Here is a 57671-nt window from a genome sequence, read left to right on the forward strand (position 1 = left end):
CTGTCGGTGATGGTCGCCACCACCTGGTCAGCTTCGGCTTCGCCTTCAAGCACATCGCCTTCCGCCGTCAGCGTGATCGATGGCTCGCCCACCGTCTCGGGTACATCGGCATCATCGGAGGCGGTATTGTTTCCAGTGTCTGCAATCGTTACATCAACCGGCGGCAAATCATTGCCTTCGTTTGCATGGGCTGCCCCGGCCGCTGTCAGGGAAACGTTTCCATCGTCATCGATCGAGTAGAAGTCTTCACCGGCACTGCCCGCCGTGATGGAATACGTAAGTCCCTCACCCAGCGGGTCCACTCCCTCTGCTGTCGCTACGGCTTGACCGGCCTCGCTCTGGCTTTCACCCTCGAGGAATTGTAGCCCGTCCACAAGGGTCACTTCGACGCTGGGCAAAGTGAACGAAGCATCGAGCGTTTGTGAATCATCAACAAAGCCGAGATCGTCACTGGCTTCAGCATTTGCCGAGTATTCCACCCCTTCAGCAAGATCCAGGTCAGTGAGGTCTGCCACCCACTCACCGCCTTCCTGGGTCGCCTCGACTTGCTGATTGCTGCCATCCGATCCACTTACAAATACGGTGACACTGGTTGCGTCGGACGCACTGATCACCAGAGACGGATTCGGATCACCACCTTCGCCACGCACAAAGCCTTCCGGGGCAAATTCGAAATCGCTGATCTCCACGGACGGGAGGGTGAATTCCGCTTCCAATTCGCCGGACTGCTCGTCACCATGTTCATCAACAACGAAGCCCTCGATCTGGAGCTCGCCGGGGCTCAGTTCAGAGATATCTACATTGGTCGCAGTCCAGCTTCCGTCTTCCTGAACCTCAACTTCCTGCCCAGTGGCACTGCCATCAGTGCTGCCATACTCGACGCTGTTGCCCCCCGAATCCGTGATTGTGAGGAGCACGGACGAACCGGCAGGGATATCCTCCGTGGACCCAGAAATCGTCGCCAATACGCTCTGGCTACCACCAACGTCCATGACGGCCGCGAACATCATCTCGTCACTCTGGGCATCGACCATCGGCCTTTCCCCAGGCGCGTAGGAGAAGGACGAAACTGTAATCGCACCGGCGGCTGGGCCTTCCCCTGTTTCGTCCCCGACGGTCTCATCCCCCGTGGTACCGTCATCATCACCCGTAGTGCCGTCACCGATCTCGGTTTGCTCCGCAGAGCGCAGCGCGTTCGGGTCGTACTCGTAGTTGACGGGGTCGACTTCCTCCGAGGAACGAGCAATGCGGACGAAGCCACCGCCTTCGCCGGCGGGACCGCCATCGACACCCGCGGCGGGTGCTTCGATCAGGTCGGTGATGTCTTCACCGCGCTCGAGGGCTTCGATGATCTCTTCGACGGTCGCGTCGGCGATCTCGGCTTCCTCGGGAGCCGGCTCGGCCGATTCCGCCAGGTCGTCGGTGATGGTGGCGGACTCGTTGCCCGCCAGGGACATGGTCGAGCCGTCCTCGAAGGCCATTTCGATGAAGGCGCCATCTTCGGCGATGACTTCCTCGCCGTAGAAGATCTCGTCTCCGGGTTGCAGGACGCGCGTGTTGCCGTCTTCATCTCGCGCGATGACGGTGCCGACAACGGACTCGACGGTAGCTACGACGACTTCAGACATGACCTTCTCCTTGGAATCGGAAGTGCTTCACAGTTTTCGATGTGTACGAGCCTAGGGGAGCCGGCTTTGGCACGACAGGTGTACTGAAGTACAGGTTTTGTAGGGTTATGGGAGAACCGGGTGAGGCTCAATTGGACGAAAGCGGATCGAATCTGCGGGGCGCGGGGCTGGGTTGATGCGATTCGCTGCGCTCATCGCATCTTACGTGACGCTACCCCCCTCGTTTGATGAGGGGCGTAGGATGCGATGAGCGCAGCGAATCGCATCACCGCCGCTGGAGGCGAGTTACCCGCCTGGGGAGACGCTGATCAGACGGTCGGCTGGGACTCGCGCAAGCGAGTCAGGTGAAGGACCAGCTGCACGCGGTCGTCCACGTTGAGCTTCCTGAAGATCGAGCCCAAGTGCATCTTGACGGTGCGCTCGGTCATGCCGAGCTGGCGCGCGATCTCCTTGTTGTGCGCGCCCGTCGTAACGGACAGCGCCACTTGGCGCTCGCGCGGGGTGAGATCCTCGAAACCCTCCGGGGGTGTTTCCGGGTCGCGCGGCTGCGCGCTGCGAACCGTACGAATCATGCGGGTCATCAGGTCTGGGCCGACCCACAGCCCGCCACCCGTTACGGTCGCGGCAATCGTGCGCAACTGGGCCACGTTGGCCAGCGTATGGCAGTACCCGTGGGCCCCCGCGTCGAACGCTCGGATGCCCTCTTCGTCGTTCGGGTGGCGCGAGTGCACGACCACCCGATGCACCAGCGTCCTTTGCTTGACGTACTCCTCCCAGTCGGCCAGGTCCGTACCGATCCAGCAGGCCTCGGTCCCCTCCGGCAGCGTTGGCGGAAACGGCGGACTCAGCACCCGGGCATCCGGGAAGGCCTCTGTCCAGCGCGGCGACGGCCGCGACCCACGTTCCATCATGAAGATCTGCATGTCGTTCAGCGCTCCGTAAAAGCCAGATCGCCCGCGCGGAGGATCGGCTTCATCAGGTACTGAAGGATGGTGCGCCGCCCGGTCATAATGTCCACTTGGGCGACCATCCCGGTCATGATTGGATGCTCCTCGTCGAACCCGGTCTCCTCGGTTCGCACGCGGACCTTGTAGTAGGTGTTGCCGTCGTCGTCGGTGATGGTATCGGGGCTGATATGTTCCACGGTGGCATCCAGGCCTCCGTAGATGGCGAAGTCATAGGCGGTGAACTTCACTTTTGCGCTCAGCCCTGGGCGCAGATAGGCAATGTCGCGCGGGGACACCCGCGCCTCGATCAGCAGCTCGTCCTCCAGCGGGACGACCTCGGCCACCTCGCGCCCGGGCGAAATAACGCCCCCGCGCGTGGTAATGAACATGCGCTGCACGATCCCGGACATCGGCGAGCGCACCTCGGACAACCGCACGCGGTCCTCCAGTCCCTCGGCGCCCTCGGCCAGCTCCTGCAGCCGTCCCAGCGTATCCGCCAGCTCGGAACGCCACTGGTTGCGGAAATTCAGTCGTACCTCGCGGATCTTCTCCTCCGCCTCCTCGATCGCGGCCTCCAGCCGGGCGATCTGCGCCGTGGCCTGTTCGCGATCCCCGCGGGCATTGGAGACCTCACGGCGCAGTCTCAGCACCTCCACTTCGGATACCGCCCCGCTCTGCACCAGCGGCTCGGTCACCTCCAGTTCGCGACTGGCCAAGTCCAGCGCGCGGATGGCCTGGCTGCGGCGCGCCCGAACCTCGTTCAGTTCCTCGCGCCGCTGCCGCAACTGCTCTTCGGCGATCCGGATCCGCGAGCGCATCTCCTCCAGGCTCTCCTCGTAAAGCTCCTGTTCCTGCTCCACGATGGCCGAAGGCCCTTCCTGCAGGTCCGGGGTGATCAGGAACGGCGTCTCGGTCAACAGGGCCATCAAGCGTGCGCGTCGCGCCTTTAACGCAAACTCGCTGGCGCGTACCTCGCCGAGATCGGACAGGAAACGGGTCGGGTCGACGCGCACCAGCACATCGCCCTCTTGCACGATATCCCCCTCACGCGCCAGGACCTCGGACACGACACCGCCATCCATCGACTGCAGCACCTGCAGGTTCTGCGAGGGAATCACCCGTCCGTCGCCCCGGGCCACCTCGTCGATCTCGGCGACCGAGGCCCAGTAAACCAGCAGGCCCAGCGTGATCAGGATCCCGTAGAGCAGCGCGCGAGCGCGAATCGGACGTTCCTGAATCTGTGTCCAGTCAGCGTCCGAGGCCCAGTCGCGATGATCGCCCCCTCCCCGGGTCAGCCAGGGGCGAAAGATCCGGTCGACCATCGGGGCGCCCACCTTCCCGGCCTGGTCCATGCCGCGGCCGAGCGCCTCGAAACCCTCGCCGTCCTTGCGCGTGCGCTTGCTCATGTCTGCGCCTTGCCTACCCGGCCTTCCCGCAGAGCCTGGATCACCTGCTCCTTCGGTCCGTCAGCCACCACACGGCCCTGGTCGAGCACGATGATCCGGTCGACCAGCTCCAGCAGCGAGGTCCGATGCGTGACGATCACGGTGGTGCGCCCCTGGGTGAACTCCGCCAGCCGGCGCTTCATCCCCTGCTCGGTGGAGTTATCCATGGAGCTGGTCGGCTCGTCCATCAGCAGCATGCTGGGCTCGTGCAGCACCGCTCGCGCCACGCCGACACTCTGCTTCTGCCCGCCCGACAGCCGGCCACCGCGCTCCCCGACCTGCAAATCAACACCTTCCGGATGAGTGTTGATCAGATCCTCGATGCCGGAGATCGCAATCGCCTTGCGGATGGCCTCGTCGCTGGCCAGCGGATCTGCGGCCACCAGGTTCTCGCGCAGGCTCCCGTAAAACAGCGTGACCTCCTGACCCACGTAGCCCAGTGACCGCCGCAGCTCGGCCGGGTCCAGCTGGCGCACGTCGATCCCGTCCACCAGCACCGCCCCGGAGCTGGGCTGATAAAGGCCCATGATCAGTTTGGCCAGCGTGCTTTTGCCCGAGCCCACGCGACCCAGAACGGCGACGTGTTCGCCCGGCTCGATCTTCAGGGAAACCCCCTGCAGCGCCGGCGTGGCGGATTCGGGATACGCGAAGCTGACATTGCGAAATTCGATGGCGCCCTCGAACCGGTCGCGGCTCAGGAAGTGCGAATCGGCCGGGCGCTCCACGGGCAGTGCCATGATGTCGTTCAGCGAGCCGAGCGCGGTCGAGGCCTGGTGATACTGCATCAGCAGCCCGGCCGTCTGACTGATGGGCGCCATCGCCCGTGAGGAGATCAGGTAGGCGGCAATCAGCCCGCCCATGGAGAGTTCCCCCTCCATCAGCAGGAACACGCCGAGCACGATGATCGCGACACCGACCGTGTGCTGCGCCCACATCGCCGTGTGGGTCACGCTCGCGGTCAGCAGGCGATTCTGTGCATTGGTTCGGGCGAGGTGCGTCGTGGCGCGTTCCCAGGTCGCCTGTACCCGACCCTCCGCGCCCAGGGCCTTGAGCGTCTCGGCGCCTGTCAGGCTCTCGACCAGGGTCGAGTTGCGCTGCGCCGCCACCCGATAGCTCTCTTCCGCGAGTGCGTGCAGCTTGCGGTGGATCGCGGTCGCGTAGAGCAGGAGCAGCAGCGCGCCGATCGCCACGGGAATCGCCAGCGGCCAGGCGATCAACGCAATAATGGCGATGAACATCAGCGCAAACGGCAGATCCACAAAGGCGATGATCGTCGCCGACGATATAAAGCTGCGCACTGACTCGAACGCACCAATGTTGGACGCGAACGAGCCGACCGAGGCCGGACGGTTCTCCATACGGAGCCCGAGTACGCGTTCCATGATGTGCGAGGAGAGCTTGACGTCCGCGCGCATCGCCGCCTTGTCGACGAAGTGGCTGCGCATGGTGCGCAGGATCAGGTCCGCGATCAGGACGATGACCACACCCGCCGCAAACATGAACAGCGTCTCGGTCGCGTGATTCGGGACCACGCGGTCGTAAACGTTCAGCACGAAAAGTGGCATCGCCAGCGCGAAGAGGTTGATCATCACCGCCGCGATCAGCACGTCGCGATACAGCGGACGGTTCTCGCGAATAACCCGCCAGAACCAGTGCCCCTTGCTCTCCTTCGAGACACGCGGCGCGCGCGCATCCATGCGGAACTCGGGCCGCACATAGATGGCCCGGCCTGCGTAGCGTTCCTTCAGCCGCTTCAGCGGGACGTCGATGACCGCCTCACCCAACTCGGGGTCGATCACCCTGGCCACGCTCTTGTCGTCGTTCCAGCCGACCAGCACCCACGCCTCGTTCTGGTCCAGCAGCAGCAACGCGGGCAGCAGATCGTCCTTCAGGCCGCGCGCATCGCGGGTGACCGTGCGCGTCGTGAGACCGGCGCGCTGTGCCGCCCGCGGTACCAGAGAGGGGCAAAGTTGCCCGTCATCCAGCGGCAGGCCCGCACGTGCGGAGTCCGGGGTCAGGCGCAGCCCGTGCATCCGCGCTATCAGGATCAGTCCGCCGAGCAGCGTGTCGGCGCGACCCTCCGCATCGAACACCGGGACGGGTTCGCGCTCGTCCGTATCACCCGCCGGCCCGCTATCGGGACCGGAATCCAGGACCGGATCCCCGCGATCATCATTGGAAGAAGGCTGGCTAATCGGTACACCCCGGCGGCTGGACACAGAATCCCGGCGCTCGCGTACAAGCCATCGACTCAAAACGTGAACGCCTTCTCATATTGATCTGATTCTGCGCCCCAACGCGCCGCCGGGCAACGCCCGGGCATCACGCAGATCTAACGCTTTCGACGGAGACGAAAGAAATCCTTCAACAGGGCGGCAGAACGCTCGGCTGCGACACCATCGATGCATTCCGGCCGGTGGTTATGGGCCGGATGATGCAGCAGATCAATCGCGCCACCCACGGCCCCTGTGCGCGGGTCCGAAGCCGCGAAAACCAGCCGCTCCACCCGCGCATGGATTATGGCTCCCGCGCACATCGAACACGGCTCGAGCGTGACATAAAGCGTGGTGCCTGTCAGTCGATAGTTGGAACACCGTTTTCCCGCCGCGCGCAGAACCCTGATCTCGGCATGTGCAGTGGCATCATGCTCGCTGATCGGGGCGTTGTGGGCGGCAGCGAGACAATGGCCCTCCGCATCCACCAGCACCGCGCCCACCGGCACCTCGCCTGCCTCGGCTGCCCGCTCGGCCTGTACGAGTGCGGCATCCATCCAGTACGCATGCGCACCCGGGTCCGTGGGCGCCGGGCCTCGATCGCCCGGTTCCACAGTCCGGGGCTCGCGCTCGAGCTCAGCCGGCATCGTCCGGGCGCGGTACGGCGAGCGCGCGTTCGATCGCGTCGACCAGGTCCTGCGGCTTGCGCCGGGGGGCGAATCGGTCGAGTACCGACCCGTCGCGGCCAACCAAGAACTTGGTGAAGTTCCACTTGATGCCCTGCGTACCCAGCGCACCGGGGGCTTGCTCCTTGAGGTGCTGGTACAGCGGATGCGCCCCCTCGCCGTTGACCTCGATCTTGGCGAACACCGGAAACGCCACCCCGAAGCGCGCGCCACAGGCCCGAATGGTCTCCGCGTCACCGGGTTCCTGCCCCCCAAACTGGTTGCAGGGGAATCCGAGGACGCGAAAACCACGCCCAGCGAACTGCTCATGGAGCGCCTGCAGCCCTTCGTACTGCGGCGTAAAGCCGCACTCGCTGGCCACATTGACGATCAGCAGGACATCTCCGCAATACGTGCCCAGAGGCTGTTCGCTGCCATCCGCCGCCGGTACTGCAAAGTCGAAGACATCAGTCATCACGCATGGCCTCCGCATCTTCCAGAATCGCGTCTTCCAGATCGGCCAGCACCTCGGCCGTGGCACGGGACAGCGCCGCCACCAGCTGCGACGCCGAGCGCCGCTCCAGGGCCTGGTCCGATTCCAGATGCACCAGGCGGCTGCGCTCGCCCTGAGTCAGCTGCGCGCGCAGGCCCATGTGCCCGACCCCGGACGCCCCCGGGCCGTTGGACTCAATCCCCGTCACCCCTTCCAGATCCCCATACAGGGCGGTGATCAGCACATGCACGCGCACGGCGGGGCGACCCTGCTCGCGCACCGCGGACGCGTTGTCCACGAGTTCCAGCGCGGCCCCGCTTCGCGTCCAGCGCTCGCGCAGCAGCTGCTCCACCTGTTCCGACGGCTTCAGGAACCATTCGTTGTAGTAGTCCGACTCGTACTGGTGGTTGCCCAGCCGGTACACCAGGCCATTGCCGGCGTAGGCCGGGGCAACCCGCACCGAACCCAGTTCGACCGCCACGGGCTCTTCCGCCGTGCGTGCGGCGGGCTCGTCCGGCAGCTCCAGCAGGTACCAGGCGCGCTCCACCGGCTCGCGCTCCGGCAGCAACGTGCAGCCGCCCAGTAACAGGATTGCCAGAATCAGGGATGGGCCTTTCCACCAGTTCATGCTCATTCCTCGTCCATGCGACTGCGGGGTGGCGGGGCGCCGAACAGCGCGCCCCCCGGGTTGCGCCGTACATCATCCGACAGACTGCGCAGACCCGAGATGGCCCCTTGCAGCTCGTCCAGTGTCTCCAGCAGTTTCGACTCGCTGACATCCATGCCCCGATCGAGCCGTGCGACCATCGAGTCCATGCGCTCGATCAGTCCTTCGACATCGGCCGCCTCGGCCGTACGGCGAAGCTCCCGTATCGCCTGGCGGGTTTCGGTTGGAAGGGCCTGGGTATCGGGATGTTCTACGAGCGCCTCCACGGACTGCATCACCCGATCCGCGGTCCGCATCGTCTGTTCCAGTTCCGAGATGAGCTCGTCCGTTCGCCGGTTGAACCCCTCGGTATCAAGCGCCGAAACGGTGTCATCCACGGTCACCAGCAAGGTGTTCAGGTTGTCGACGATCGCCTCTATGTCCAGCCCGTCGATCCGCTTGAGCAGGTTTTCCGCATACTCCATGAACTGCACGGCGATACTCGGGGCCGACGGGATGTAGAGCGAGCGCGGCTGCCAGTCATGCTCCAGCGGCGGGTGTTCCTCGGGGTCGGAGAAGTCGGCCTCCAGATAGTTCATGCCGGTGATGCCCTGTGCCGCGATACGCACACGCAGGCCGGCCTCCACCAGGTTCTTCAGGATCTCCGGTTCGAACTCCTGCTCGCGCGCCCCAGCGGCAAAGCGGTCTGGCCAGAGGCGCGCCTGGACCATGACGTAGCGCTTGCGTTCGCGCGGATCGACGTCCCTCTCGTACTCCACCGAGGTAAAGCCAAGGTGCGTAACCTCGCCGATCGTTACCCCTCGGAACTTCACGGGTGCGCCAACCTCCAGGCCCTGGACAGACGCGTCAATGTAGGTTTCGATGGGGATCGATGCGCGGAAGAGATTGCCCGCAGTCATGATCATCAGCGCAACCACCAGCGCCACCAGGCCACCGACGATGAACAGCCCCAGGCGGAAATGTTGTCGGGCACTCATGTAGATCTCTCTTCGGAGTCGGCCGGATCGGCCCGCTGGAGGAAACGCTGCACCCACGGGTGATCGGATGTGTCACGCAGAGTCGCCGGGTTCCCTTCGGCAACGATGCCCTTGCTCTCCTTGTCGAGCATAATCACCCGGTCGGCAATCGCAAAAATACTGGCCAGTTCGTGGCTGACAATCACGATCGTCATGTCCAGGCTGCGCGCCAGGCGCAGGATCAGCCGGTCGAGTCCCGCCGAGGTGATCGGGTCGAGCCCGGCCGAGGGCTCGTCCAGAAACAATACTTCCGGATCCAGCACCATCGCACGTGCGATCGCCGCGCGCTTCTGCATGCCGCCACTGATCTCCGAGGGCATGAACTCCGCGAACTCGCCCAGCCCCACCAGCTGCAGGCGGGCCCTGGCGATCTCGTCCATGGCCTCGCGCGGCAGGTCCGTATGGACCTCCAGCGGCAACCTCACGTTCTCGAGCAGCGTCATGGAGCCGAACAAGGCCCCCATCTGGTACATCACGCCCACCCGGCGGAGGATCGTCTCCCGCGCCTTGCCCTCGGCAGCCGTGATGTCCGCCCCGGCAATCCAGATGTTGCCCTCGATCGGCGCGTAGAGCCCGATCATGTGCTTGAGCAGCGTACTCTTGCCGCTCCCGGAGCCCCCCAGAATCACGAAGATCTCGCCTCGCCGGACATCGAAGTTGAGGTCCCGCATCAGCACCATGTCACCGAACCCCAGGGTGAGGTCCCGTACCTTGATCACCGGCTCCACGCCTGTCACCCGTCACACTCCCATGTGGTAGAAGAGGACGGCAAACAGGCCGTCGAACACCACGATCAGGACGAGCGATGTGACTACGGCGCTGGTGGTCGAGACGCCAACGGCCGCCGCACCGCTCGCCGTCTGCAACCCACGCAGACACCCTACGCCCGCGATCAGCAGGCCGAAGATCACGGCCTTGAACAACCCTGAAAAGAGATCGGACAGGCTGAGCGCCACCGTCACCTGGTTAAAGAACGCAGTCCAGGGGATTCCGAACCCCTGCATGACCACCGCAGCCCCCAGCAGGCCAATCATGTTCGCGTACAGGGCCAGCAGCGGTGCGACCAGGATGCCGGCCAGCACCTTGGGCAGGACGAGGAAACGCACCGGGTCCAGCCCCATGGTCTGCAGAGCGTTGACCTCCTCGTTCACCTTCATCGTGCCGATCTCGGCGGCGAACGCAGCTCCGGAGCGCCCGGCCAGCAGGATCGCCATCATCAACGGCCCCAGCTCGCGGAACAGCGACACGGCCACCAGATTGGCCACAAATATCTCGCCGCCGAACTGGCGCATCGCGATCGCGGACTGGAACGCCAGGATCACGCCCAGCAGGAAGGCAATCAGGGACACGATGGGCAGCGCCTGGAAGCCAGCCGCCTCGGCGACCCGGAAGGTATCGCCCCACCGAACCTGGCGGGGATGCAACAGCGCCGAACCCAGGGCCCGCGTCAGTTCGCCAATGAACCCGAACTGCGAATAGGCCGCCTGCCCAACGCGCGACACGGCCTCGAGCGACTGGGCCAGCAGTCCCCCACGAGTCTCGTGACGCGCCGGCTCTACGGTTTCCAGCTCTCGGTACGGGGTCAGCTGCTCCTCCACCAGGCCCTGGACACCCACCAGCTCCACCTTGCGCCCCGCTCGCTCGATGTCGCGCTCCAGGGCGTGGAGTAACGCCGCCCCGGCACCATCGCAATACTCGAGGTCACCGACATCCAGCGTCACCGCAGCCTGCGTACCCTCGGCCAGCTCACGGGCGCGGCGGCGCAGAGGCGACCAGGCCCGCTCCACTGCATGCACGTCCAGCCGACCCGTCAGATGCAGGCGGGCATCCGGCGAGGCTGTGGCATCATAGCGAAACGTCTGGCCCGAATCGGCGGCCGGCTTGTCCATACTGTCGCTCGTGGGGCAATTGCGGCCATGGTAGCCGCAAACTCACCCGGCACGCGAAGCGGGGCTTAAATATCTCCCGCGCATCACGCTGATCGGTCTGCCTCTTTTTCACCCGACACCATCCACCACGAGGAGCCCAATGCCCGCGGCCAACGAAGCTCTCCACCAGGTCGAAAGCGCACTGAACGACATCCTGCTGGGCAAACCGGATCGGGTCCGGCTGGCGCTGACCTGCCTGCTGGCCAATGGCCACCTGCTGATCGAGGATCAGCCGGGCGTTGGCAAGACGACGCTCGCACACGCACTGGCCGCGGCGATGAACCTCGACTACCGTCGTGTACAGTTCACCAGCGACCTGCTTCCCGGTGATGTACTCGGTGTCTCGGTATTCGAGCAGGGTTCCGGCGAGTTCCGCTTTCATCCTGGACCAATCTTTACCCAGGTGCTCCTGGCCGACGAGATCAATCGTGCGCCTCCCAAGACCCAGAGCGCCCTGCTCGAGGCAATGGAGGAACGCCAGGCCAGTGTGGAGGGTGCGACCCGCCCGCTGCCCGAACCGTTCTTCGTGATCGCCACCCAGAACCCCGAAGAGCAGGTCGGTACGCATCCCCTGCCGGAATCGCAAATGGACCGCTTTCTGATGCGCATCGAGCTGGGCTATCCCGATGCCCGCGCCGAGCGCGCACTGCTCGAACGCGGTGGCGCCGCGCCAGCACCCGTCGCTCATCCCGCCCCGGACGCGATCGTGACACCCGAAGACCTTCAGGGCTGGCAATCCCGAATCGCCCAGGTCCACGCCGAACCAGTAGTACTGGACTATCTGCAGGACCTGATCCAGACAAGCCGCGACCGGGCACGCTTTGTCCACGGGCTTTCGCCACGCGCCGGCCTCGGCCTGCTGCGCGCCGCGCGCGCGTACGCCTTCCTGGACGGGCGTGACTACGTGACCCCGGACGACCTGGCGGACGTCCTGCCGGCCGTGGCCGGCCATCGGGTCCGAGCCCGCGAGCCGGACACCCCCGCACGCACGGTGGAACGGCTGCTGGAATGCGTGCCGGTTCGTTAGCCCTGCACAAGCGCTTCCGATCGCACGGGCATCGCCTGCGGGAAGGCGTGATCCGCTGGGTCACGCGACGCCACCGCGACGACGGCTCGGAGGTCACGCTCGGTCGCGACCGCATCTACATCCTGCCGACCCGGGCCGGTTACACCCTGCTGGCGATCCTCGGCGTGATGCTGCTGGGGGCGATCAACTACTCCAACAACATGGCGTTCCTGCTGACCTTTCTCCTGGTCGGGATCGGCCATAACGCCATCTGGTATACCCATCGCAACCTGCTCGGGCTCAAGGTTTCGGCGTTGCCCGCAACGCCGACGTTCGCGGGCCAGCCGCTGACGATTTCGCTGCGCCTGGCGGATACGCGGGGCCGCGACCGCGAGGCCCTGCACCTGCGTATCGGCGGATACACGAGCGAACCGGTTGCGGTCCCCGCCCGCGGACAACAAACGGCCAGCCTGACCCTTCCGGCACTCGGCCGCGGAATCTACCACCTGCCCCGCCAGCGGCTGGATACCCGATACCCGCTCGGCATCCTGAGTGCCTGGACCTGGCTTGGCCTGAACACCGAGATCCTTGTGTATCCACAGCCCGTCGACCCGGGCGCCGCCCATGCAGGGCCCGGGGACGAGGCCGACGCCCAGCGGCGTCAGGATGCCTCCACCCCCGATCACATCCGCCCGTACCGGCCCGGGGACCCGCCCGGCCGGATCCTTTGGAAGGCCCTGGCGCGCACCGGGAAGCTGCACATCCGCGAGACGGTCGCGGGAGGCCGTGACACGCTCTGGATCGACTGGTCCGCAATGCCGGCCAGCGACACCGAGACTCGCCTTTCCATGCTCTGCCATCAGATCCTGGCCGCCGAGGCCGAGGGCCGCGCATGGGGGCTGCGCCTGCCCGACCAGACGCTCCCGCCCGGGCAGGGCCCGGCACAAAGGGAACGGGGCCTGCGCGCCCTCGCCGAATTCCGCTTCGAGCCGATCCCCTTGCCAATCAAGGAATCAACCACGGGAACGAAGAAGTGAACCGCGCGGGCCGGACCCACTCACCGGAATTACGGGGCCTGGAACTCGCCCTGCTGGCCCTGCCGGTGGCCGCGCTGCCGCATGCCTGGCACCAGCCACCGTGGGTGACGCTGCTCGTGGCGGCCGCCGTCCTGCTGCGCACCTGGCTCCATCTGCGTGACCGCAATCCCCCTTCCCTTGGCGTGATGGCCCTTCTGGCCGCGTTCGCGGGGGGACTGACCTTTCTGCAGTACGGGACCCTGTTCGGGCAGGAGGCAGGCACCGCGCTGCTGCTGGTCATGATGGCCCTCAAACTGCTCGAGACCCGCAACCGGCGGGATATCGTGATTGGGCTTTTCCTCGGCTACTTCGTAGTTGTCACCACCTATTTCTTCGATCAGTCGCTGCTGATCGCCGCATGGTCCCTGCTGTCGGCCTGGCTGCTCACCGCCGCTCTGATCCAGGTGCATGCCGGGCGTACCCTCCAGCGGCGGCACCTGGCAAGGCAGTCCGGCTGGATGATCGTCCACGCCCTCCCGTTCATGCTGATCCTGTTCGTCGCCTTCCCGCGCGTACAGGGACCACTGTGGGGCGACCCGCAGCGTGACGAAGTGGCCACCACGGCCCTCTCCGGCGAGCTGAATCCCGGCGACATCGCGGAGCTGCTGCAGGACCAAACCACCGCGATGCGCGTCCAGTTCCACGGCCCCGTGCCTCCACCCCGGGGCCAGTACTGGCGCGCGTTGGTGATGACCGATTTTGACGGCCGCCGCTGGCAGGCCGAGGGCGGAGAGTCCAGTATCGAGCTGCCCGAGCCCGGCGACCTCGACGAGGTAGTGGCCTACACCGCGACGCTGGAGCCCACCCGTGTGCGTTACCTCCCGGTGCTCGACTACCCGGTTTCGCTGCCGGACAACGCCGAGTACCGCGACAATCACCAGGTCGTGCGCGATCGACGCATCGTGAACCGCATCCAGTACGAGGCTGAGGCCGATCTCGCCCACCCCCCGGGCAGTGACGACGCCCTGAGCCGCACCGCCCGTGAACAGGCCCTCGAGCTACCGCCCAGTGCGGCTCCCCGGGCCCGTGCCGAGGTCGCCCTCTGGCGGGCCACGCATGGTGACGATGATCGCGCGATCATCCAGGCCGCCCTTGATCGCTTCGCCGCTGCCCCCTACCGCTATACGCTCCAGCCCCCCACCCTCGAGGGGGATGCCACCGACGAGTTCCTGTTCGAGACTCAGGCCGGGTACTGCGAGCACTATGCCTCCGCGTTCGCCGTGCTGATGCGCTCGGCGGGGATCCCGACCCGCGTCGTCACTGGCTACCAGGGAGGTGAATGGATGCAGCGGGGCGAATACCTGCGCCTGCGCAATGCCGACGCACACGCCTGGAACGAGGTCTGGCTGGATGGCGAGGGCTGGATTCGTGTCGATCCCACTGCGGCGATTGCGCCGGAGCGTATCGAGGCCGGCATCGGCGGCCTGACCGGTGGCGAGGGCGAATCGGTGCCCGATTTCCTGCGCCGCGACGGGCTGGGCTGGATGCAGCAACTCCGGTTCGGCCTGGAAGACTGGCGCGACTTCGCCCGGTTCCGCTGGGAGAGCTGGGTGCTGGCATTCGATCCCGAGCGCCAGCGTGAACTCTTCGCCCGTTTCGGGCTCGACGCAACGGACTGGCGCCACATCGTCACGGCACTGGGTGTCGGCTTTGGCCTGCTGGCGGTCGCGGCCGTGGCCTGGAGCGTTTGGCGCCGTCCTCGCCGCCCCCGCGATGTAGCCGATCGACTGCTAGTGCGCCTCTCCCGCCGTATCGAACGACAGCACGCGGGGCTTGGCCGGCAAGCGCACGAACCCGTCGTCACCTGGACCCGGCGGGTCAAGGCCGCACGGCCCGACCTCGCCCCCATCGTCGACACCTTCGCCGAACGCTACAACCAGGCCCGATTCGCTCCCGTCCGGGACGACGACCGGGCCGAACACCTGACGGCCCTGCGCCGCCTGGCTGCATCCGACCTTCGCAAGCCAGACGCCGACCCGCCCTTGCCGCGGACGAACTAACAAAAAAGGCCCGGCCGGATTCAGTATCCGGTCGGGCCTTCAGGCGTTGCGCAGCGGCACCGGGAGCCCCGGGCCGCTGGGACGTTCGGCCGCTATCAGGCCGCGTCGTTACGGAAGATGAAGTGGTGCCGCGCGCCGCGTCGCTCGTCCTGACGACGGGCGACCTTCTGCACTTCCGGACGGTTGGCAAACTGCGCCAGCGTAATGCCGTCGAGGAAGTCGTACAGCTGCTGACTCAGGTCATCCCACAGCTCGTGCGTCAGGCAGCGTTCGCCCTCCTGGCAGTCCTTGTGGCCCTTGCAGCGGGTCACGTCCACCGACTCGTCAACTGCCGTAATGATGTTGGCAATACTGATCTGGTCGGCACGCTTGGCCAGGCGGTAACCGCCGCCGGGACCCCGCACGCCTTCCACCAGGTCGGCCTTGCGCAGTTTTGCAAACAGTTGTTCCAGATAGGACAACGAGATGCCCTGGCACTGCGAGATGTCGGCCAGGGTCACCGGTCCCACCCGATCATGGATCGCGAGATCCATCATGGCGGTCACCGCGTAGCGGCCCTTGGTTGAGAGTTTCATGTCTTGATTCCTCCGAGAAACCGTGATCGTGCGTGTCGAGGTCGACATCCATTCACAGAATCGAATCCGTTCATCTTTCCTGACAATAAAGGTCAGGAATAATTCCCTTCTTACCTGACAACCTTTGTCAGGAATAATTCCCTGATTATATCAGGCGATTGGCCGGAATTCACGCACGCCAAACGCAGGTTATGGTAGGAACCGCGAAACGTTGACGGAGTTCCCCTGAAAAGGGTTCGAAAATTAGACCGTTCTGAAACTGCGGAGGTGGCGGACCGTATGGGCCGCCCGAGATGACGGGAGTCGACTCGCGCTATACGGGGAGAATACGGCCGGTCTCGTAATCCGGGCCGCTCAGGATGACCACAAGGGTCCCGGTCGGCAAACGCGGGAACAGTTCGATGACTTCGGCGTTACGCATACGCACGCAACCCTCGGAAGCGGGTTGCCCGATCCGTCCCTCTTCATCGGTGCCGTGGATGTAGATGTAACGCTGGTGGGAATCGATATTGCCTCCACGATTCAGGCCGGGCTCCAGGCCCTCCAGCCAGAGGATCCGCGAGGTAATGTTGTCGCGGCGGCTACGCTCCCCCTCCCCGGTGAGGATCTCGGCGATCTCGCCGGTATTCGCCCGCGCGCGGAAGACGGTCCCCGGCGCCACGCCATCGCCAAACCGTTCGGCGATTCGATGCAGCCCCAGCGGCGTCTTGTAGGTGCCATCCTGGTTGCCGATGCCCCGTTCCGAGGTCGAGACATCGAAGACATCGGTCACCTTGCCATCATCCCAGACGTACAGGCGCTGCTGGTCCACACGCACGACCACCACCGGAAAGCCCTCGCCGCTTCCCGCCTGTTTCCGTGCCGCCGCGACGACCGGCTCGATCCACTGCAGACTCGGCAATGTCACTACTCTCTCGTCACTTCTTGTTGGCCAGATCCAGCACCTCGCCCGCCACCGGCGTGTTCACGAGGCCCTCGCCCCGCAACGAGGCCAGGTGTTCGAGGTAATCAGGGGGCAGTCCGGTCACGTACTCGCCAGTAAACACGGAACAGTCGAAGGTCTCGATGTTCCGGTTGCCCCGCCGCACGGCCTTTTGCAGGTCTTCCAGGTCCTGGTAGATCAGGCGGTCGGCGGCAATTGCCTCGCATACTTCCTGTTCGTCTCTGCCATGGGCGATGAGTTCATGCGCCGCGGGCATGTCGATGCCGTAGACATTCGGGAACCGCACCGGGGGGGCGGCTGACGCAAAGTAGACCTTCCTGGCCCCCGCCTCGCGCGCCATCATCACAATCTCGCGCGAGGTGGTGCCACGCACGATCGAGTCGTCGACCAGCATCACGTTCTTGCCGCGAAACTCCAGCGAGATCGCGTTCAGCTTCTGGCGCACGGATTTTCGCCGCTTGGTCTGGCCCGGCATGATGAACGTACGGCCGATGTAGCGGTTCTTGATGAACCCCTCTCGGTACTTGATGTTCAGCTCGTGCGCCATCTCCAGCGCTACCGTGCGCCCGGTGTCAGGGATCGGCACGATCACGTCGATGTCGTGATCCGGCCAGTCGCGGCGGATCTTCTCGCCCAGCGCAGTGCCCATGCGCATCCGCGCGCGATGCACAAACACGTTGTCGATCACCGAATCGGGGCGGGCAAAATACACGTGCTCGAAGATGCAGGGGTTGAGCTGGGTGTCCTCGGCGCAGACGCGTGTCGAGACCTCCCCCTCGGGCGTAATGAACAACGCCTCGCCGGGCGCCAGGTCGCGTTCCAGATCGAAGCCCTGGGACTCCAGCGCGGCGCTCTCGGAGGCGACCATCCACTCGCGCCCGCCTTCCTCGGCTTCACGCGAGCCATAGACGATCGGGCGGATCCCGTTCGGGTCGCGAAAGGCCAGCAGGCCGCGCCCCGCGATCATCGCGACCACGGCATACGCACCCTTGGCACGTTCGTGTACCCGCTCCACCGCATTGAACACCGAGTCGGCGGTGAGTCCGTTGTCCAGAAAGCGCAGCAATTCCTGCGCGAAGACGTTCAGCAGGATCTCGGAGTCGGAATCCGTGTTGATATGCCGACGATCGGTCGCAAACAGGGCCTGTTTCAGTTCGCGGGCATTGGTCAGGTTGCCGTTATGTCCCAGCGTAATACCGAACGGGGAGTTCACGTAGAACGGCTGGGCCTCGGCAGAACTGGAGCTCCCGGCGGTCGGATAGCGCACATGACCAATGCCCATGTTGCCGATCAGCCCCTGCATGTGCTGGTCGTTGAATACATCCCGCACCAGGCCGTTGTCCTTGCGCAGGTGCAACCGACCCTCGTCGTCGCAGGTCACGATCCCGGCGGCATCCTGCCCACGGTGCTGCAACACCAGCAAGGCATCATAAAGCGGCTGATTCACCGGGCCGCGCCCGACGATTCCGACTACTCCACACATACGGCTCAGGGCTCCATCAAGGCGATCGACTAGAGATCTTCAGCGGGGGGTTCGGGTTGCGGTGCCGGCGAATCATCGGCGGGGTCATCCGGAGGCGGTTCGACGGGATCGTCGGCCAGCAGCTCACCGATCTGCTCCTGCCAGCCCTCCGGCAATTGCGCGATCATCCAGTCGACCAGGCGCTCGAACTCGGGGATCAGGCGGCTGTTCTCCCACCAGCCTTCCTCGGGCATCAAGGTCAGGGAGGCAGCGAATACCAGCACGGCGACCAGTACCACCCCGCGCAGCAGACCAAAGATTACGCCGAGCGAGCGGTCGGTACCGGTCAGGCCACTCCCGCGTACGAGACGGTTGGCCAGCACTCCGAGAATGCCGCCCACAATGAGGACCCCGATGAAGATCAGCGCGAACCCCACACCCAGGCGCAAAGTGGCATCCGACAGCGCCTGCGGCAGGACTTCGGCGACTTCCGCCGCATGTCGAATCCCAAGCCAGATGCCCACGATCCACGTGGCGAGCGAGAACGACTCGCGCACGAAGCCGCGAAACAGACTGATAAGCCCCGATACGACGATCAGGGCAACAATGACCAGGTCGATCCAGTTCACGCGCGGCGGACTTCGGGTGCGAAAAGGCTGCGTAGTGTACCGCAGCGAATCGCGATTCGCAGGCGCTTGCCTGCCTCTCCACAGTCCCGGATGCTCACGGGAAGGTCACCACAATGCCGGTAATGTCGAATTCCTCTTTTAGCTGCTCCCCCAGTTCCTGCGCCTCGTCGCGCTGCGCCACCGGTCCAACCTTGACTCGATAGATGCTGCGCCCTTCAGCCTCCGACTCGTCGATGAACGCCGGCAAGCCGGCCTCGCGCAAGCGCCCCTCCTCCTCGCGCGCATTGTCTCCGTCCCGATAGCTTCCCACCTGGACCGCCCAGCCGGCCTCGATCGCCCTGGACTCCGGCGCGGTTTCCACTGGCTCGGGGGTCGGCCCGTTGTCCATGTCGGCTGCGGTCTCGCGACCCTCCTCGCCGTTCTCCAGCGCATGCAGGTCAGCAATTCGGGTCTCCCCTGCTCCCTCACGGTCGGGTCGCGGAGGCGTTGCCTCGCGTTCGGAAGGAAGCGCGATATCGGGTGCGGCGAAGGTAGGGGCATCGGGGACCGGGTCATCGATACCACTCATGTGTTCGTAGCCCGCGCCATCAAACAGCCACGGGAGAAAGATCACGGCGATCACGATCAGGATCACCGCGCCTGTGAGGCGAAAGCGAATGGGATTATCGGTGGTCATGCCATGTTCGCATTGGGGTCCCGTGCGTCGGGTCTTCCCAGCGACCTTACGCCGCACGCGCCCGCCCGGGCAAGGCGAATGATCCGCTTCAGCCTCGCCATGTCACACGCCTTCCGCTACCGCTGAGCCGGGAAGGGCCTCTCGCAAGGCCGCAGCAGCCAGCTCCGGTGCCTGTTCAAGGACCGCAGCCACCGTGTGAAACGAGCCGAATACGACGCAACGACCCTGTGAACCTGCCAATTCGGCGGCCTGTTTCAAGGCCTGCTGGATATCGCCAGCCGGACGGACCCCGGACTGACCCGCCTGTTCCAGCTCCACGGCCAGATCGGAGGCAGGAAGCGCCCGCGGGAGATCGAGCGGTACGGGGATCCAGATATCGACCAGCCCGATCAGTTCGCCCCACATCGCGCTGCGATCCTTGTCGGCCATCACCGCCACCAGCGCAACGGTCGGCCCTGTCGACGGATTCGCGCGCAGCCAGCGGGCGAGTTCGGCGACCGCCTGGGCGTTGTGCGCCACATCCAGCAGCCATTCGGGCGGGCCACTCAGGCGCTGCAGACGGCCCGGTGGGCGCACCTTCAGGGCCCGCTCCATCGTGGCTGCACTCAACCCGGGGCCCATGCCAAGCGACTCGACCACCGCCAGCGCGGTGGCGGTATTCGCCAGCGCCGCACCACTCAGCCCGCGCGCCAGCGGGACATTCCACTCGACCTGAGCGCCATTCCAGCGCCACACCAGCCGTTGCTGTTCGACCAGCAGGTCAAAATCGCGTCCCAGGCGGACAGTACGGCAACCAAGCGCTCGAGCCTGGTCCAGCACGCTCTGCGGAGGCGACAGCTCCCCGAGCACCACGGGGCGGCCCGCGCGCATGATGCCGGCCTTCTCGCGGCCGATCACCTCGCGCGAATCGCCGAGCCAGGCCTGGTGATCGAGATCCACCGCGGTAATCGCCGCCACACCCGCGTCCCAGATGTTCACGGCATCCAGCCGCCCACCGAGCCCGACCTCCAGCACCTGAACCTCGACCTGGGCCTCGCGGAAGAGCCAGGCCGCCGCCAGGGCCGCGAACTCGAAATAGGTCAGCGAATCGTCACCCCGGGCCCGGTCGATCGCCTCGAATGCCCGGCACAGGTCCGCGTCCGCCGCCGGCGTGCCGTTCAGGCGAATGCGTTCGTTGTACTGGAGCAAATGGGGAGAGGTGAACAGTCCGACCTTCAGACCCTGCGCCTGCAACAGCGCCGCCGTACGCGTGGTGACCGTGCCCTTGCCGTTGGTGCCGGCGACAATGACGGTACGGGGCGTCCCCGGCCCGCGCAGCCCCAGCCGGTCGGCGACCAGGGCGATCCGCTCCAGGGTGAGGTCCATCCCCACCGGGTGCAATCGCTCCTGGAAGGCCAGCCATTCAGCCAGTGTGGCGTAGCGCACGGACGGAATCAGGTAGAGCGCGGGGCGTCCGCCGATTCGCCGGTGTCCTCCGCCCGAATCACTTCCACCTCCGGCTCTACTTCCTCGACCGGAGGCGCCTCGGGGGCGGGGGCCGGCCCGTGGGTCAGCATGCCCAGCACGGAGGCCAGACGACGGCGCATCTCGCCGCGTTCGATGATCATGTCGACCGCACCGTGCTCGAGCAGGAACTCGGACCGCTGGAACCCCTCCGGCAGCGTCTCGCGCACGGTCTGCTGGATCACGCGCGGGCCGGCGAAACCAATCAGGGCGTTGGGCTCCGCCACGTTGATGTCGCCCAGCATCGCCAGGCTGGCCGAAACGCCGCCCATGGTCGGGTCGGTCATCACCGAGACGAACGGGATACGCTCCTCGCGCATCCGCGCCAGCACCGCGCTGGTCTTGGACATCTGCAGCAGCGAGAACAACGCCTCCTGCATCCGCGCCCCGCCGGATGCGCTGAAGCACACCAGCGGGATACGCTGCTCCAGCGCACGGTTGGCGCCACGGACAAAACGCTCGCCCACGGCCGAGCCCATGGACCCGCCCATGAAGCGGAAATCAAAGGCGGAGGCGACCAGCGGACGGCCGATCAGCTGGCCCTGCATGACGACCAGCGCATCGCGTTCGCCGGTCGACTTCTGCGCGGCGACCAGACGGTCCTTGTATTTCTTGGAGTCGCGGAACTTCAGGACATCGGAAGATTCGATCTGGGCAGCGATTTCCTCGCGCCCCTCCTCGTCGAGGAAGGTCTCCAGTCGCCGCCGCGCACTCATCCGGCGGTGATGCCCGCATTTCGGGCAGACATCGAGATTGCGTTCCACCTCGGGGCGATACAGCGTGGCGTCGCAGCCCTCGCAGCGCACCCACAGCCCCTCGGGCACGCCCCGCTTGTTGCTGCTGTCGGTGCGGATGCGCGAAGGCATCAGTCTTTCGAACCAGCTCATCCTCAATCCCTCAGTCCTGCGAGCGCCGCATTCTACTACACCGACGCCTCGACGCCGGACGCGCGCACGCGGTCCATTTCCACGCGCATCCCCGCCACGACCTCGGACGCAGCATGGGCAAATCCGGCCGGGTCGCCGTCGAATTCCTCGGCGAGACGCACGATGGCGCTGCCCACCACCACGGCATCGGCCACGCGCGCGACCCGCCCGGCCGTTTCGGCGTCGCGGATACCAAAACCCACACCCAGCGGCAGATCCGTATGACGCCGAATGGCCTCAAGCCGCTCGGCGATCACCGACGTGTCCAGGGTCTGCGAACCGGTCACGCCCTTGAGCGACACGTAGTAGATGAACCCCCGCGCCGCGCGCGCCACATGGGCGATGCGCTCGTCGGAGGTCGTGGGCGCCACCAGGAAGATCGGCGCGATCTGCGCGTTCTCCAGCAGCCCCGCGACTTCGTCGCATTCCTCGGGCGGCAGATCCACCGTCAGCAGGCCGTCCAGTCCCGCCTCGCGGGCCTTTTCGGCGAAGGTCTCGTAGCCCATCCGCTCGACCGGGTTCAGATAGCCCATCAGTACGACCGGCGTCTCGGTGTCGGTCTTGCGGAACTCGGCCACCATGTCCAGCACATCCCGCAGGCTCGTCCCGTAGCGCAGCGCCCGTTCGCAGGCCTTCTGGATCACCGGCCCATCCGCCATCGGATCGGAGAACGGGACCCCCAGCTCGATCAGGTCCGCACCCGCCTTCACCAGCGCATGCATCAGCGGCACGGTGGCGGCCGGCTCCGGGTCACCCGCGGTCACATAGGGCACCAGGGCGGCGCGCTTCTCCGTTCGCAGCCTGGCAAAACGTTGCTCGATACGGGTCATAGCGTGATTCCTTCGCGTTCCGCCACGGTGTTGAGGTCCTTGTCACCCCGACCGGACAGGTTGACCACAATGCTCTGGTCCGGACGCATGGTCGGGGCCAGCTCCAGGACATGCGCGATGGCGTGGGAGGTCTCGAGTGCCGGAATGATGCCCTCGGTACGGGTCAGCCGATGAAAGCCCTCCAGCGCCTGGTCGTCGGTCACGGCGACATAACGCGCACGGCCGGTGTCCTTCAGCCAGGCGTGTTCCGGCCCCACCCCCGGATAGTCGAGCCCGGCGGAGACCGAGTGGGTCCCGACGATCTGCCCGTGTTCGTCTTCCATCAGGTAGGTGCGATTGCCATGCAGCACGCCCGGCTGCCCGGCACAAAGCGGTGCCGAATGCCGGCCCGACTCGATCCCGGCCCCCGCGGCCTCGACGCCGATCATTTCCACGGACTCGTCATCCAGGAACGGATGGAACAGGCCGATGGCATTCGAACCTCCACCCACGCAGGCGACCAGTGTATCCGGCAGCTTGCCGGTCATCTCCAGGTGCTGCGCCCGCGCCTCGCGGCCGATCACGGCCTGAAAGTCCCGCACCATGGCCGGATACGGATGCGGACCCGCGACGGTACCGATGATGTAGAAGGTGTCGTCGACGTTGGTGACCCAGTCGCGCATGGCCTCGTTCAGGGCATCCTTCAGCGTGCGTGTGCCGGATTTCACCGCCACGACCTCGGCGCCCAGCAGACGCATGCGGAAGACGTTCGGAGTCTGGCGGCGCGTGTCCTCCTCGCCCATGTAGATCACGCACTCCAGTCCCAGGCGAGCGGCCACGGTCGCGGTCGCCACGCCGTGCTGGCCGGCGCCGGTCTCCGCGATGATCCGGGTCTTGCCCAGGCGCTTGGCCAGCAGGGCCTGGCCGATGGTGTTGTTCACCTTATGCGCGCCGGTGTGGTTCAGGTCTTCACGCTTGAAGTACACCTGAGCCCCGCCCAGTTCCCTGGACAGGCGCTCGGCGTGATAGAGCGGATTCGGGCGGCCGACGAACTGCTGCAGGTCATGGTCCAGTTCCGCCATGAAATCGGCATCGCCCATGTACTGCTCGTACGCCTTCTGCAATTCGTCCAGCGCACCCATCAGCGTCTCGGAGACAAAACGTCCGCCATAGGGCCCGAAATGGCCGCGGGCATCCGGGAACGCCGCCCAGTCGATCTTGCTCATTCGTTCACCTCGCATTGGCGCACGGCCTTCACGAAGGCCTCCATGCGCCGTGCATCCTTGATCCCCGGGGCCGATTCCACCCCGGAGCTTACGTCGACCCCGTACGGGCGCAGGTGTCCCAGCGCCTCGCGTACCGAATCCTCGTCCAGTCCCCCGGCCAGCAGCCAGGGCCGGTCCAGCCCCTCGGGCACCGCGCCCCAGTCGAACTGGTGGCCGGACCCACCGCTGCGCCCGGCGCCGTGGCTGTCCAGCAGAAAGCCCTGCGCCTGGGGGTGGGCGTCCATCACCGGCCGCGGATCACCCGCCTCGCTCATCGAAACCGCCTTGAGATAGGGGTACCCAAAACGCGAACATTCCGCTGCCGATTCCTGACCGTGAAACTGCAGGCAGTCCAGGCGCACACCGGCCAGGACCTGCTCGACGCGCACCGGCTCCGGGTCCACGAACAGCCCGACCGTCGTCACGAACGGGGGCAGCGCCGCCGCGATCTCCGCCGCCTGGCCGGGCTCGACACAACGGCGGCTGGGCGGATGGAACACCAGGCCGATCGCGTCGGCCCCGGCACGCGCCGCGGCCACCGCCTGTTCGGGCGTCGTAATCCCGCAAATCTTTACCCGATAGCGCATCCCGCTCCGGCCTCATTCATCAAGCGACAAAGCCTACCAGAAGCGCGGCCCGCGCCCCCTTTCCCGCAATCAGATCGCCCCATTGCCGGGGATCCCCTCCAGCACCGGCCCCTCGGCACTGGGGAGAGCGAACTCGGGCGGGTAGTCGACGTGCACGAAATAAAGCCCCCCGGCCGGGGCCGTGATGCCCGAGACGCGCCGGTCGCGGGCGGCAAGAATTCGCGCGGCCCAGCCCGGCGCCTCGCGCCCGTCCCCGATCGCCAGGAGAACCCCGGCGATGTTGCGCACCATGTGATGCAGGAAGGCATTGGCATGGATATCCAGGATCACGTACGACCCCCGCCGCTGGACTGCAATCGAATGCACTTCCCGGATCGGCGATTTGGCCTGGCATCCGGCAGCCCGCAGGCTGGAAAAGTCGTGCTCGCCCACAAAGGTCTGCGCCGCGTCATGCATCCGCGCAGCATCCAGCGGGCGGCGCCACCAGGCCACCCGGCCCGCCTCCAGTGCGGGACGTACCGGGCGATTCGCGATCACATAGCGATAGCGGCGGCCAAACGCCTTGAAGCGCGCATGGAAGTCGTCATCGACCGGCTCGGCCCAGCGCAGGGCAATCCCGTCCGGCAGGCGACTGTTTACCCCCAGCACCCAGGAATGCCGCTCCCGCACCGCCAAGGTGTCAAAGTGCGCCACCTGAGCCGTGGCATGAACCCCCGCATCCGTGCGTCCCGCGCACGTGAGCTCGACCCGCTGATTGGCCACGAAGCTCAACGCCGCTTCCAGCTGCCCCTGGACGCTGGGCCCGTCCTTCTGCCGCTGCCACCCCAGCAACCCACGCCCGTCGTATTCGATGCCCAGCGCCCAGCGCTGACAAACCGCTTCAGGCACATGGTCTGTGCCCCGCGTTCTGGACGTCTTGCTTGTCATTACCCGTTCACCACCACCAGGCCATCGCGCCGACGGCAACGGCCACTATCCACAACCACACCACCGCTCCCGCACCGCCATGGGGGGGCATACGCCGGCGCCCGGCGGACGCGTCGATCGCTGGTGCCCGAACGTCGCCACTGAGGGCGCGGTCCAGACGCACGATCAACCAGTCACGCGCGCCCTGCAATCGTTCGCGCCACCCGCCACGAAGCATCCCGCGTTCCCGTTCAATGTCGACCCGATCCGACTCGAACAGCGCAAGCGCCAGAAACAGCCGCTGCGCGAACCGCTCGCCCCACGTGCCAAAGCAGCCACCAGGGCCCGCCAGAAACGAAGACAGCGCCCGCACAAGCTCCCCTCGCGAGAAGCGCTCCGTCAGCCAGACCACCAGGACCACCACCAGCGCCAGCGCACCGATGCGCCAGAGCGCCTCGACCAGACCGGACAACGCCGAATCTACTTGTGCGTCGATCGGCCAGACCCCGAAGAACACCAGCAAAGAGAGGTAGAACCATTTCAGGCGCCAGAGCAGGCGCCCGCAGCGGCGCCAGGCAAACGGCCCCACCCAGATCAGCCCGGCGGCCCCCACCAGCACTGCCAGCACCACGACCGGCTTCGCGGTCGCAAGCGAAACCGACACCAGCAAAACGGCCGGGAGCGCCCAGAGGGACGCCGGCCCGGCCGTTTCGCTCTCTATGTCGAACCCCTGCCGCATCATCGCGACAGGATACTGCTTCAGAACACGCGATGGCGGGTCAGGAACCGTCCAGCTGCTGGCGAATCGCCTCCGCCTTCGCCTTCTGCTCGTCAGTACCGGAGGCCGCGACCTCGTCGATCAACTCGCGCGCGCCTTCCTCGTCACCCATATCCGCATAGGCCTGGGCGAGGCTCAGACGCGTCTCGTTATCCTCGTCCGCCCCGACTGGTGCTGCTTCGTCCGCTTCCATCGGCAACTCTTCCGAACCCGGGGCAGACGTGTCGTCTTCACCCAGATCCAGCCCGGGAATGTCGCTGCCCGCTGGCGTCTCTTCGCCACGATCGTCGAGACCTGGCAGATCGCTGTCGTCGATATCGAATGACAGATCGTTCAAATCGTCGACAGTCTCGTCCGCTTTCGCCGGGTCCTCCGGCTCCGCGGCAGCCTGATCGAACGTCTCGTCGATATCGAAGGCCAGACCGGAATCCGACTCGTTCTTCGGGCCGGAGGTCTCGTCGATCTCCTCCGCCCCGACTTCTGCGTCCGGAAGATCCAGACCCGAGAAGTCGATCTCGTTCGGAGTCTCGGTCCTGGCTTCGGACTGCGGCTCGGCTGCCGCACCCAGACCTTCGGCACCACCCGGGGAGCCCACCGGCCCCGAGCGGTCATCCCCGGCCCCTCCAATACGCGACTCCAGCTCGGCCAGCTGGTTGCGGGTTTCCAGATCATCGGCCGGCAGACGGTCGCGCAGGCCGGATGCAGCCTCGCGTGCACCTTCCTCGTTGCCCAGTGCCACGCGCGCCTCGACCAGCTTCAGTCGATACTGGGTGTTGTCCGGATCCCGTTCGATGGCCTGCGTCAGCGTCTCCTCCGCCTGGTCGTTCATGCCGTAGGCCAGGCATACATCCACTTCGGCCAGCACATCGTCCACCGAGGCCTCGCCACTGGAACTGACGACCACGGGCCCGCTCACCGACTCCTCCGGCTCATCGGTGGCCTGCGTGCCCTGATCATCATCCTTGCTCGCTGCGACCCCGGTCGCCACCCCGGCTGCGGCGCCACCGGCGGCTGCCGCCGTGCCGGCACCGGCCACCCCTGAGCGAGCCGCGGCGACTTCACGCGTCTCGTACCCGCTCCGATCAGCGCCCGCGGCGCGCACACCGCTGTTGTCCGCGCGCGGTGGCATCCCGGGGCCACGCTCCTCCACCACGACCTCGCGGCGGCCGCCACGCGCGAACGCCAGCAGGACCAGCAACAGCAGGATCGCCAGCGCAATCGCCATCATCATCAGCAGCGGATCGTTCATGATCCGCTCGTGCAACGGAGCGTTGCGCTCGGCGTCCGCCCGGTCGAGCCGAGCCATCAGTTCATTGCGTTCCGCACGCAGCTGGCTCAGCTGCTCCTCCAGCTCGGCCATGTTCTCGCTCGAAACCTCCGCGAGACGGCCGCGCTCGCCCAGCTCCTCGCGAAGCTCGGAGATCTCGTCGCGCATCCCCTCCATCTCGGCCCGCTGGGACAGCATGGCCTCCTGGAGCAGATCGGGGGACTCGGCGGCAGCCGCCGCGCCCTCATCTGTCTCAGGCAGGAGTTCGGTCACGATCTCCAGCCGGTCGTCGGCCACTGCCGCCTCGTCGTCCTCGTCCGTCGCGGCCACTTCGTCGTCCTCGGGAACGGCTTCATCGTCTTCCGCGACAACCTCGTCTTCTTCCGGGACCGGTTCGACTTCCGGCTCGGCCTCGGCGGTTTCGTCCGGTTCCGGCTCTTCGCGAGCGGCAGTCACCGTGCCGTCGCGCCAGGCCTGCGTCTGCCGCTGGACCTCTTCGCGCGCCTCCGATGCACTGCGCTGTTCGAGTTCGGAACGCGACGGGACCGTCAGTTCGGCACCAGCGCGCAGGCTGTTGATGTTCTGATCGGCAAAGGCGTCCGGGTTGGCCTCGAGGAAGGCGATCATGGCCTGATCGGCCATACCGGCAAGACCCGCACGCTCGACAATGCGATAGAGGGTATCGCCGCTACGCACGGTATAGGACTCGCCCTCGCGCGGCATAGGCGCGTCGCGACGCGCCGGGGCGTCGCGTTCGGTGTCACGCGGGACAGGCGCGGCAGCCTCCGCAGGCATGGTGTCGGGCGGGTCCAGCAACAGGGACACTTCGCGCATCGAACGACCGCCGTCCCAGCGCGCCTCGAGAAGGATGCCTACATACGGTTCGCGCACCGGCTGCCGGGTCGTCAGCACGACCCGGCGATCGGCACCCTCGCCCTGCACCTGGATGTTCAGGTCACTCGGCACACCACCACGGCTCATGCCGGCGCGACGGTATTCACTTTCCGAAGCCTGCCGCACCTGCAGCGAGTCACTGGCCGCGGCACCCCCCCGCAGCGGAATCTCCGCACGCAGGGCCTGATTCAGATGAGATTGCAGGCTGACCTCACCGAAGCTCACCGAGTTCGATGACGCCGGTGCAACCAGCAACAAAAGCAGTAGCCCGAATAGTAACTTGCGCACGCATCCCCCCTGAATGTGCCGCGCGGCCCGTCATCGCCTGGGGCCCTATGACAGCCCCCGCGCCCCCTGGCCACGGTTTGCCGGGTATGAATTTTCCCGGACTTTTACCGGATTAAATCACAGGTAATCCCGGATCAAAACCTCGGCAATCTGGATCGTGTTCAACGCGGCCCCTTTACGCACGTTGTCGGAGACCACCCAGAGATCCAGCCCGCGGGGATGAGAGATGTCCTCACGGATCCGCCCGACGAACACCGCGTCCTTGCCGGAGCCCTCGGTGACGGCGGTCGGGTAGCCCCCGTCCTCGTGCTTGTCCAGCACCGTGATGCCCGGCGCCGCGGAGAGGATCTCGCGCGCTTTCTCGGCGCTGATCTTCTCGCGGGTCTCGATGTGCAGCGCCTCGGAGTGGCCGTAGAACACCGGGATGCGCACGGCGGTCGGGTTCACCAGTATGGACTCGTCGCCCATGATCTTGCGGGTCTCCCAGACCATCTTCATCTCTTCCTTGGTGTAGCCGTTTTCCTGGAAGACGTCGATGTGCGGCAGCGCGTTGAACGCGATCTGCTTGGGATACACATTGCACTCGACCGGGCGGCCGTTCAGCAGCGCGGCCGTCTGGTGGGCCAGTTCCTCGATCGCATCCTTGCCGGTCCCGGAGACGGCCTGGTACGTCGCGACGTTGATGCGCTCGATACCGACCGCGTCGTGCAGCGGCTTCAGCGCCACCAGCATCTGGATGGTGGAGCAGTTCGGGTTCGCGATGATCCCGTGGCGGGTGTAGTCCCCCACCGCGTCCGGGTTGACCTCCGGCACCACCAGCGGGATTTCCGGGTCGTAGCGAAACTGCGAGGTGTTGTCGATCACCACGCAGCCGGCCGCGGCCGCCTTCGGCGCGTACTCCGCCGACACCGAGGCCCCCGGCGAGAACAGTCCGATCTGCACAGTGGAGAAATCGAAGGTGGCCAGGTCCTCGACCTCCAGCTCGCGATTGCCAAAGGCGACCGTCTTGCCCGCCGAGCGTGCACTGGCCAGCGCATGCACCTTGCCCAGCGGCAGGTCGCGCTCCGCCAGGATGGAGAGCAGGGTCTCGCCGACGGCGCCGGTTGCACCCACCACGGCCACGTCAAACTTGCGGTCACTCATCGTTCATTCCCGGTTTAAGTTCTAACTGCAAAATACTGATCCGTTGAAACATTCGTAGGATGCGTTGAGCGCAGCGAAACGCATCATTGGCTACAACGCCTAGCCCTCCAGCGCAGCCACCAGGGCATCACCCATCCCCTGGGTGCCCACCAGCGTCATGCCCTCACCAAAGATGTCCGGCGTGCGCAGCCCCTGATCCAGCACCCGCCCCACAGCCTGCTCTATGCGCTCGGCCAGGTCATTACGATTCAGGCTGTGGCGCAAGAGCATCGCGACCGACAGCACGGTCGCCATCGGATTGGCCTTGCCCTGCCCGGCGATATCCGGCGCGGAGCCGTGGATCGGCTCGTACAGACCGACCCCCTCGCTGTTCAGCGAGGCCGAGGGCAGCATGCCGATGGACCCGGTCAGCATGGCCGCGGCATCGGACAGGATGTCGCCGAACATGTTGCCGGTGACCATCACGTCGAACTGCTTCGGGTCACGCACCAGCTGCATGGCCGCGTTGTCCACATACATATGAGACAGCTCGACCTCGGGGAATTCCTTCCCGACGCGCTCGACCACCTCGCGCCACAGCTCCGAGACCTCGAGCACATTGGCCTTGTCCACCGAGCACAGGCGCTTGCCGCGCTTCATCGCGGACTCGAAACCAACCCGCGCGATGCGTTCGATCTCCGATTCGCTGTAGGCGGCGGTATTGAAGCCATAGCGCTCGCCATTGCGCTCCTCGATCCCGCGCGGCTGGCCGAAGTAGATCCCGCCGGTCAGCTCGCGCACGATCAGGATATCCAGCCCGCTGACGACCTCCGGCTTCAGCGTGGAGGCCGAGGCCAGCTGCGGATACAGGATCGCCGGGCGCAGGTTTGCGAACAGCCCCAGGTCCGAACGGATGCCCAGCAGTCCGCGCTCCGGGCGCAGGTCACGCTCCAGCGACTCGTACTGCGGGCCGCCGACCGCGCCGAGCAGGATTGCGTCGGCGCGGCGGGCCGCCTCGCGGGTGGCCTCCGGATACGGGTGCCCGGCCGCATCGTGCGCCGCGCCCCCGATCAGCCCCTGCTCGATCTCCAGATCCAGGCCGCCGATCTCGCCCACACGCTCCAGCACCTTCAGCGCCTCGGCCACGATCTCGGGCCCGATCCCGTCCCCGGGCAATACCAGAATTCGGCTCACAAACCTCTCCTAACCATCAGATCAATCGAATTTCTTTTCTACCTGTAGGAGGCCAGCCCTCTGGCCGATTGGGCCTATCGTGGCGCCCGATCGCCGAGAAGGCTCGGCTCCTACAAGGGGCACCATTCAGCCCTGCGAGTGCTCCGCCATCCAGGGCCATTCGCTCCGCTGGCGCTCTTCATAGGCACGAATGTCATCGGCGTACTGCAGCGTCAGCGCAATGTCATCCAGGCCGTTCAGCAGGCGGTGGCGGCGATCCTCATCGAGCGTGAAACGGAACACGGTACCGTCCGGTGCCGCTACGGTCATCTCTTCCAGGCTCACCTCGACCTGCGCGCCCGGGTTCGCCTCGACCTGCTCGAACAGTGCCTGCACCTCGTCCTCGGCCAGCACCACCGGCAGCAGCCCGTTCTTGCAGCTGTTGGAGAAGAAGATGTCCGCGAATGACGGCGCGATCACCGCGCGAAAGCCGAAGTCGGTCAGCGCCCACACCGCGTGTTCGCGCGAGGAGCCGCAGCCGAAGTTCTTGCGCGCCAGCAGCATGCTCGCCTGGTCGAACGGCGCCTGGTTGAGCACGAAATCCGGGTTGATCCGGCGCTGGGAGCTGTCCATGCCGGGCTCGCCCGGGTCCAGGTAGCGCCAGTCGTCGAAGGCGTTGGGCCCGAAGCCCGTGCGCTTGACCGACTTCAGGTACTGCTTCGGGATAATCGCGTCGGTATCGACATTGGAGCGGTCCAGCGGCGCGACAATCCCCTTGTGTACGGTAAAAGCCTGCATCGCTTACGCCTCCTTCAGTGCCGACGGTTCGACAAAGTGCCCGGCCACGGCGGCCGCGGCGGCCAGCGCCGGACTGACCAGATGGGTACGCCCGCCCTGTCCCTGACGGCCCTCGAAGTTGCGGTTCGAGGTCGAGGCGCAGCGCTCGCCCGGCTCCAGCCGGTCCGCGTTCATCGCCAGGCACATGGAACACCCCGGCTCGCGCCACTCGAAGCCGGCATCCAGAAAGATCCGGTCCAGCCCTTCCTGCTCCGCCTGCTGCTTCACCAGCCCGGACCCTGGTACCACCAGCGCCAGCTTGATGTTGTCGGCCTTTTTGCGGCCCTTGACCACCTCGGCGGCGGCGCGCAGGTCCTCGATCCGTGAGTTCGTACAGGAGCCGATGAAGACCTTGTCCGGACGAATCTCGGTCATCGGCGTGTTCGGCTGCAGGTCCATGTACTCCAGCGCGCGCTTCATGCCCTCGGCACGCACCGGATCAGACTCGGCCGCCGGATCCGGCACGCGGCCATCGATCGGCGCGACCATCTCCGGCGAGGTGCCCCAGCTCACCTGCGGGGCAATCTCGGCGGCATCCATCTCCACCACCGCGTCGAACTCGGCATCCGGGTCGGAGACCAGCGTGCGCCAGTACTCCGCCGCCTTGTCAAACAGCTCGCCGCTCGGCGCCTGCGGCTTGCCGCGCACATACTCGATGGTCTTCTCGTCCACCGCGACCATGCCCGCGCGGGCCCCGGCCTCGATGGACATGTTGCAGATGCTCATGCGCCCCTCAAGCGACAGGCTCTGGATCGCCGAGCCGGCAAACTCGATCGCGTAGCCGGTGCCGCCGGCGGTGCCGATGCGGCCGATGATCGCCAGCACCACATCCTTGGCGGTCACGCCCGGGCGCAGCTCGCCCTCCACGCGGATCTGCATGGCCTTGGTCTTCTTCTGCCACAGGCACTGCGTGGCCAGGACATGCTCGACTTCGGAGGTGCCGATGCCGAAGGCCAGCGCGCCCAGCGCGCCGTGGGTGGAGGTGTGCGAGTCGCCGCAGACGACCGTCATGCCCGGCAGGGTCGCGCCCTGCTCGGGACCGATCACATGCACGATGCCCTGGCGTACATCGGCCATCGGGAAGAACTTCAGCCCCAGGCTCGTGACGTTGGTCTCCAGCGTCTCCACCTGGGTGCGCGAGACCGGATCCGCGATGCCCTTGTCCCGGTCGGCGGTGGGTACATTGTGGTCCGGCACGGCCAGCACGGAATCCCCGCGCCAGGGCTTACGCCCGGCCAGACGCAGACCCTCGAAGGCCTGCGGGCTGGTCACCTCGTGCACCAGGTGGCGGTCGATGTAGAGCAGCGTCGAGCCATCCGGCTCCTCGCGCACCACATGCGCCTCCCACAGCTTGTCGTACAGTGTCTTGCCTGCCATTACCTGCTCCCGCGGCGGCGCCGCGATGTTCCAGCCATGTTTTCGATGCGCTTCGCCCCCCTGTAGGAGGCCAGCCCTCTGGCCGATTGGCCCCGACGTCGAATCGGCCAGAGGGCTGGCCTCCTACAGACGAGCGGGATCACCAGATTGCCAGTCTGCGGCCGCCCTTCCATTCTTTCAAATCCGATTTATTATCTTTAGTATTCCATTTAGTTATGGATTCCGATCCGGCACCGTATCAATCAGCCGGTCATTATCCCACGGAGGCGGCAGATGCGCCCGGAACAGCTCAGCATCGAGTCCCTGCAGGCCTTCGTGGCGGTAGTCGATACCGGCGCCTTCTCCGCTGCGGCCGAGCGGCTGCACCTGACCCAGCCGGCGATCAGCAAGCGCATCCAGTCGCTGGAGGCCACCTTGCAACGCCCCCTGTTCGAACGTCAGGGGCGCCGCGTGCGGCCCACAGAGGTCGCCGAACGCCTGCTGCCCGAGGCACGCGAGATCCTGGCCCGCCTGCACGCGATCGAGCAGCAGGTGGCGGACCTCGACCAGGTCGTTCGCGGACGCATCCGCCTGGCCACCTCGCACCACATCGCCCTGCACCGCCTGCCCGCGCCGCTGGCCGCTCTGCGCATCCGTTACCCCGAGCTGGAGCTGGAACTCGCGTTCATGGATTCCGAGGCCGGCATCGAAGCGGTCATGCACGGTGACGCCGATCTGGCCCTGGCCACACTGCCCGGCGACCTGCCAAAGGACGCCGAGGCGCACACCGTCTGGACCGACGAACTGGTCCCGATGATCGCCCGTGGCCGCGCCCAGGATGCCCCGCTGGAAACACTGCAACGGCTGCACGACTGGCCGGCGATCCTGCCACCGGTGGACTCCACCACCCGTCGCCAGATCGATCAGGCCCTGGCCGCACAGGGCCTGCACCCCACCGCGGCGCAGGAGAGCCCGTACCTGGAGGTCATCCGCATGATGATCGCCGCCGGCCTCGGGATCGGCTTCCTCCCCCGCACCATGGCCACCGACGAACTGGCCATCCTCGAATGGCCCGCCCCACCCATCACCCGCCAGCTCGGCTGGGTGCGCCACGCGGACCGCTACCGTTCCCGCACCCTCGAGGCAGTCATCGAGGGATTACAGTGATTTGAAGACTGAAAGTGAACCCTCTTCTCAAGCCCGGGCGGGCTCCCGAGGGAGTAGGGAGGAGATCATCCAGGTGGCGAAGATGAACAGTGTGGATGCGATCAGCGTGCCCTCCAGGCCCCAGAACATGAAGATGGCACCGGAGGCGATGGTGCCGACGAGACGCCCACCGGCGTTGGCCATGTAATAGAAGCCGACCTTCATCGCGACCCGATCGCTCTCCGCATAGTCGAGGATCAGGAACGAATGCACGGCGGAGTTGATCGCAAATACCACCCCGAACACGCCCAGTCCGACCATCAGCACCCAGCCCGGGTCCAGTCCCGTCTCCAGGCCGATCACGATCCCGATGGGCAGCAGCATCAGGATGAAGGCCCACAGGCGTGCGGTCAGACCGGTCGGGTGCAGCCCGCCGCGCCCCAGCAGCCGCGGCACCGAGGCCTGCACGATGCCGTAGCCGATCACCCACAGCGCCAGAAACGCCCCCACCTGCATGTGGTTCCAGTCCAGCGTCGCGCTCAGGAACACCGGCAGGGCCACCACGAACCAGACATCGCGCGCGCCGAACAGGAAGAACCGCGCGGCCGAGAGCACGTTGATCGCGGCGGAATTGGAAAACATCTGGGTGAATTTCGGCTTGCCGCCCATCTTCCCCAGCCCGCGTGGCAGGCCGACGATGGAGAACAGCATCACCACGGCCAGCATCCCGGCCAGGATCACCAGCGCCATCTGGAACCCGACCGAGTACAGCAGCGCCCCGCCGACGAAGAAGCCGACCCCCTTCAGCGCATTCTTCGAGCCGGTGAGTACCGCCACCCAGCGAAACAGCCGCCCCTCCCCGTCGCCGGCGACCAGCTTCACCCCGGACTTCGCACTCATCTTGTTCAGGTCCTTGGCGATGCCCGAAACGGCCTGCGCGAACATCACGTAGGCCACGCCCAGCCAGGCCTCCGGCACCGTGAGCATCAACAGGGCCGCGACCTGTAGCAGGGTCCCGGCGATCATGGTCGTGTTCACCCCCAGCCGTGCCGCCAGCCAGCCGCCGGTCAGGTTGGTGATCACCCCGAACAGCTCGTAGAACAGGAACAGGAACGCGATTTCTAGCGGGCTGTAGCCCAGCTGGTGGAAGAACAGCACGACCAGCATTCGGATCGCGCCGTCGGTGACGGTAAACGCCCAGTAGTTCGCGGTGATGCGCGCATACGCGCTCAGTCCCAGCGTGGGCGGGCTGCCCGGGTCTGGCTGTCCGGATACGCTGCTCATCCTGCTCTCGGACACATCGTTACCATTTGCCGATAGGGGTGGTGCCCTCGCGGCCGAACCACACCCCCATGGCGCGGTCCCGCGAAAGCGCGCGTCAGGATACCGGGTCCATGTGACGCTCGCGTTAATTGAGGACAACGATCGCCGCGTTCAGGTAGATCGCAAAGCCCACCCACAGCAGGTACGGCAGCAACAGCGCGCTCGCGATCCGGTCGTGACGCCAGAAGGCGATCAGAGTCGCCAGGATCAGCGGCCAGAGAATCAGGATCTCGATCAATGCCAGATCGGGCCTTTGCATACCGAAGAACAGCACGGACCAGCCCAGATTCAGCACCAGCTGGGCGAGGAACAGTCCTATCGCGACCGGCGCCCCCGCGAAGCCGACGCGACGCCATACCCGCCAGACGGCCACGGCCATCAGCGCAAACAGTATCGTCCAGACCGGACCGAATACGGCGTCGGGTGGATTAAGTGCCGGACGCTCCAGCGTCTGGTACCAGTCCTGCACCGACAGGCTGGTGGCATACCCGCCCGCGGAGGCCACCAGGAACACCAGGGCCACCCAGCCCACCAGCCCGACCCCATCCCTTGTATTGATCATCGGTCCTCCTCTCACGCCTCGCGCACCGCTGCTTGTTGACACCTGCCCGAGTATTTTGAACCGAAATAGGCAAAATGAACGAGGTTCATGCGGGATTCAGCGGCTTGGGGCACACTCGCAGCATATCGTGATCCCGCTCACCAATTCTGAGCCCCCGCATGCCCAAAGCCTCCACCGTAATCACGCTGATCCTGTTTCTCCTGGCGGGCGGCGTACTGGCCTGGCTCGTCTGGGGCACCGATGACGATCAGGCCACCTCCACGCGAGCTGGCGGCGGCGAAACGCGGCCCGTGGCCGTCGCCGTGGCTACCGTTCAGCCGCAGGACCTGGTGGAACGTCGCCGCTTCACCGGCAGTATCGAGGGTGCCGATCGCATCGTGATTACACCGCGCGTCGGGGGCCGCGTGGCCGAGGTCTTCGTGAACCTGGGCGACCGAGTCGAACCGGGTGACCCCCTGCTACAGCTGGATACCGAGGAATTCGAGCAGGACGTCACGCAGGCCGAGGCCGAGCTGGAAGTGGCCGAAGCCAGCCTGGCGGAGGCCGTCGCCAGCCGTAACGCCGCCCAGCGCGACCTGCAGCGCACCCGCGAATTGCGCGACCAGGGGATCGCCTCGCGCTCGGAGCTGGAGGCCGCCGAGACCGAACTCGCCCTGGCACAGACCCGCGTGGCGCTTGCCGAGTCCCAGATTCGACAACGCCGCTCTGCCCTGCGCACCCGCGAGATCCAGCTGGGCTACACGCGTATCGACGCCGACCCGGGCAGCACCACCCGCTGGGTGGCCGAACGCCTGGTTGACCCCGGCTCGGTGATCAGCGCCAACGAACCCGCGCTGGCACTCGTCACACTGCAGCCGGTCCGCGCGATTCTGGCAGTCACCGAAGCGGACTATTCGCGGATCTCGCGCGGCCAGGAAGTGACCGTGCGCACCTCCTCGTACCCCGACGAGTTATTCGAAGGCACCATCACACGGATCTCCCCGGAGTTTCGCCCGGGTTCGCGCCAGGCACGAATCGAGGTCGAAGTACCGAACGACGATGAACGCCTGCGGCCCGGGATGTTTGTCGAAACCGCGATCACTCTCGGCCAGCGCTCGGACACGCTGGCGATACCGCGGGACGCCATCATCCAGCGCGAGGCGGGTCCCACCCTGTTCAGCGTAGACCGTAGCGGCGAACGGCCAGAGGCTCGCCGCCACATGGCCGTTACCGGCGTGCGTGACGGCAACTGGATCGAGCTGCTGGAACCCGAGTTGCCCGAGGGCACCGAGGTGGTGGTGCTGGGGCAACACCTGCTCGCCGATGGCACCCCGCTGCGCCTGACCGATCCGCGCAGTGTGCCCGGCGCGGACTTCGCCCCGGACCTGTCAGAGACCGAAGAGCCGTGAATCCGGCTCGACTTACCGTCCACCGCCCCGTGCTGACCAGCATGGTGGCCCTGATCGTGGTGATCCTGGGCCTGACCGCGCTGACCCGCCTGCCCGTCGACCTGCTGCCCGATATCACCTATCCGGTGGTCACGGTGATGACCTCCTACCCCAACGCCGGGGCCGAGGAGGTCGAGCAACTGGTGACCCGCCCAGTGGAACAGGCCGCGGCCGCAATCACCGGGGCCCAGGAGATCCGTTCCACTTCGGCCGAAGGCAACAGCAATGTACGCGTCAACTTTGCCTGGGGCACGGATGTCCGCCAGGCCGTTGATGACCTGCGCGATCGTCTGGCGCGTATTGAAGGTCAGCTGCCGGATGGGGCGGATCGGCCCCTGGTGCGCCAGTTCGACACCCAGGACTCGCCCATCATGCGCCTGGGCGTCGGGTCGCAGCTCGATGCCATTCACCTGCGCACCCTGATCGACAACCGCATTGCGCCGCGCCTGGAGCGCATCCCCGGCGTAGCCGCGGTGGACACGTTTGGCGGGCTGGAAAGAGAAGTGCGCGTGGAGGTCGATCCAGACCGGATACAGGCGATCGACCTGGGGCTGGATGACCTGCGCAACCGCATCCGCGATGCCAACGTGATCACCCCCGGCGGCCCGATCATGGACGGTCGCCGTGAGTACCGCCTGCGCACGCCGGCCGAGTTCCGCTCGGTGGGCGAGATACGCGATACCGTGGTCCAGCGCAGCGAGGATGGCGTGACCTACCTGCACCAGGTCGCCGAGGTCCGTGATACGCACCAGCGCGTCACCCGCCGTTTCCGGGTCAACCAGGAAGAAGGCGTCCAGCTGGCCGTGCGCAAACTGGCGGACGCCAATACGGTCGAGGTCTCCGAGGCGGTGCATGCCGAACTGGTCCGGCTCAACCGCGATTTCCCACAGATCGACATCCGTGCCGTGACCGACGAGGCCGGATTCATCCGCAGCTCCATCACCAATGTCGGGCAGGCGATCCTGTACGGGAGCGCGCTGGCCGTTCTGGTACTGCTCGTCTTTCTGCGCAACATCCGCTACACGCTGGTGGCGGCCACCGCGATCCCGCTCGCGGTCATATCGACGTTCGGGCTGGTCTACTTCGGCGGACAGTCGCTCAACCTGATGACCATGGGCGGCATCGCACTGGGCGTGGGCCTGATGGTCGACAACGCGATCGTGGTGATCGAGAGCATCGCCCGAAGGCGGGAGGAGCACGCGGAGCAAGGAGCTATCGGGGCCGCCATCAGCGGTACCGGCCGCGTGGCGCCCGCGATCATCGCCAGCACGTTGACCACCGTGGCCATCTTCCTGCCGCTGTTCTTCGCCCAGGAACTGGCCGGGCAGCTCTTCAAGCCGCTCGCCGCCGTCGTGGCCTTTGCCCTCGCCGCCTCGCTGATCGTGGCCCTGACGGTGGTGCCGATGCTGATGGCGCGCGCCCCGATGCCCAGGGGCGACACCAGTGCCCTCGCCCGCATGGAGCTGCGTTACCAAGGCCTGCTGCGCGGCACACTGGCCCATCCCTGGATGGTGATCGGCATGAGTGCCTTGCTGATGGTCATCGCACTCGCCGGCCTGCGCGGCGTTGGTACCGAATTCCTGCCCGCCACCGACGAGGGCGAGCTGCGCGTCCATGTCTCCATGGAGCCCGGGACGCCGCTGGACGAACTGTACTCCACGATGGCCGGCCTGGAAGAGGTCATCCGCGACGAGGTGCCGGAGCTCCAGAACCTGGTGTCCAGCTCCGGCGCCTCCGCCTTCCGTGCGTCGTCGCCCGCCTCCGGCAACATGCGCGTGATGGTCGGCTCGCGCGACAGTCGCAGCCGTTCTTCCGAGGAGATTGCCGTTGCCCTGCGCGAGGCCCTGGGCAGCCCGCCCGGAACCGAGATCCGGGTGCGCGCCTCCAGCAGCATCTTCTTCCGCGGGTTCGGGCGCGGCGATGACGAGGAGCGCCTGTCGGTCGAGGTACGCGGTTTCGAGCTGTCGACCATGAATGCGGTGCTGGAGCGCTTCGAGGAGGCGCTGGCCGATGTCCCCGGCATTACCGACACGCGGGTGGGGGCCGATGGCGGCCAGCCCGAATTCGCCACCCGCATCCATCGTGACCGCGCCGCCGACCTCGGCGTAGATGTGCGCACCATTGCCCAGACGCTGGAGACTGCGCTGGGGGGCTCCAGTGCCGGACAGCTGCGCGCGGGGGGCGACGAGACCCGCATATGGGTGCAGCTTCGCGACGCGGACCAGAGCTCGCTGGACGACCTGCTCAACCTGACCGTGCGTAGCGAGGACGGCGAACGCGTCGCCTTGCGCAGCCTGATTTCATTCGACACCGAGATCGGGCCCGACAGCATCGAACGACGTGAACAGGCCCGCGTACGGACGCTGTTCATCAATCTGGGGGACCGTTCGCTGGGCGAAGTCGCGGCCTCGGTCCGCGAGGCCCTGGCAGACATCCCGCTGCCCGAGGAGATCGACTACTCCGTCACGGGCGATATCGAAGAACAGGAAGCCGCATTCTCGGAACTGCTGCTGGGTACGATGCTGGCCACCCTGCTGGTGTACATGGTCATGGCCAGCCTGTACGAATCCCTGCGCGACCCCCTGATTGTGATGTTCTCGATCCCGCTGGCGATCATCGGGGTCACCGGCGCGCTGATCGTCACCGACACCACGCTCAACGTGCAGTCGCTGATCGGCGTGCTGCTGCTGGTCGGCATTGTGGTGAACAATGCGATCCTGCTGGTGGACCGCATGGCCCGACGACACCGTGACGACGGCATGGACCTGCGCGAGGCAGTCGTGGCTGCAGCCGGCGAGCGCCTGCGCCCCATCCTGATGACCACGCTCACCACGATACTGGCCCTCTCGCCCCTGGCCATCGGCATGGGCGACGGCGGTGAGGCCCAAGCGCCGATGGCACGGGTAGTGATCGGCGGGCTGCTGTCGTCTACCCTGATCACCCTGGTGCTGATCCCGACGCTCTACCTGCTGTTCCACCGTCGCGGCGAGCGGCCACAGCCCGTCTACCGAGTCGGAACCGAAGATGCCTAGCCTGTACCGAGTCGCGCTGCCACTGCTGGCTTCGCTGGCCCTGGCCATTCCCGCCGCGGCAGACGAAGACGAGCCGACAGGCAACGGGTTGCGCCTTTCACTGCCGGCCGAGCAGCTGATGGCGATCGATCCGTTCGCCCGCGAGCCGGTCGGTGAGGAGACGCTCTCGCTGGAAGAAGCCGTGGCGCGGGCACTGGAAGGCAACCGTGGCCTGCGCGCCGAACGCCTGCAGACCGCGATCGCGGGTACCTTCGAGGCACAGGAGCGCGCCGTGTTCGACCCCGAGCTGTTCGCCGAGGTCGAGGTCAGCCGGGACCAGAGCGTGCGCCTGCTGGAAGAGGCCGAAGAAGATACCGACGAGGTCACCTCGACCCAGCGCTTCGGCGAGGCGGGCGTTCGTCAGTCGCTCCCGACGGGTACCGACCTGAGCCTGTCCGTACGCAGCCAGCGCGCCAGCAGTTCGCGGGTCGACCAGACTCAGTTTTCCTCGCGCGCCGGCCTGACGCTGACTCAGGCCCTTCTGCGCGGGGGCCGGATCGAGTCCAATCTCGTGCGCCTGCAGCAGGCCGGGCTGGACGTCGAGGCCACCGAGTACGAGGTGCGCGCCTTCGTCGAGCAGCTGATCACCGACGTCGAGACGGCCTACTGGGACCTGGTGCTCGCCGGCGAGCAGATCGAAATCTTCGAGGAGGCCCTGGCGGTCGCCAGCCAGCAACTGGACGAGACGCAACGCCGCATCGATGCCGGTGATCGGCCGGAGACCGAGGCCGTATCCGCACGCGCCGAGGTCGCTCTGCGTCGCCAGGGGCTGATCGATGCCCGCAGCGAGCGCGCCCGCGCCCAGGACACCCTGGCGCGCCTGCTCCAGGGCGACGGGGGCCTGTGGGACACGCGGCTGCTGACCAGCTCCGAACCGGCGCTGGACCGGTACGAGATCGAGCCGCTCGATACCTACGTGGCGCTGGCGCGCGATCACCGCGCGGACTTGAACGAGACCCGCCTGCGAGTTCAGCGCGACGAGCTGGAGGTCATCCGCACCCGCAACGGACTCCTCCCCCGGCTGGACTTCTTCGTCACGCTGGGGCAATCGGGCTATGCGGACAGCTTCGGGCGTACCTTCCGCGACACCCAGGGCGACGGCTACGACCTCGCCGCGGGGCTGCGCTTCGAGATGCCGATCGGCAACCGTGCCGCCGAGGCGGAGCACACGCGCGCCCGCCTTACACGGCAGCAGATCGCCGAGACCCTGGCCAATCTGGAACAGCTGGCGATCGAAGACGTGCGCTCGGTCTGGTTCGACGCCGCCCGCGTGCGCGAGCAGATCCGCGCGCAGGAAGAGACCATCGAGCTGCAGGAGGAACTCCTGCGAGTCGAACAGACCCGATTCCGGGTCGGAGCCGGCACAGCACTGGCCGTGGCGCAGGCCCAGCGCGACCTGCTGGAAAGCCGCCTGCGCCTGACCGAGACGGTTGTGCGGTTTCGCCAGCTGAGCACCGAACTGCTGAACGCGAGCGGGACGCTACTGCTGCACCGCGGGATCGACGCACCGGGCTCTGAACGCGTGGACCTGCGCATGTAATTTCGGAGGGGCGCCTCTCCCGGGCCTCTATCCCCGCGCCAGACGCCGATTCAGGGCCCAGACGGACAGCGGTGCAAAGATCACCGCAATCGCGGCAGCCCAGACGAGGGTCCACAAGGCGGGCTCCAGCGCATTGCCCCCGCCCAACAGGGCGCGCGAGGCGTCCGCGAGCAACGAGACGGGGTTGGCCTGCACGAAGGGCTGCAGCACGGCGGGCATGGTATCCAGCGGTACAAAGGCGGTGGAGACGAACGTCACCGGGAACAACGCCGTAAAACCGAACAGCTGCACATGTTCGGGGTCGCGTGACAGAACACCGACCAGCACCATAATCCAGGACGCAGCCGACGCGAAGACCAGCACCAGCGCCACCATCGCCAGCACCTCCCAGACCGAGGTCTCGATCCGGAAGCCCAGCAACACCCCCACGATCAGCAACAGCGCGATACAAAGGGCCTGTTTCAGCAGATCGGCCAGGATGCGCCCGGCCAGTGGCGCCCAGCGCGGAATGGGCAGGGCGCGAAAGCGATCGAACACGCCGCGCGTGAGATCCGTATTCAGGCCGTGCCCGACGTAGACGGTGACGAACAGCATGTTCATCGCGATCACACCGGGCAGAACGAATGGCAGATAGGCTTCGGTCGAGCCCGCCACCGCGCCGCCGAACACGTACAGGAACAGCACCAGAAACAGGATCGGCTGGATGGAATAATCCCCCAGCTCCCAGGGATTGCGACGCACCTGCACGAGACTGCGCCAAGCCAGCGCCAGCGTCTGGTCCAGTGCTTTCATGCGTCCTCCTCTGACATCTCGGACGTGGCCTCGGCCGCATGCCCGGTCAGCGCCAGAAAGACATCGTCCAGGCTCGCGGTGCGCAAACCGAGTTCGACCACCTCGATTTCCGCCTGATCCAGGGCCCGCAGCACCTTCGGCACCACGGCACTGCTCGTCACGGCGACGCTCAGCGTGCTGTCCCGCGCCTGCGGGCCCTCCCCGACGATACGCGCGATCGCCTCCGCCGCATCATCGAGCCGGGCCGAGTCCGCCACTACCACGAACAGCGAGCGGCCACCCACGCGTTCCTTCAATTCCGCCGAGGTCCCCTCGGCAATGATCCGCCCGCGATCCAGCACCACGATCCGATCTGCCAGGGCGTCGGCTTCATCCAGATACTGGGTGGTCAGCAGCACGGTGGTGCCCTGCTCCCGCAGTTCTCCCACAAGGCGCCACAGGTCGCGGCGCGCCCGCGGGTCCAGTCCCGTGGTCGGCTCGTCGAGAAAGAGAATGGCAGGGTTCCCGACCAGACTGGCCGCCAGGTCCAGCCGCCGCCGCATGCCACCGGAATAGGTCTGTGCCGGACGGTTCGCCGCGTCCTGGAGATGAAACTGCCCCAGCAACTCGTCCGCGCGCCGACGCGCGTCGCGACGCCCCAGACCCAGCAACCGCGCGATCAGCAACAGGTTCTCGCGCCCGGTAAGCTTCTCGTCGACCGAGGCATACTGCCCGGTCAGCCCGACGATCTCGCGCACCCGCGCCGCCTCGTGCACGACATCGAAGCCGCCCACCTCGGCCCTGCCCGCATCCGGGGTGATCAGGGTGGCCAGCATGCGCACGATGGTGGTCTTGCCGGCACCGTTCGGCCCCAGAAGGCCGAGGATGCTCCCCCTCGGGACTTCCAGATCGACACCATCCACCGCGCGGGTGCCGTTATAGCTGCGCACCAGCCCCTGCAAACGAATCGCGATTTCCATCAGCGCAGCATTCACCGCACACGCCGATGGTGCAACCGACAGCGGCTACAAATGCCGACTGAACAACCCGTGCCGGGCCGCACCCAGGAGGTCCCGCCAGGCAAGGGCCGGCAGCTTCACCAGGGTCTCGTGATCGCCACCCTCGAGATATACATCCCCCTCGGTGGGGGCATGTTCGTCCAGCATCGCCTCCAGGCCGTAGGGCTCGGCCAGGGCCGGGATCGCGCCCAGTGCACAATCCGGGAAGAGTTCAGCCACCTCCCTTTCGGTGGCCAGCCCGACATGCTCCCCGATCAGGTGGTGGAGCTGCCCGAAGTGCAGGCGCCGCGACGACGGCAGGATCGCCAGCATGTAATGGCCGGCATCCTCCACCAGCACGGCCTTCGCCAGCCGATCACCGGGCACGTGCGCGGCCTCTGCCGTTCGGGTGGCACTGCTGGAATACGGGTGCCGAACCAGTTCATAAGCGACACCCTGTGCCGCCAGATAGTCACTCAGGGTTCTCGCGATGCCCATGCTGCGGCCCTCTTTCCGTCCCTACCCCGGACTATAGACCCACTCTGCCCGCACGGTGCCTCGATTCCCCGCTACCCCGTCACCCGACAATCGGCACAACGCTCCCTGTCCTACAATGCCCCGATGACGGACTTCTCCATACTCGATCTCGCACCGATCACTGCGGGGTCGGACGCAGGGCAGGCCCTGCACAACACCCTCGACCTGGCCCGGCGGGCGGACGAACGGGGATTCACGCGGTACTGGCTCGCCGAGCACCACAACATGCCGGGGATCGCCAGTGCGGCGACTGCTGTGGTCATCGGCCAGGTAGCGGCCGCCACGGCGCGCATCCGCGTGGGCGCTGGCGGCATCATGCTGCCCAACCACGCGCCGCTGATCGTCGCCGAGCAGTTCGGGACACTGGATGCCCTGTTTCCCGGTCGGATCGACCTCGGGCTTGGCCGTGCACCGGGGACAGACCCGGCCACGGCCCGCGCCCTGCGCCGCAGCGCGGAGAGCGACCCCAACCAGTTCCCACGCGATGTGGTGGAGCTGCAGGGCTACCTGGCGGACCCCGCTCCGGACCAGGCCATTCGGGCGATACCCGGCGCCGGTTCGCATGTTCCGGTCTGGATCCTCGGATCGAGCCTGTTCGGGGCCCGGCTTGCGGCGCACCTGGGGCTGCCCTACGCCTTTGCCTCGCATTTCGCCCCGGGTCAGCTGCATGACGCGATCGCGATCTACCGCCGCGAATTCCGGCCCTCCCCGGACCTGGATAAGCCCTGGGTGATGGCCGGCTACAACGTCTATGTGGCCGACACCGATACCGATGCGCAGACACTGGCCAGTTCCATGGAGCAGGCCTTCATCAGCCTGCGCCGCGGCCGACCCGAACCGATCCACCCCCCGATCCCGCACTACCGGGAACAGCTCGACCGGGCTGAACGGGCGATTGTCGAACAGACCATGGCCTGCTCCGCGATCGGGGCACCCGACACGGTCGAGCGGGAGATGCGCCGCTTCCTCGAAGTCACGCAGGTCGACGAACTGATCCTGACCACCACGACCTTCGATCATGACGCCCGCTGTCGCTCCCTGGAACTCACCGCACAGGTCTGCGACCGCCTGTCATCAACCTGAGGCCCGCGTTTTCAGGAACGGGCTTGGCAAAGGACGCCCGGCACAGGATCATTCGGCCTTTCGAACATGCACGAGGGCGGGCGATGTCGTACCTGAAGGATTTTCCGAACCAGGAAGGCTATTTCGGCGAGTTCGGGGGTGCGTTCCTGCCACCCGAACTGGAACCCCATTTTGCCGAGATCAACCGCGCCTACCTGGCGCTCGCCCGCTCCGCCGATTTCCTGAACGAGCTGCGCTACATCCGCAAGCACTACCAGGGCCGCCCCACCCCGGTGTACTACGCGCACAACCTGAGCCGCGAGGCCGGCGCGCATATCTATCTCAAGCGCGAAGACCTGAACCACTCCGGGGCGCACAAGCTGAACCACTGCATGGGCGAGGCCCTGCTGGCCAAGCACATGGGCAAGCGCAAGCTGATCGCGGAGACCGGCGCCGGCCAGCACGGGGTCGCGCTGGCCACGGCGGCCGCGTACTTCGGCATGGAATGCGAGATCCACATGGGCGAGATCGACATCGCCAAGGAAGCGCCCAACGTCACCCGCATGAAACTGATGGGCGCACAGGTCGTGCCGGTCTCCTTTGGCGGGCGTTCGCTCAAGGAGGCCGTGGACTCCGCCTTCCAGTCCTATCTGTCGCAGGCCGACGAGGCGCTGTTCGCGATTGGCTCTGTGGTGGGGCCGCACCCGTTCCCGCTGATGGTGCGCAACTTCCAGTCCGTAGTCGGCATCGAGGCGCGCGAGCAGTTCATGGAGATGACCGGTGGCGAGCTGCCCGATCACGTCGTCGCCTGCGTCGGCGGAGGCTCCAACGCGATGGGTATGTTTGCCGGCTTCATCGAGGACGCCGGCGTCCAGCTGAACGGGGTCGAGCCGCTCGGACGCGGCACCAAGCTGGGCCAGCACTCCGCCACGATGACCTACGGCAAGCCCGGCATGATCCACGGCTTCAAGTGCATGCTGCTGGCCGACGAGGAAGGCAACCCGGCCCCGGTCCACTCCATCGCCTCGGGGCTGGACTACCCCGGCGTCGGCCCGGAACACTCCTACCTGAAGACCATCGAACGCGTGGCCTACCATGCGATCAGCGACGACGAGACCCTGGAGGCCTTCTACCAGCTGTCACGCGCCGAGGGCATCATTCCGGCGCTGGAGAGCGCCCACGCCGTCGCCTGGGCGATGAAACACGGCCGCGAGCATCCCGGCGTCACGATCCTCGCCAACCTGTCCGGCCGGGGCGACAAGGACATCGACTACGTCGCCCGCGAATTCGGCCACGGTGGCTAACAACCCGGGAACTCCCTGCCGGGCCATGGGTATCTAATCCCTGCGGGTTTCAGTGGAGCGGAGTCATGGCAGGCGGCTGGTCCAAAGACGGCGCGGAACAGGAACAGATCGACGACACTGTCGAGGATGCGCTGGCGCGGGTGCGCAGCCAGCTCCCGCAAGGCGACAGTCTGGAAGAGTGCGAGGAATGCGGGGCCGCGATCCCCGAGGCCCGCCGCCGTGCCCTGCCCGGCGTACGCCTGTGCGTCCCCTGCCAGGAAGCACATGACGAGTCGGACGCAGCCTTCAGCCCCTACAACCGGCGCGCCTCCAAGGACAGCCAGTTACGCTGACGCCCGCCGCATGTCGTGGCCAGCAAGCAGAGGTCGAAGCCCATGGCGCGAACCCTGTACATCACCCACCCCTCCGGCCGACTTCACGATCCGGGATCCGGACACCCGGAGTGCCCGCAGCGCCTGGCCGCCATCGATGCCGCGCTGCAAAACCTTGCGCGACTGGAACGTCTCGAGGATCCAGCGGCAGCGACGGACGAGGACCTGACGCGTGCCCACACCCGCGCACACGTGGACGCGATTCATGCCGCACAACCGGGGCCCGGCGTTCGCGTCGCAGTGGACCCCGACACCCGTATCAATGAGCACTCGGTCTTCGCGGCACATCATGCGGCCGGCGCGGCAATCGAGGGCGTTCGGCGGGTACTGGACGGCAAGGCTGACCATGCCTTCTGTGCGGTTCGTCCCCCGGGCCACCACGCGGAACGGGACCGGGCGATGGGCTTTTGCCTGTTCAACAACGTGGCCATCGCGGCGCGCTGGGCACTGGAGGGGCACGGCCTGAGCCGTGTCGCAATCGCGGACTTCGACGTTCACCACGGCAACGGGACCGAGGATATCTTTCGCGATGACCCCCGGGTGCTGTTCTGCTCCAGCTTCCAGCATCCGTTCTACCCGGACCGCCCGCTGTCCCGCCGCGAGCACCTGGTTCATACGCCGCTCGCGGCGGGTACAGACGGCCCCGCCTTTCGCGCGGCGATCGAGCGCGACTGGCTGCCCGCCCTGGAACGATTCCGGCCGGAGTTGATCCTGATATCAGCCGGGTTCGACGCCCACCGGGACGACCCGCTCGCCGGTCTCAATCTGGTCGAGAGCGACTTCGAGTGGATCACGCGCCAGCTGCTGGACATTGCCGAGCGGCACACGGCCGGACGCCTGGTCTCGGTGCTGGAGGGCGGATACGATCTCGCCGCGCTGTCGCGCAGCGTGCGCAGCCATGTCCAGACACTGATGGGCATCCGATAACAGGGTTTCCCATCGCTACGGTACCCTGCGCCCATGAACCTGCGCAGCCATCCCCTTTTGCTCGGCCTGATGTTCCAGGCCGCCCTGATTCCCCTGGCATTCCTGCTGGCCGCAATCGCCGGGATTCCGCTGGGCGAGCACCTGTATTGGGACCCCGATCATGCATTGATCGGCGTACTCGCGGTCCTGCCAATGCTGGCGATGCTGGGGCTGGTCGCGCATTTCGGCGGGTCCGCCTACGACACCCTTTCGGGCCAGGTGCGCGATTTCATCGCGCGGTTGTTCGGAAACGCCTGGCCGGGGGCCATCCTGCTGATCTCTCTACTGGCCGGGCTCGGCGAGGAACTCCTGATACGCGGTGTCCTGCAGACCTGGCTGGACACCCACCTCCCGGCGTTCCTGGCCATCCTGATCGCCGGGGTAATCTTCGGCCTGGCCCATGCGATCACGCGGCTCTATTTCGTTTTTGCCACAGCCATCGGGCTCTATCTGGGACTCGTCTATTACCTGACAGGCAACCTGCTGGTGGTCATCATCACCCACGCGCTGTATGACTGGCTCGTGATCCACTGGTACCGGCGCAGACTCTGACGCCCGCTTGCGAAGCACACGAGGCATTTCCAGACTCGATGGATGGTCACCCTTCGGGGCACCGTCGTGAGCTGACTCCACCGGGGCGATTTTCTGCTGCTGGCGCTGCTCGTCCCGCGCTGGACCGGTGGACACCTGGCGCCCATCACCGGGGAACGCGACGAGGTCATCCGCTGGCTGGCGCAGGTCTCCGGGGTACTCGCCCTCACCTGCATGCTGCTTGCCGGCGAGGAGCAGCCCTGAACCCGGCTCTTCGGGTCGGCTTCAGGAACGCGCCTCGCAGATCGCGAGGGCGAGCTGGTTCCTTACCGATTTCAGCGCGCGCAGGACCAGCGGATCCAGCTCCGTGCGGCCCGACGGCAACTCCAGGTACAGCAGTCCTACACACCGCTCACGCACACCCAGAGGCAATAACAGAAAGCTGCGCGCATCCAGTGCATCACGGAACTCGCCTGGAATGTAGCGGCTGATCGCCGGGTCCGAGCTGTCGCTGATCACCATGTCCTTGCGCTGCGTCATGGCCAGCGAGAGCACGTTGCCCGAGCCGGACAGCGACAGGCGCAGACGCCCGGACAGGGATTCCGCCTCGTGCCCGAACGCCGTATGGGCCACCAGCGTGCGCCGTTCCCGATCCGCCAGCATCAGCATCGCGCGGCGCAGTCCGAGCACCTGGTAGATGTTTTCCAGCGTGGCCTGCACCAGCGGGTTCAGCTCGGATCCCTCGACCATTGCGTCGAGCATTTCCGTCAGCGACTCCATCAGCGCCGCCGCCTGCTCGGCCGGCGAGGTCGACTCGGGCTCCGGGCCGTCGGGCGCCGGGCCACCATTGGCGTCCAGCAGGGCCTCCTCGTCGGGGGCATCGCCGCCCTGCGCGTTATCGCCGACCCCCAGATTCCGGCGCAGGTGCCGCAGATGTTCCTGCCCCTCGCGCGGCAGCTTGACCACGCTCAGAAACTGTTCGAGGCGCTCGCGCCCCTCCTGGATCGCTCGGCGCATACCCGTGGCCCCGACATCCAGCGAGGCCTTGTACCTGCGCCGCAGTTCCGCCAGGGCGAGATCCTGCTCCGCCGGGTCCTGGTGGATGATGCGACCCGCCATCTCGCTGGCCAGGGTCACGACCCGGTGGAGGCGCTGGTCCGGGTCCCGTACCGCGGGCAGCGTGCCCTCGGGCGCCCGTTCGACCGCCTGCACGATCTCGCGCGGGAAGTTCCAGTCCTCCAGTACGGCACGCGCCAGTGCCTCGTACGAGATACCAAGGACCTGGCGCGCCGCGCTGCCCTCGGAGACCCCCTGCGTCTGCCGGATCTGGATCTCGTCCGCCTCCTCGGGGAGGTAGTAGAGCGCCAGCATCCGCCCGATGTCGTGGAACAACGCGCAGACAAACGCCTGTTCGCTTTCGATTCCACCGAGCTGCCGGGCCAGCGTGCGCGCCAGCATCGCGCTGAACAGCGTCTGGACCATGGCCTGCATCAGACGAGCGGACTGGCTCCCGCCCTTGAGGTTTTCCAGCAGGACGAGGCCGAGCGCCGCCGTGCGCACCTGCTCGAAACCCAGCAGGACGACCGCCCGGGACACCGTGCGGATGTTGCCTCCGAAGTTGCTGTAGAAAGGGGAATTGGCCAGCCGCAGAAGCTTCTGTGTCGTCGCGTAGTCCTTCAGCACGGCATTCGACAGCTCGGCGACCGAGCGCTGCTCGCTGTCATCCGAACACTGGGTAATCTCGCGAATATGCGCCGAGACTCCCGGAAAATCGGGCTTGCGCCGGATCCGGCGCAGAATGAAATCGCCGGGCTCCCCCTCCTCGTTCTCGCGACCCTCGGTTACGGCAAGAAATGCCTCGCGCAGTGCCTGGGCCGTTGCGTAGCGCTCGTGCGGATCGGGCCGCTGCGCCCTCAGGGCGATGGCATCCAGGCGTTCGTCGCCCTCGCCCGTGTGCTTCGACGGCGGCTCGGGGACACCGGCTTCCATCGCATTCAGTACATCCTGGTCGGTGTCCCCGGGAAAGGCCCGACGCCCCGCGAGCAGTTCGTAGAACAGCGCACCCAGCGAATACACGTCGGCTGCCAGTGAAGGCGGTCCGCCACGCAGCTGCTCCGGGGCCAGGTAATGGCGCGTCTGGGTCTGATGCCCCGCGGCCTGCTCGCTCCCCTGCGGCAACGCAAGCCCGAGACCGGTCACGCGCGCATGACCATCCGCGCCGACTGTGATGTTCGCAGGCTGCAGCGACCCATGCACAATCCCCTGCTCGTGCGCGGCGGCCAGGGCATCGACCATCTCGCGCATCAGCGCCAGGGCGCGATCCAGCGGCAGCCGCCCCCTGGCAAGCAGGGCATCCAGCGTTTCGCCCTCGATGTACTCGAACACGAGGTAGAGGCCCTCGTCCCAGGGCCCCGCTTCGAAGATCGCCGCGCTGTGGGGATGCCGGAAGCGGCTCACCGCGCGGGCCGCGCGCATCAGGTCGTCACGCACCTCGGCATCACCCAGGGCCTGGTGCGTCAGCGTACGCACCATCACGCGCCGGTCCAGCACGCCGTCATGCGCGACATACAGCCCGTCGCGCGCACTCTCCCCCAGTGTCTCCAGGACACGAAACCGATCGATCCAGCGTTCCTGGCTCGCGTCACGCGACCTCGCCATGCCCCCTCCCCAAAGTCCTCGCCACTGTTTCGCCCCCAAGCCCGGCGCCGCGCCCAACCGGCGGTTATGCCTCTATCGGTCTACCGCGTGCCGGGGCATCCATGATGACACGGGCCGGGGCCAGTGAGGTCACTTATCGCGGGCTCGCTTGGCGAGATAGGCCTTGACGTTTGGAGGCCGGTAGTCGCGAGACTGCTGGTAACGTTCTTCGACCGAGGGGTGCAGCCGGGTCGAAGAATCCGCAGGTTCGAGGTCCCGGACGAGTGTGCGGCGCAGGCGATAGATGTGGCGCCGCGACTGATGGATCGCGGCGCGAGGGTCGGGTCGCAGGCTGGCCGGGAGGTGCGGCTCGAACTCCAGCCCTGCGGCGGATGCCTGCTCCAGCATCCAGTGGAGGGCAATATCGGCGACCTGCAGTCCCTTGTCATCAGGCGGATAGCCGCCCCCGACATCCGCGTGCACCCCGGCGAACCACTGCTGGTCCAGATCCAGCCCTGCGCGTGGCTCCCACAGGGTGGGTTCGAAATCCGCACGGCGCTCGTCGATGGCCAGCGCATGCCGGGCAACCCGGACGTTCGGGCCCAGCTTGGTGTCGTAGAACTCGTCGGTGCGATCGAACAGCCCGAGCACCGAAAACGGGATGCCCAGCGCCCCGACGGTATCCCAGGCACCCACGAAACGGATCTGCCGCGAGGGGTGGCTGTGGGCCTCGCGAAAGGCGCGCGAGTGCTTGCCGTCGGGCTTGTACGCCGCCCCCGTGCGCTTGTACAGGCGAAAGGCCTGCTCGATCAGGCGTGCATCCGGGCGCCGGAGGATCCCGCAGTTGTTGATCAGACCGCACAGGCTGCGCACGGTGTACGCACCCCGGCTGAACCCGAACAAGAAGAGCTCCGTCCCCGAGGCATAGTTCTGCACGATGTAGCGGTAGGCATCGGTGATGTTCTTGTGGATGCCCCGGCCGGTCACGCCGCCACTGACCCGGGCATGGTAGGACCCCACGCCCCAGTCATAGAACACCTGCTGGGTGTCGCCGGCGGCGTCCACGGGCGCCACCGCCCGCGCCAGCCGCAATACGTTCGTCGGGACGTCGGACTCGACGTCGTCCTCCGGACGGTTCCAGGTCCCGTCCGCGCAGATCACGATACGGCGCGTCATCATCGGCCTCCCTGCCGCCTACGCTTTCTTCAGCCTAGACTGCGCCGGGCCGATGCGCATGTGCCGATCGGCTCTCCATTGGCTGGATCTCCTTGGCCTAACGGCCAATCTCGATGCGCCGCACCCCGGGGCGCTCGCCATCCTTGCGACGGGGGACATGGACATCCAGCACCCCGTTCTTGAAGCGGGCGGATATGCCATCCGTGTCGGCATCACCGGGAAGGCTCAGGACTCGGCGAAACTGCCCGTAACTGCGCTCGATCCGGTGGTAGCCCTCCTCGTCTTCCTCGTGTTCCTGGCGTTTCTCGCCCGAGATGATCAGGTCGTCCCCATCGATGGAGAGGTCGATCTCGTCCTCCGAGATCCCGGGCACCTCCACCGATATCCGATAGGCCTTGCGTCCCTCGGCGATATCCACGCTGGGCTTCAGCCACAGGGGCCCGGTACGCCCCGCGAGGGCACCCCCCGGGGCACGACCGAAGAACTGCTCAAACATCCGGTCCATCTCCTGGTGCATCCGCAGCAGCGGGTCGCCCGGGGCATCATCGCGCCGCGCGGGCAGGACCTCGGGCTGTTCCTGTTCCTCGCGCTTGAACCAGTTCCACGGCTTGAGCTTTTGCAGGTCCATGCAGTCACCTCCTCGTATCCTGTGTCATGAGCACTTGCATTCAGGGCTCCTACCCCGATAGGTAGGAAGTCGAACGAGCTTTTCAAGATCCGGGGCCGAAGCTTTCAGAAAAACCGGCCCCTCGGGAGCGGCCGATCATCAATGGAACAGGACTTCTACATCACACTGTTCATCATCGCGGGTACCGTGGCGACCTCCATCTGGGCCTGGCAGCGCCCGCGCGTACTGGAGCGGATGATCTACTGGCCACCGGCAGTGGCCCGCGGTGAATACTGGCGGCTGATCACCCACGGGTTTATCCACGCCGACGGCACCCATCTCGCGTTCAACATGATCACGCTGTTCTTCTTCGGCATGGCCATGGAGCGCGTACTGGTCCCGGAGATTGGCGTACTCGGCTTTGTGGCGTTCTACCTGGCCGGCATCGTGCTGGCGATCCTGCCCACCCACCTGCGCCACCGGGACAACCGTTTCTACCGCAGCCTGGGCGCCTCGGGGGCGGTCTCGGCCGTTTTGTTCGCCTATATCCTGCTGCAACCCTGGTCGATGCTGTTCGTGTTCTTCATCCCGATGCCGGCGATCGTGTTCGCGGCGGCCTACGTGGCCTATTCGTTCTGGGCGCAGCGCCAGGCGCGCGACAACGTGAATCACAGCGCCCACCTCTGGGGCGGTGCCTGGGGCGTGGGCTTCATGCTCTTCCTGGAGCCGGCCCTGTTCGGCCGTTTCCTGCAGGAGCTCCTGTCACCGCTTGGAGCATAGACGTGAATCCTTCCGGGCACCCGGTGGTCCTATAAAGCGCAGTTGCACGAAACGGGCCCGGATTTCGCCACAGGAGGTCGCATGCCTCGAACCACATACGCACACGCCTGGCCGGCCATTGGCCTCGTCGCCGGGTTTGCTCTCGTTTTTGGGTCCAAAACCGCCCTGGCGGACGACGACGCCCAGAGCCGGGTTGCCTGGCAGGATCCCGTCGAGGTCGCCCGCGGCGAGGCCTATCGAGGCCCCTGGCGCATGAATGCCTCCGACTTTCGCTATGTGGACGACGCCTCGGTGGCGATCAACGACCACGGCGAGGTGGTCGTCGTATGGGTTGACCAGGTGGAGCAGGCGATCCTGCTGCAACGCTACGACCGCGACGGTCAGGCCGTCCTGGATGAACCCACCCGGATCGGCGGGGAACCGGACACCTTCTCCTGGCTGCCGCGCGTCGCGATCGAGCCGGCACCAGACGACGAGGACGACTTCACCGTTCACCTGCTCTGGCAGGAGATCCTGTTTACCGGCGGCGATCACGGCGGGGAGATCCTCTACGCCCGCTCCCGGGACGGCGGCCGATCGTTCGAGGATCACCAGAACCTGTCGAATTCGCGCGATGGGGCCGGCAAGGGACGCATCACCGCCCATCGCTGGGACAACGGCAGCCTGGACCTCCTGCTGGCCGGAGAGGGTCAGGTCGTCGCGGCCTGGACCGAATACCAGGGTCCGCTGCGCGTCACCTACTCGTCCGACAACGGCGAAAGCTTCGCGGAACCCGAAACGATCAACGAGGGGGCCGACAAACCGGCCCGCGCACCGAGTCTGGCCCGGGCCCCCTCGGGGCGCGTCCTGCTTGCCTGGTCGGAGGGCGACAGTCCGTATGCCGACATCCGCATCGCGAGCTCCGATGAACTGGGCGAAGGCTTTTCCACTCCCGCCACGGCGCTTGAAACGCCCGGTCACGCCGATGCCCCTTCGCTGGTAGTGAATGACGAAGGCACCGCGCATCTTGCGTTCGGGGCCATCCCGGCGAACGACCTGGAGGACTACCGCCAGCCCTACCACCGTCGACTGCACCTCACCCAAGCGGATGCCGACGCCCTGGAGTTCAGCCCGGCGAACGAACTCGACGCGGACGCCTGGCCGGGCGGCTTCCCCACGCTGGCGCGCTCCGACGAACGGCTCTATCTCGTCTGGCAGCGCTATCCACACCCGACCGATCGCCCGTACGGCCTCGCGTTTACCCACGCCCCACTGGACAACCTGAAGTTCGCGCCCGTCGAGCCCGTCCCGGGCACCGTCGACCGGCCCTACAGCGGCGGGCTGCAGGGGCAGCTGAAGCGGCGGATGGCGGTCAACGCGGCGGGCGAGATCGCGATCGCCCAGAGCCGGTTCATCCCCGGCAGCCACAGCGACATCCTGTTGATCCGCGGACAGGTGCAGGACCGCTGATGGCCTCGAAGTCCTTCTCGCTGATGATCCATGGCGGTGCCGGGCGCATCCGCGAGGCCCAGGACCCACTGGTTGCCGAGCAGTACCACGCCGCGATGCTGCGGGTACTGGAGGCCGGCCGCGAGCGCCTGGCCCGTGGCGAGCGCGCACTCGATACCGTTGAATACTGCGCGGCGCTGCTTGAGGACGACCCACTGTTCAACGCCGGCACCGGGGCCGCGCTGACGCGCGAGGGCACGGTCGAGCTGGACGCCGCAATCATGGACGGTGAAACCCTCGGTGTGGGGGCCGTGGGCGCGGTTCGCGGGATCGCCAATCCCATCCGCCTGGCCCGCGCGATCCTGGAGGACGGTGCGCACGTGTTCCTGGTCGCAGAGGGCGCCGCAAGCTTTGCTCGGCAGGCCGGGCTGCCCCTGATCGACGAAAGCCGCCTGATCACGGCGCAGCGGCGGGAGCAACTGGAACGAACGCTGCGGCGCGACGTGGTCACTCTGGACCATGACGAGCCTGCCCCGGGGACCATCGGCGCGGTCGCCCGCGATCAGCGCGGCCACCTGGCGACGGCAACCTCCACCGGCGGCATGAATGGCCAGCGCCCCGGTCGCATCGGGGACTCACCCATCGCGGGGGCGGGCGTCTACGCCGACGATCACACCGCCGCCATCTCCGCCACCGGCCTCGGCGAGCATTTCCTGCGCAGTGTCTTCGCCAAGGACCTGGCCGACCGTATCGCGCTGCTGGGTCTAGGCGCCGCTGAAGCCCTCAACGCGAGCCTGCGGCGGCTGCGCGAGCGACTGGATGGCTACGGCGGTGCGATCGTGATCGACCGCGAGGGCCGCTGTGCGGCCGGCACCACCACCCCGCGAATGATCCATGGCTGGATCGAGCACGGCGGTACCAGCGACACGCGTATCGAGCCATGATCGGAGGTCCCACCGAGCACCCGTCGGGCCAAGCCGTTACCATGCCTCGCCCCGCACGGACTAGGGAAACACCATGCAAGACGCCATCGCCCGCCTCCCCAAGGTCGAGCTGCACCTGCACATCGAGGGCGCCCTGGAACCGGAACTCCTGTTGCGGCTGGCCGAGCGCAACGGCGTGGAGCTGCCCTATGGCTCGATCGACGAGGTGCGCGCGGCCTACCAGTTCGAGGACCTGCAGTCGTTTCTGGATATCTACTACGCGGGGGCCTGCGTCCTGCTGACCGAGCAGGACTTCTATGACCTGACCTGGGCCTATCTGCAGCGCTGCCAGCAGGATCACGTGCGCCACACGGAGATCTTCTTCGATCCCCAGACGCATACCGAACGCGGTGTGGTGTTCGCGACGGTGATCAACGGCATCACCCGCGCCCTGGACGACGGCGAACGCGATCTGGGCATCTCCTGCCGCCTGATCCTGTGCTTTCTGCGCCACCTGAGTGCCGAGGCCGCGATGGAGACCTTCGAGGCGGCCCTGCCCTACCGTGACCGTATCGCGGCGTTCGGTCTGGACTCGGCCGAACAGGGCAACCCGCCGGAGAAGTTCCGGGCGGTGTTCGATCGCGTACGCGAGGCCGGTTTCCGCGTCGTCGCCCACGCCGGCGAGGAGGGCCCGCCCGAATACATCCGCCAGGCCCTGGACCTGCTGCAGGTCGACCGCATCGATCATGGCGTGCAGGCCGAGCAGGACCCCGCCCTGCTGCAACGGCTTGCGAAGGAACAGATCCCGCTGACCGTCTGCCCGCTGTCGAACATCAAGCTCCGCGTGTTCGACCGGCTCGAGGACCACAACCTCAAGCGCCTGCTCGATGCCGGCCTGCGGGTCACCATCAATTCCGACGATCCCGCCTACTTCGGGGGCTACATCGGCGAGAACTTCCGCGCGACCACGGATGCGCTGGGTCTGTCCCTCGACGAGCTGGAGCAGCTCGCCCGCAACGCGGTCGAAGCCGCCTTCCTGGACGATCCGGCCCGCCAGCGCCTGCATGACGAAATCACGGACTGGCGGCACCGCCTAGCCTGACCGGAATCAGATGCAGGGACGATGCTTCAGCCCTGGCCCGTCCCCGGCAGGGGTGGCGGCACCCGGTCAAACCAGGGCTGCGCGGCCTCCAGCTGAGTCGCCAGCGAGAGGAGCCGCCCCTCCTCGCCCCAGGGCGCCATGAACTGCACACCCACGGGGAGTCCATCCCGATCCCAGTGCAACGGCACCGACATCGCGGGGATGCCGGCCAGATTGGCCGCCATGGTAAACGGCGTGCGCTCCAGGTTCTCGAAGGTCATCCGCTCCAGAAAGCGGCTGTTCAGCATCCAGCGGCCCACCGGCAGGTACAGGGCGAGACGCTGCAGGGC

Annotated in this window: 52 protein-coding genes and 1 pseudogene (1 of these 53 running past the window's edge); 17 read left to right on the forward strand and 36 right to left on the reverse strand. The window is 66.5% G+C overall.

Annotated features, from left to right (window positions below):
* The 10 genes from G372_RS14485 to G372_RS0110580 form a co-directional block, all read right to left on the reverse strand.
* Positions 1 to 1628: retention module-containing protein (locus G372_RS14485; RefSeq protein ID WP_020008862.1), on the reverse strand; the 1628-nt coding region annotated here is incomplete at its 3' end.
* Positions 1629 to 1936: 308 nt separating this feature from the next.
* Positions 1937 to 2551, reverse strand: a complete 615-nt coding sequence (locus tag G372_RS0110540; RefSeq protein WP_019624187.1) for a response regulator transcription factor — start codon at positions 2549 to 2551, stop codon at positions 1937 to 1939.
* 5 nt (positions 2552 to 2556) lie between these two features.
* Positions 2557 to 3981 (reverse strand): HlyD family type I secretion periplasmic adaptor subunit, encoded by a 1425-nt coding sequence (locus G372_RS0110545; protein WP_019624186.1) that lies wholly within the window; start codon positions 3979 to 3981, stop codon positions 2557 to 2559.
* Complete coding sequence (locus G372_RS0110550; RefSeq protein WP_019624185.1) at positions 3978 to 6113, reverse strand: type I secretion system permease/ATPase; 2136 nt, start codon at positions 6111 to 6113, stop codon at positions 3978 to 3980. Before G372_RS0110550 ends, G372_RS0110545 begins: the two co-directional genes overlap by 4 nt.
* A gap of 239 nt (positions 6114 to 6352) precedes the next feature.
* Positions 6353 to 6880: a tRNA adenosine(34) deaminase TadA gene (gene tadA / locus G372_RS0110555; RefSeq protein WP_019624184.1), complete on the reverse strand. Its 528-nt coding sequence runs from the start codon at positions 6878 to 6880 to the stop codon at positions 6353 to 6355.
* The gene (locus G372_RS0110560; RefSeq protein WP_019624183.1) at positions 6870 to 7373 is read right to left on the reverse strand and encodes a glutathione peroxidase; all 504 of its coding nucleotides are present in this window, start codon (positions 7371 to 7373) and stop codon (positions 6870 to 6872) included. Before G372_RS0110560 ends, tadA begins: the two co-directional genes overlap by 11 nt.
* Positions 7366 to 8019: an ABC-type transport auxiliary lipoprotein family protein gene (locus G372_RS0110565; protein ID WP_019624182.1), complete on the reverse strand. Its 654-nt coding sequence runs from the start codon at positions 8017 to 8019 to the stop codon at positions 7366 to 7368. The genes G372_RS0110560 and G372_RS0110565 overlap by 8 nt, the downstream gene beginning before the upstream one ends.
* Before the next feature lie 2 nt (positions 8020 to 8021).
* Positions 8022 to 9035: an MlaD family protein gene (locus G372_RS0110570; protein WP_019624181.1), complete on the reverse strand. Its 1014-nt coding sequence runs from the start codon at positions 9033 to 9035 to the stop codon at positions 8022 to 8024.
* On the reverse strand, positions 9032 to 9811 hold the full coding sequence (locus G372_RS0110575) for an ABC transporter ATP-binding protein (protein WP_026340374.1): 780 nt from the start codon (positions 9809 to 9811) through the stop codon (positions 9032 to 9034). Before G372_RS0110575 ends, G372_RS0110570 begins: the two co-directional genes overlap by 4 nt.
* A 3-nt stretch (positions 9812 to 9814) precedes the next feature.
* On the reverse strand, positions 9815 to 10963 hold the full coding sequence (locus G372_RS0110580) for an MlaE family lipid ABC transporter permease subunit (protein ID WP_019624179.1): 1149 nt from the start codon (positions 10961 to 10963) through the stop codon (positions 9815 to 9817).
* A gap of 139 nt (positions 10964 to 11102) precedes the next feature.
* Between G372_RS0110580 and G372_RS0110585 the strand changes: the two genes are divergently transcribed.
* The 3 genes from G372_RS0110585 to G372_RS0110595 are packed head-to-tail and all read left to right on the forward strand — an operon-like array spanning position 11103 to position 15084.
* Complete coding sequence (locus tag G372_RS0110585) at positions 11103 to 12029, forward strand: AAA family ATPase (protein ID WP_019624178.1); 927 nt, start codon at positions 11103 to 11105, stop codon at positions 12027 to 12029.
* Complete coding sequence (locus G372_RS0110590) at positions 12011 to 13045, forward strand: DUF58 domain-containing protein (protein WP_018863869.1); 1035 nt, start codon at positions 12011 to 12013, stop codon at positions 13043 to 13045. The genes G372_RS0110585 and G372_RS0110590 overlap by 19 nt, the downstream gene beginning before the upstream one ends.
* Positions 13042 to 15084, forward strand: coding sequence for a transglutaminase TgpA family protein (locus tag G372_RS0110595; protein WP_019624177.1), 2043 nt, complete (start codon positions 13042 to 13044; stop codon positions 15082 to 15084). Before G372_RS0110590 ends, G372_RS0110595 begins: the two co-directional genes overlap by 4 nt.
* Before the next feature lie 95 nt (positions 15085 to 15179).
* Here the strand turns inward: G372_RS0110595 and iscR are convergent, their stop codons facing one another.
* From iscR to leuC, 17 genes are all read right to left on the reverse strand, one after another.
* Positions 15180 to 15659 carry a Fe-S cluster assembly transcriptional regulator IscR gene (gene iscR / locus G372_RS0110600; RefSeq protein WP_018863871.1) on the reverse strand — a complete coding sequence of 160 codons (480 nt, stop codon included), beginning with the start codon at positions 15657 to 15659 and terminating at the stop codon, positions 15180 to 15182.
* Positions 15660 to 15972: 313 nt separating this feature from the next.
* A complete protein-coding gene (locus G372_RS0110605; RefSeq protein WP_019624176.1) occupies positions 15973 to 16566 on the reverse strand; it encodes a L,D-transpeptidase in 594 nt (197 codons plus the stop codon).
* A 10-nt stretch (positions 16567 to 16576) separates the two neighbouring features.
* The gene (purF, locus tag G372_RS0110610; RefSeq protein ID WP_019624175.1) at positions 16577 to 18085 is read right to left on the reverse strand and encodes an amidophosphoribosyltransferase; all 1509 of its coding nucleotides are present in this window, start codon (positions 18083 to 18085) and stop codon (positions 16577 to 16579) included.
* A 29-nt stretch (positions 18086 to 18114) separates the two neighbouring features.
* Positions 18115 to 18693, reverse strand: coding sequence for a CvpA family protein (locus G372_RS0110615; RefSeq protein WP_018863874.1), 579 nt, complete (start codon positions 18691 to 18693; stop codon positions 18115 to 18117).
* A gap of 94 nt (positions 18694 to 18787) precedes the next feature.
* Positions 18788 to 19369: an SPOR domain-containing protein gene (locus G372_RS0110620; RefSeq protein ID WP_019624174.1), complete on the reverse strand. Its 582-nt coding sequence runs from the start codon at positions 19367 to 19369 to the stop codon at positions 18788 to 18790.
* 102 nt (positions 19370 to 19471) lie between these two features.
* Positions 19472 to 20794 (reverse strand): bifunctional folylpolyglutamate synthase/dihydrofolate synthase, encoded by a 1323-nt coding sequence (locus G372_RS0110625; protein ID WP_019624173.1) that lies wholly within the window; start codon positions 20792 to 20794, stop codon positions 19472 to 19474.
* Between the two features lie 8 nt (positions 20795 to 20802).
* Complete coding sequence (accD, locus tag G372_RS0110630) at positions 20803 to 21759, reverse strand: acetyl-CoA carboxylase, carboxyltransferase subunit beta (protein ID WP_019624172.1); 957 nt, start codon at positions 21757 to 21759, stop codon at positions 20803 to 20805.
* A gap of 35 nt (positions 21760 to 21794) precedes the next feature.
* Positions 21795 to 22628: a tryptophan synthase subunit alpha gene (trpA, locus tag G372_RS0110635; RefSeq protein ID WP_019624171.1), complete on the reverse strand. Its 834-nt coding sequence runs from the start codon at positions 22626 to 22628 to the stop codon at positions 21795 to 21797.
* Positions 22625 to 23833, reverse strand: a complete 1209-nt coding sequence (gene trpB, locus G372_RS0110640; RefSeq protein ID WP_018863879.1) for a tryptophan synthase subunit beta — start codon at positions 23831 to 23833, stop codon at positions 22625 to 22627. The genes trpA and trpB (G372_RS0110640) overlap by 4 nt, the downstream gene beginning before the upstream one ends.
* Positions 23830 to 24459, reverse strand: a complete 630-nt coding sequence (locus G372_RS0110645) for a phosphoribosylanthranilate isomerase (protein WP_019624170.1) — start codon at positions 24457 to 24459, stop codon at positions 23830 to 23832. Before G372_RS0110645 ends, trpB (G372_RS0110640) begins: the two co-directional genes overlap by 4 nt.
* Positions 24460 to 24528: 69 nt before the next feature.
* Positions 24529 to 25317 (reverse strand): tRNA pseudouridine(38-40) synthase TruA, encoded by a 789-nt coding sequence (gene truA, locus G372_RS0110650; protein ID WP_026340373.1) that lies wholly within the window; start codon positions 25315 to 25317, stop codon positions 24529 to 24531.
* Positions 25318 to 25393: 76 nt separating this feature from the next.
* Positions 25394 to 26107, reverse strand: a complete 714-nt coding sequence (locus G372_RS0110655; protein WP_019624168.1) for a hypothetical protein — start codon at positions 26105 to 26107, stop codon at positions 25394 to 25396.
* A gap of 37 nt (positions 26108 to 26144) precedes the next feature.
* A complete protein-coding gene (locus G372_RS0110660; RefSeq protein ID WP_483027340.1) occupies positions 26145 to 28592 on the reverse strand; it encodes a FimV/HubP family polar landmark protein in 2448 nt (815 codons plus the stop codon).
* A 117-nt stretch (positions 28593 to 28709) separates the two neighbouring features.
* Positions 28710 to 29735, reverse strand: a complete 1026-nt coding sequence (locus tag G372_RS0110665) for an aspartate-semialdehyde dehydrogenase (protein WP_018863884.1) — start codon at positions 29733 to 29735, stop codon at positions 28710 to 28712.
* Between the two features lie 99 nt (positions 29736 to 29834).
* On the reverse strand, positions 29835 to 30908 hold the full coding sequence (leuB, locus tag G372_RS0110670; protein WP_018875312.1) for a 3-isopropylmalate dehydrogenase: 1074 nt from the start codon (positions 30906 to 30908) through the stop codon (positions 29835 to 29837).
* Between the two features lie 126 nt (positions 30909 to 31034).
* Positions 31035 to 31685, reverse strand: coding sequence for a 3-isopropylmalate dehydratase small subunit (gene leuD, locus G372_RS0110675; protein WP_019624166.1), 651 nt, complete (start codon positions 31683 to 31685; stop codon positions 31035 to 31037).
* A 3-nt stretch (positions 31686 to 31688) separates the two neighbouring features.
* Complete coding sequence (gene leuC, locus G372_RS0110680; RefSeq protein WP_019624165.1) at positions 31689 to 33101, reverse strand: 3-isopropylmalate dehydratase large subunit; 1413 nt, start codon at positions 33099 to 33101, stop codon at positions 31689 to 31691.
* Between the two features lie 273 nt (positions 33102 to 33374).
* Between leuC and G372_RS0110685 the strand changes: the two genes are divergently transcribed.
* Complete coding sequence (locus tag G372_RS0110685) at positions 33375 to 34247, forward strand: LysR family transcriptional regulator (RefSeq protein ID WP_019624164.1); 873 nt, start codon at positions 33375 to 33377, stop codon at positions 34245 to 34247.
* A gap of 27 nt (positions 34248 to 34274) precedes the next feature.
* On the opposite strand, the gene arsJ is transcribed toward G372_RS0110685, so the two are convergent.
* Both arsJ and G372_RS0110695 read right to left on the reverse strand, forming a co-directional pair.
* Entirely contained in the window at positions 34275 to 35510 is a 1236-nt protein-coding gene (arsJ, locus tag G372_RS0110690; protein WP_018863889.1) for an organoarsenical effux MFS transporter ArsJ, read from the reverse strand.
* Positions 35511 to 35634: 124 nt separating this feature from the next.
* Entirely contained in the window at positions 35635 to 36111 is a 477-nt protein-coding gene (locus G372_RS0110695; protein ID WP_018863890.1) for a TspO/MBR family protein, read from the reverse strand.
* 158 nt (positions 36112 to 36269) lie between these two features.
* Here G372_RS0110695 and G372_RS0110700 point away from each other — a divergent pair, with 158 nt between their 5' ends.
* From G372_RS0110700 to G372_RS0110710, 3 genes are read left to right on the forward strand one after another with little or no spacing between them, the layout of a single operon-like run.
* On the forward strand, positions 36270 to 37499 hold the full coding sequence (locus tag G372_RS0110700) for an efflux RND transporter periplasmic adaptor subunit (RefSeq protein ID WP_019624163.1): 1230 nt from the start codon (positions 36270 to 36272) through the stop codon (positions 37497 to 37499).
* Complete coding sequence (locus G372_RS0110705; RefSeq protein ID WP_019624162.1) at positions 37496 to 40570, forward strand: efflux RND transporter permease subunit; 3075 nt, start codon at positions 37496 to 37498, stop codon at positions 40568 to 40570. Before G372_RS0110700 ends, G372_RS0110705 begins: the two co-directional genes overlap by 4 nt.
* Positions 40563 to 42149 (forward strand): TolC family protein, encoded by a 1587-nt coding sequence (locus G372_RS0110710; protein WP_019624161.1) that lies wholly within the window; start codon positions 40563 to 40565, stop codon positions 42147 to 42149. Before G372_RS0110705 ends, G372_RS0110710 begins: the two co-directional genes overlap by 8 nt.
* A 27-nt stretch (positions 42150 to 42176) precedes the next feature.
* Here the strand turns inward: G372_RS0110710 and G372_RS0110715 are convergent, their stop codons facing one another.
* Genes G372_RS0110715 through G372_RS0110725 form a run of 3 tightly spaced genes read right to left on the reverse strand, consistent with a single transcriptional unit; the run spans position 42177 to position 44416 of the window.
* The gene (locus G372_RS0110715) at positions 42177 to 42941 is read right to left on the reverse strand and encodes an ABC transporter permease (RefSeq protein WP_018863894.1); all 765 of its coding nucleotides are present in this window, start codon (positions 42939 to 42941) and stop codon (positions 42177 to 42179) included.
* Positions 42938 to 43900, reverse strand: a complete 963-nt coding sequence (locus G372_RS0110720) for a daunorubicin resistance protein DrrA family ABC transporter ATP-binding protein (RefSeq protein ID WP_019624160.1) — start codon at positions 43898 to 43900, stop codon at positions 42938 to 42940. The genes G372_RS0110715 and G372_RS0110720 overlap by 4 nt, the downstream gene beginning before the upstream one ends.
* Before the next feature lie 45 nt (positions 43901 to 43945).
* Entirely contained in the window at positions 43946 to 44416 is a 471-nt protein-coding gene (locus tag G372_RS0110725; RefSeq protein ID WP_018139331.1) for an aminoacyl-tRNA deacylase, read from the reverse strand.
* 123 nt (positions 44417 to 44539) lie between these two features.
* Between G372_RS0110725 and G372_RS0110730 the strand changes: the two genes are divergently transcribed.
* The 6 genes and pseudogenes from G372_RS0110730 to G372_RS14490 all read left to right on the forward strand — a co-directional run.
* A complete protein-coding gene (locus G372_RS0110730; protein WP_018863896.1) occupies positions 44540 to 45538 on the forward strand; it encodes an LLM class flavin-dependent oxidoreductase in 999 nt (332 codons plus the stop codon).
* A gap of 83 nt (positions 45539 to 45621) precedes the next feature.
* Positions 45622 to 46821, forward strand: a complete 1200-nt coding sequence (gene trpB, locus G372_RS0110735) for a tryptophan synthase subunit beta (RefSeq protein WP_018863897.1) — start codon at positions 45622 to 45624, stop codon at positions 46819 to 46821.
* A 65-nt stretch (positions 46822 to 46886) separates the two neighbouring features.
* Positions 46887 to 47153, forward strand: coding sequence for a DksA/TraR family C4-type zinc finger protein (locus G372_RS0110740; protein WP_018863898.1), 267 nt, complete (start codon positions 46887 to 46889; stop codon positions 47151 to 47153).
* Between the two features lie 42 nt (positions 47154 to 47195).
* A complete protein-coding gene (locus G372_RS0110745) occupies positions 47196 to 48119 on the forward strand; it encodes a histone deacetylase family protein (protein ID WP_018863899.1) in 924 nt (307 codons plus the stop codon).
* 33 nt (positions 48120 to 48152) lie between these two features.
* Positions 48153 to 48710, forward strand: a complete 558-nt coding sequence (locus tag G372_RS0110750) for a CPBP family intramembrane glutamic endopeptidase (protein WP_018863900.1) — start codon at positions 48153 to 48155, stop codon at positions 48708 to 48710.
* Between the two features lie 93 nt (positions 48711 to 48803).
* Positions 48804 to 48938, forward strand: a pseudogene (locus G372_RS14490) (ferredoxin reductase family protein); the annotation flags it as partial.
* Positions 48939 to 48974: 36 nt separating this feature from the next.
* On the opposite strand, the gene G372_RS0110755 reads toward G372_RS14490, so the two are convergent.
* The 3 genes from G372_RS0110755 to G372_RS0110765 all read right to left on the reverse strand — a co-directional run bounded on the left by G372_RS0110755 (position 48975) and on the right by G372_RS0110765 (position 53130).
* Complete coding sequence (locus G372_RS0110755) at positions 48975 to 51347, reverse strand: HDOD domain-containing protein (RefSeq protein ID WP_019624159.1); 2373 nt, start codon at positions 51345 to 51347, stop codon at positions 48975 to 48977.
* 129 nt (positions 51348 to 51476) lie between these two features.
* Positions 51477 to 52502, reverse strand: a complete 1026-nt coding sequence (locus G372_RS0110760; protein ID WP_026340372.1) for a DUF2235 domain-containing protein — start codon at positions 52500 to 52502, stop codon at positions 51477 to 51479.
* Between the two features lie 97 nt (positions 52503 to 52599).
* The gene (locus tag G372_RS0110765) at positions 52600 to 53130 is read right to left on the reverse strand and encodes an Hsp20/alpha crystallin family protein (protein WP_018863903.1); all 531 of its coding nucleotides are present in this window, start codon (positions 53128 to 53130) and stop codon (positions 52600 to 52602) included.
* Between the two features lie 141 nt (positions 53131 to 53271).
* On the opposite strand from G372_RS0110765, the gene G372_RS0110770 reads away from it, so the two are divergent.
* From G372_RS0110770 to G372_RS0110785, 4 genes are all read left to right on the forward strand, one after another.
* Positions 53272 to 53889, forward strand: a complete 618-nt coding sequence (locus G372_RS0110770) for a rhomboid family intramembrane serine protease (RefSeq protein WP_019624157.1) — start codon at positions 53272 to 53274, stop codon at positions 53887 to 53889.
* 81 nt (positions 53890 to 53970) lie between these two features.
* Positions 53971 to 55338: a sialidase/neuraminidase family protein gene (locus G372_RS0110775; protein WP_019624156.1), complete on the forward strand. Its 1368-nt coding sequence runs from the start codon at positions 53971 to 53973 to the stop codon at positions 55336 to 55338.
* Positions 55338 to 56261 carry an isoaspartyl peptidase/L-asparaginase family protein gene (locus G372_RS0110780; RefSeq protein ID WP_019624155.1) on the forward strand — a complete coding sequence of 308 codons (924 nt, stop codon included), beginning with the start codon at positions 55338 to 55340 and terminating at the stop codon, positions 56259 to 56261. Before G372_RS0110775 ends, G372_RS0110780 begins: the two co-directional genes overlap by 1 nt.
* 73 nt (positions 56262 to 56334) lie before the next feature.
* A complete protein-coding gene (locus G372_RS0110785; protein WP_019624154.1) occupies positions 56335 to 57342 on the forward strand; it encodes an adenosine deaminase in 1008 nt (335 codons plus the stop codon).
* A gap of 26 nt (positions 57343 to 57368) precedes the next feature.
* Here the strand turns inward: G372_RS0110785 and G372_RS0110790 are convergent, their stop codons facing one another.
* Positions 57369 to 57671 carry the 3' portion of an amidase gene (locus tag G372_RS0110790; protein WP_019624153.1) on the reverse strand. Its footprint extends 1227 nt past the window's final position, so the window shows 303 of its 1530 coding nt (coding positions 1228-1530); its start codon lies off the right edge, out of view — the gene reads right to left on this strand; its stop codon occupies positions 57369 to 57371.

The organism is Thioalkalivibrio thiocyanoxidans ARh2 (assembly GCF_000385215.1).
GTDB lineage: Bacteria > Pseudomonadota > Gammaproteobacteria > Ectothiorhodospirales > Ectothiorhodospiraceae > Thioalkalivibrio > Thioalkalivibrio thiocyanoxidans.

Coding starts and splice junctions, on each gene's coding strand:
- G372_RS0110540 (WP_019624187.1), bottom strand. CDS start 2,551: ATGCAGATCTTCATGATGGAACGTGGGTCGCGGCCGTCGCCGCGCTGG.
- G372_RS0110545 (WP_019624186.1), bottom strand. CDS start 3,981: ATGAGCAAGCGCACGCGCAAGGACGGCGAGGGTTTCGAGGCGCTCGGC.
- tadA (WP_019624184.1), bottom strand. CDS start 6,880: ATGCCGGCTGAGCTCGAGCGCGAGCCCCGGACTGTGGAACCGGGCGAT.
- G372_RS0110560 (WP_019624183.1), bottom strand. CDS start 7,373: ATGACTGATGTCTTCGACTTTGCAGTACCGGCGGCGGATGGCAGCGAA.
- G372_RS0110565 (WP_019624182.1), bottom strand. CDS start 8,019: ATGAACTGGTGGAAAGGCCCATCCCTGATTCTGGCAATCCTGTTACTG.
- G372_RS0110570 (WP_019624181.1), bottom strand. CDS start 9,035: ATGAGTGCCCGACAACATTTCCGCCTGGGGCTGTTCATCGTCGGTGGC.
- G372_RS0110580 (WP_019624179.1), bottom strand. CDS start 10,963: ATGGACAAGCCGGCCGCCGATTCGGGCCAGACGTTTCGCTATGATGCC.
- G372_RS0110585 (WP_019624178.1), top strand. CDS start 11,103: ATGCCCGCGGCCAACGAAGCTCTCCACCAGGTCGAAAGCGCACTGAAC.
- G372_RS0110590 (WP_018863869.1), top strand. CDS start 12,011: ATGCGTGCCGGTTCGTTAGCCCTGCACAAGCGCTTCCGATCGCACGGG.
- iscR (WP_018863871.1), bottom strand. CDS start 15,659: ATGAAACTCTCAACCAAGGGCCGCTACGCGGTGACCGCCATGATGGAT.
- purF (WP_019624175.1), bottom strand. CDS start 18,085: ATGTGTGGAGTAGTCGGAATCGTCGGGCGCGGCCCGGTGAATCAGCCG.
- G372_RS0110620 (WP_019624174.1), bottom strand. CDS start 19,369: ATGACCACCGATAATCCCATTCGCTTTCGCCTCACAGGCGCGGTGATC.
- accD (WP_019624172.1), bottom strand. CDS start 21,759: ATGAGCTGGTTCGAAAGACTGATGCCTTCGCGCATCCGCACCGACAGC.
- trpA (WP_019624171.1), bottom strand. CDS start 22,628: ATGACCCGTATCGAGCAACGTTTTGCCAGGCTGCGAACGGAGAAGCGC.
- trpB (WP_018863879.1), bottom strand. CDS start 23,833: ATGAGCAAGATCGACTGGGCGGCGTTCCCGGATGCCCGCGGCCATTTC.
- G372_RS0110645 (WP_019624170.1), bottom strand. CDS start 24,459: ATGCGCTATCGGGTAAAGATTTGCGGGATTACGACGCCCGAACAGGCG.
- G372_RS0110655 (WP_019624168.1), bottom strand. CDS start 26,107: ATGATGCGGCAGGGGTTCGACATAGAGAGCGAAACGGCCGGGCCGGCG.
- G372_RS0110665 (WP_018863884.1), bottom strand. CDS start 29,735: ATGAGTGACCGCAAGTTTGACGTGGCCGTGGTGGGTGCAACCGGCGCC.
- leuD (WP_019624166.1), bottom strand. CDS start 31,685: ATGCAGGCTTTTACCGTACACAAGGGGATTGTCGCGCCGCTGGACCGC.
- leuC (WP_019624165.1), bottom strand. CDS start 33,101: ATGGCAGGCAAGACACTGTACGACAAGCTGTGGGAGGCGCATGTGGTG.
- G372_RS0110685 (WP_019624164.1), top strand. CDS start 33,375: ATGCGCCCGGAACAGCTCAGCATCGAGTCCCTGCAGGCCTTCGTGGCG.
- arsJ (WP_018863889.1), bottom strand. CDS start 35,510: ATGAGCAGCGTATCCGGACAGCCAGACCCGGGCAGCCCGCCCACGCTG.
- G372_RS0110695 (WP_018863890.1), bottom strand. CDS start 36,111: ATGATCAATACAAGGGATGGGGTCGGGCTGGTGGGCTGGGTGGCCCTG.
- G372_RS0110700 (WP_019624163.1), top strand. CDS start 36,270: ATGCCCAAAGCCTCCACCGTAATCACGCTGATCCTGTTTCTCCTGGCG.
- G372_RS0110710 (WP_019624161.1), top strand. CDS start 40,563: ATGCCTAGCCTGTACCGAGTCGCGCTGCCACTGCTGGCTTCGCTGGCC.
- G372_RS0110715 (WP_018863894.1), bottom strand. CDS start 42,941: ATGAAAGCACTGGACCAGACGCTGGCGCTGGCTTGGCGCAGTCTCGTG.
- G372_RS0110720 (WP_019624160.1), bottom strand. CDS start 43,900: ATGGAAATCGCGATTCGTTTGCAGGGGCTGGTGCGCAGCTATAACGGC.
- G372_RS0110725 (WP_018139331.1), bottom strand. CDS start 44,416: ATGGGCATCGCGAGAACCCTGAGTGACTATCTGGCGGCACAGGGTGTC.
- G372_RS0110730 (WP_018863896.1), top strand. CDS start 44,540: ATGACGGACTTCTCCATACTCGATCTCGCACCGATCACTGCGGGGTCG.
- trpB (WP_018863897.1), top strand. CDS start 45,622: ATGTCGTACCTGAAGGATTTTCCGAACCAGGAAGGCTATTTCGGCGAG.
- G372_RS0110740 (WP_018863898.1), top strand. CDS start 46,887: ATGGCAGGCGGCTGGTCCAAAGACGGCGCGGAACAGGAACAGATCGAC.
- G372_RS0110745 (WP_018863899.1), top strand. CDS start 47,196: ATGGCGCGAACCCTGTACATCACCCACCCCTCCGGCCGACTTCACGAT.
- G372_RS0110750 (WP_018863900.1), top strand. CDS start 48,153: ATGAACCTGCGCAGCCATCCCCTTTTGCTCGGCCTGATGTTCCAGGCC.
- G372_RS0110755 (WP_019624159.1), bottom strand. CDS start 51,347: ATGGCGAGGTCGCGTGACGCGAGCCAGGAACGCTGGATCGATCGGTTT.
- G372_RS0110760 (WP_026340372.1), bottom strand. CDS start 52,502: ATGACGCGCCGTATCGTGATCTGCGCGGACGGGACCTGGAACCGTCCG.
- G372_RS0110765 (WP_018863903.1), bottom strand. CDS start 53,130: ATGGACCTGCAAAAGCTCAAGCCGTGGAACTGGTTCAAGCGCGAGGAA.
- G372_RS0110770 (WP_019624157.1), top strand. CDS start 53,272: ATGGAACAGGACTTCTACATCACACTGTTCATCATCGCGGGTACCGTG.
- G372_RS0110775 (WP_019624156.1), top strand. CDS start 53,971: ATGCCTCGAACCACATACGCACACGCCTGGCCGGCCATTGGCCTCGTC.
- G372_RS0110780 (WP_019624155.1), top strand. CDS start 55,338: ATGGCCTCGAAGTCCTTCTCGCTGATGATCCATGGCGGTGCCGGGCGC.
- G372_RS0110785 (WP_019624154.1), top strand. CDS start 56,335: ATGCAAGACGCCATCGCCCGCCTCCCCAAGGTCGAGCTGCACCTGCAC.